The sequence below is a fragment of the Agromyces chromiiresistens genome (assembly GCF_029167465.1).
Lineage (GTDB): Bacteria > Actinomycetota > Actinomycetes > Actinomycetales > Microbacteriaceae > Agromyces > Agromyces chromiiresistens.
Genome location: NZ_JARFNL010000002.1, coordinates 1 through 55,958, shown reverse-complemented (window position 1 = coordinate 55,958; position 55,958 = coordinate 1). Strand labels below are relative to the sequence as shown.

Sequence of the window (55,958 nt, the reverse complement as noted above, 5' to 3'; positions counted from 1 at the left end):
GCACGGGCGGCTCGTTCTCGATGAGCTGGTTCGCCGCCTCGATCCGGAACTTCGGCTTCGAGGTGCGGGCAGGGGCGCCGCGGCGCAGCCACGCGAGCTCCTTGCGCATGAGGTTCTGGCGCTTCGCCTCGCTCGCCGCGGCCATCCGGTCGCGCTCGACCCGCTGCAGGATGTACGCGGCGTACCCGCCCTCGAAGGGCTCGACGATGCCGTCGTGCACCTCCCAGGTCGCGGTGCAGACCTCGTCGAGGAACCAGCGGTCGTGGGTCACGACGACGACCGCTCCGGCGGTCGCCGTCCAGCGCTGCTTCAGGTGGCGTGCGAGCCAGGCGATGCCCTCGACGTCGAGGTGGTTCGTCGGCTCGTCGAGGAACAGCACGTCCCAGTCGCCCACGAGGAGTGCCGCGAGCCCGACCCTGCGCCGCTGCCCGCCCGAGAGGCTTGCGATGGGCGCCTGCCACGGGACATCCGCGAGCAGGCCCGAGATGACGTCGCGCACCTTCGCGTCGCCGGCCCACACGTGCTCGTCGATGCCGCCGACGACTGCCTCGGCCACGGTCTTGCCCGGGTCGACGATGTCGGCCTGGTCGAGCATGCCGATGCGCAGGCCGCGCCGCTGGGTGACGCGGCCGCCGTCGGGTTCGAGGCGCCCGGCGAGCAGCTTCAGGAGCGTCGACTTGCCGTCGCCGTTGCGGCCGACGATGCCGATGCGGTCGCCCTCGTCGATGCCGAGGGTCACCTCGTCGAAGACGGTACGCGTCGGGAACTCGAGATGCAGGCGCTCGGCGCCGAGGAGGTGTGCCATGACCGAACGAGCCTAGCCGCCCGTCGCTCGGGCGGCGACGCACGACGTCTCCGCGGTCGGCGCAGTGGCGACGCGGGCGGCAGGTCGAACCGGCGCCCGGGCGCCGTCTCGAGATGAGCGCACCGGGACCACGGTCCCGATCCGGTTCCCTACCCGGCGACCAGGCGCGCGCCGTGCACGGCGCCGTGCACGTGCACGGCGTTGAGCCGCGCGGCCGACAGCGCGACCTGCAGCTCGATCGCCGAATCGGCGTCCTCGACGAGGAACGCCACCGTCGGGCCGGATCCGGAGACGATCCCGGCCAGCGCTCCGTGCGCCTCGCCGAGCTCGAGGATGCCGCCGAGCCCGGGCGCCAGCCCGAGCGCCGCCGCCTGCAGGTCGTTGTGCAGCGCGTCGGCGAGCATGCGCGCGTCGCCTGCTCGCAGTGCGTGCAGCACCTCCGCGTCGACGGCGGGGGTCACGTCGCCCGGGTCGGTCTCGGGGTGCGCCTCGCGCCGGCGGTCGAGTTCGCGGTAGACCCCCGGCGTCGAGAGGCCGAACTCGGCGACCGCGAGGACCCAGTGGAACGAACCGGTCGCGAGCGCCGGGCTCAGCCGGTCGCCGCGGCCGGTGCCGATGGCCGTGCCGCCGGAGAGGGCGAACGGCACGTCGGCGCCGAGCTTGGCCGCGAGCGCGTGCAGTTCCTCCTTGGTGAGGCCTGTGCCCCAGAGGGCGTCGCACGCGACGAGGGTCGCCGCCGCGTCGGCGCTGCCGCCGCCCATGCCGCCGGCGATCGGCACGTGCTTCTCGATCTCGAGCCGCACGCCGCCCGGCACGCCGACGGTGCGCGCCAGCAGCTTCGCCGCCTTGATCGCGAGGTTCGAGCCGTCGGTCGGGAGGCCGGAGACGTCGATCGAGCCGCCGAACGCGACGCTGAACTCGTCGTCGGGCCAGGCGCGCACGTCCTCGTAGAGCGAGACGGCCTGGTACGCGGTCGCGACATCGTGGTAGCCGTCGGACTGCACCGCGCCGACGCGCATGAACAGATTGATCTTGCCGGGCGCCCGAACGTGCACTGCCTCGTCGGCCCAGGCGATCGTCATGCCCCCACGCTACCCGACGGCGTCCGGGCGCCGACCGCGCGCGCCGCGCTCAGCCGACCTCGGCGAGCCACGCCCGCATGCGCGACTTCACGTCCGCGAGGCGCTCGTCGTCGGGCATGCGGCCCCAGGTGAGGCCGATCGAGCTGCGTCCGCCGGCGCGCTCGCTCGCCGAGGCGAGCACGAACTCGCCGCTCTCGAGCGGGAAACGGGCGGTGGGATGCTTCGCACCGAGGTTGAGCGCGAGCGGGGCCACCCCCAGCTCGCGTTCGACGAGCGTCGCGAGCGCACGCAGACCGTCGGCCTTCTCGAGGTCGACGGTGCGGGTGACGCTCGCCTCATAGGTGCCGTCCTGCCGTTGCCCTGGACGGCGGATGCCGCGGGCCTGCTCGTAGGCCACGGTCACGTTCTGCGCCCACCAGGGGTCGACCCCGTGCAGGGTGGCCAACCGGGTCGCGATCTGCTGGTGCGTCAACTGTTCGGCGCCCGCCTCGTCGAGCACCGCGAACCACTCCTCTCGCGGCCGCCCCGTCGCCGCGCCCACCGCGTCGTCGCCGACGCCATCGGCGTTCGCCCCCACCGTCGTCTTCGCCATGCGACGAGAATAACGGCCGTCTGCGTCACCCGTCCGCGTCGCGCTCACCCCAACCCGGCCGACGGCAGGCGGGTCGGAAGAACCGTGCGATATGCCGCTCGGCGCCCGCTTGCGCCCGGAATCTCCGACATCTCGCCGGGGCGCGCGGCCGCGCGTGCGGACGGCGCCGCCACGTCGAGACCCGACGCAGTCGCCGAGACGTCAGGCGGATGCCGCGGTGCGCGCGACGCGCAGGAAGTCGTCGACGTTCAACTGCTCGCCGCGCGCCTGCGGGTCGACGCCGGCTGCCGTCAGCACCTCGGCCGCGGCGGACGAGCTGCCGCCGAGCACGCCGGAGAGCGACTGACGCAGCATCTTGCGCCGCTGCTGGAAGGCGGCGTCGACGAGTGCGAACGTCGCGACGCGCTCGACCTCGGTGCCCGGTTGCTCGGCGCGCTCGAAGCCCACGAGCACCGAATCGACGTTCGGCACGGGCCAGAACACCATGCGCGACACCTGGCCGGCCGTTCGCCAGCGCCCGTACCAGGCGGCCTTGACGCTCGGCGCGCCGTAGACCTTCGACCCGGGCTCGGCCGCGAGCCGGTGACCGACCTCGGCCTGCACCATGACGATGCCCGACACGAGCGACGGGAAGTGCTCGAGCAGGTGCAGCAGCACCGGCACCGAGACGTTGTAGGGCAGGTTCGCGACGAGTCGCACCGGGTCGGCCGGCAGTTCGACGACCTTGAGCGCGTCTTGGTGCACGACGGTGAGCGAGGTGCCCGGCTGCATGATCGCGACGGTGTGCGGCAACTGCTCGGCGAGGCGCCCGTCGATCTCGACGGCGACGACCTCGGCGCCGGCCTCGAGGAGGCCCAGCGTGAGCGAGCCGAGCCCGGGCCCGATCTCGAGCACGGTCTCGCCGCGCTGCACGCCGGCGGTCTGCACGATGCGGCGCACCGTGTTCGCGTCGTGGACGAAGTTCTGCCCGAGCTTCTTCGTGGGCGTGACGTCGAGGAGCTCGGCGAGGTCGCGGATCTCGGCCGGGCCGAGCAGGCGCGGCGTCGCGGTCTCGGCGCCGTCGGCGGGCTCAGCCTCGTGGCGGTGCATGCCGCTCATCCTCCCACGAGCCGTACACCGCGACCGTGTTCGCCGCGAGCTGCGCGCAGAACTCGTCGAGCGGGGCCCCGAGGGTCTCGGCCATGAACCGCACCGTGTGCGGCACGAGATAGGGGGCGTTCGGCCGGCCGCGCAGCGGCACCGGGGTGAGGTAGGGCGCGTCGGTCTCGACGAGGATGCGGTCGCGGGGCACCGCTCGCAGCGCGTCGCGCAGGTTCTCGGCGTTCTTGAACGTCACGTTGCCCGCGAACGAGCAGTACCAGCCCTCGTCGGCCGCGAGGCCGGCGAGCTCCTCGCCGCCCGAGAAGCAGTGGAAGACGGTGCGCTCGGGAGCGCCGACCCGGCGCAGCGTCGCGACGACCTCGTCATGCGCGTCTCGATCGTGGATCTGCAGCGCGATGCCGTGCCGCTTCGCGATGTCGATGTGCGCCTCGAACGAGCGGAACTGCGCCGGCCGCCCCTCGTCGCCGGTGCGGAAGAAGTCGAGTCCCGTCTCGCCGACGGCCCGCACTCGCGGCTCCGCCGCCAGCTCGTCGATCACGGCGAGGGCGTCGTCGAGCGTTCCGGATGCCTCGAGCTCGGGCGCCTCGTTGGGGTGCAGCGCCACCGCGGCGAGGAGCCGCGCTTCGCGCGCGGCGGCCGCGGCCGACCAGCGGCTCGTCGCCACATCGGTGCCGACCTGCACGGCCCCGGCGACGCCGACCGCTGCGGCCCGCTCGAGGTGCTCGTGCACGTCGAGCAGCGTCTCGGGACGCCCGGGCGGTGCGTCGTCGCTCGGTTCGAGGTGCGTGTGGTTGTCATAGACCGCGACGGGCAGCGGCTCGGGCAGCGGCGGGTAGCCCTGACCGGACGTCTTCGAGGGCGGCACCGACCTACTCCGCGACCTCGACCCGCGGGAACAGCGCCTCGAGCGGGGCGACGCGTTCGCCGAGCTCCGCCTCGTACGCAAGGTCGACGCGCGCGTCCTGCACCGTGCCGGGCGCGCCGAGCGCCGTCCACAGCTTCGCCGTCGCCTTCGGCAGCACCGGCGAGAGCAGCACCGCGAGGGTGCCGAGCCCGCGGTAGGCCGTCGCGAGCACGGTCTCGAGCCGGTCGCGCCGCTCGGGGTCCTTCGCAAGCGCCCAGGGCTCCTCGGCCGTGAGGTAGCCGTTGAGCGCGTCGACGAGCTCCCACGCCGCACCGATCGCCTCATGGATCGCGATGCGGTCGATGGCCTGCCACGAGGCATCCGTCGCCCGTCGTTCGACCGCACCGATCTCGATGTCGGCCGCCTCGAGCGCGCCCTGCCGAGGCACGACGCCGTCGCAGTACCGGTTGATCATCGCGACGACGCGCGAGGCGAGGTTGCCGAAGCCGTTCGCGAGTTCGGCCTGGTAGCGGGCGGCGAGGTCCTCCCAGGAGAACGAGCCGTCCTGGCCGAACGCGATCGCGCGCATGAAGTAGTAGCGGAACGCATCGGAGCCGAAGGTCGACGTGATCTGCTCGGGCGCGATGCCCGTGAGCTTCGACTTCGACATCTTCTCGCCGCCGACGAGCAGCCAGCCGTGGCCGAAGACGCCCTTCGGCACCTCGAGGCCGGCGGCCATCAGCATCGCCGGCCAGATGACGGCGTGGAAGCGCAGGATGTCCTTGCCGACGATGTGCTGCGCGGGCCAGCGCCGCGAGAACTCGTCGTCGTCCTGCCCGTAGCCCACGGCGGTGATGTAGTTGAGCAGGGCGTCGAACCAGACGTAGACGACGTGGGTCTCGTCCCACGGCACCTTGACGCCCCAGTCGAACGTCGACCGCGAGATCGAGAGGTCGGCGAGGCCCGAGCGCACCCAGCCGAGCACCTCGTTGCGCGCCGACTCGGGCTGCACGAAGTCGGGGCGCTCCTCGTAGAGCGCGAGCAGCCGCTCGGCGAACGCCGAGGTGCGGAAGAAGTAGTTCTTCTCGTGCAGCAGCTCGACGGGCTTCGAATGGATGGCGCAGACCTGCTGCCCCTCGTACTCGCCGGTGCCCGCGACGAGGTCGGACTCCTGCTTGTACTCCTCGCAGCCGACGCAGTAGTAGCCCTCGTACTCGCCCGTGTAGATGTGACCGTCGTCGTAGAGCTTCTGCAGGAACTTCTGCACGTTCGCCTCGTGGCGCGCGTCGGTCGTGCGGATGAAGTCGTCGTTCGCGATGTCGACCGTCTCGAGCAGCGGGATCCAGGCGTCGGCGACGAGCTTGTCGGCCCACTCCTGCGGGGTGACGCCGTTCGCGGTCGCGGTGCGCAGGATCTTCTGGCCGTGCTCGTCGGTGCCCGTGAGCATCCACGCGTCGTCGCCCGCCTGCCGGTGCCAGCGCGCGAGCACGTCGGCGGCGACCTCGGTGTACGCGTGCCCGATGTGGGGCACGTCGTTCACGTAGAAAATGGGCGTGGTGATGTAGAACGAGGAGGCTTCGGCCATGCGCTCAATCCTATGGGCGCACGAAGCAGCATTACTGCGGAGGCCTCGGACTCGACCCACAGGGCCGCTCAACCCCATGGGCGCACGAAGCAGCATTACTGCGGAGGCTTCGGACTCGACCCACAGGGCCGCTCAACCCCACGGGCGCACGGGATGCCTCCACGTCTGCGTTACTCGCCTCCGCTGTGAGCGGCGACCGGCGAAGGAGGAGGCATCGCGAAACCCCCGCTCTACTCGGCCGCCGCCGCCTGCTCCCGCTCGTGCTCCTCGCGGTGACGGCGCCGCACGCTGCCGTCGCCGATCGCGGGCGGGATCGCCTCGGTCACCTCCATGTGGGCGTGCGGGGTCGGCACGCCGAGGGTGACGTCCTGCTCCTTGATCGCGGGTTCGCGCACCTTCTGGCCCGGATAATCGACCACCCTGAGGCCGAGCACGATCTTGCCCGGCGCGTCGCGCCGGTCGAGCGCCCGGTACGCGTCGACGATGCCGTCGAGCCCGAACACGTCGGCGATCGGCAATCGCACCCGGCGGGCCGCGACGAGCGCGGCCACCCGCCCCATCGCGACGACGTCGCCCGTGCCCGCCGCGACCGCATCGTCGGCTTCGACCGCCTCGTGGTCGAGCACGGTCAGCGTGCGGGAACTCGCCACCCCGAGCTCGGCGGCGGCGTCGGTCTCGCCGCCGAGGAAGTCGAGGAAGGCGCTCACAGGTCGCGCATGCTCGGTCTCCTCGACGATCGCCCGCACCCGCTCGGCGAGCCCCGGTCCGTATCGCGTGGGGATCACGCCGAACTGCCGCAGGAAGTCGAAGCGCTCCTGGGTCGTCGTGCCGATGACGGTCGCGCCGCGCATCCGTGCGAACTGCACGGCGAGGCAGCCCACCCCGCCGGCGGCGGCGGTGACGACGACCGTGTCGTCGGGGCCGAGGGCGAGGCCCTCGACGGCGTTCCATGCGGTCGTGCCGGCGACGTAGAGCGAACCGGCGACCTCCCACGAGAGCCCGGCCGGCTTCGGCAGCAGCTGGCGCTCGGGTACCGCGACGTGCGTGGCCTGCGCGCCGCGCTCGACGAAGCCCATGACCTCGTCGCCGCGGCCGAACCGCCCGACGTCGGGGCCGGTCGCGATGACCACCCCGGCAAGGTCGCGCCCCTGCATCGCCGGGAGGGCGATCGGGCCCTGGCCGTCGTGCTCGCCGCGCCTCGTCGCGCTCTCTGCGGGGTTGAGCCCCGCCGCGAAGACCTCGACGAGCACCTCGCCGTCGCCGGGCACCGGCATCGGCACCTCGTCGACGTGCAGCACCTCGGGGCCGCCGAACTCGGCGTATCGCACCGCCCGGGCCGTGAAGGCCCGCGACTCGTCTCTGGTTGCCATCTCGCACCTCCTGGATCGTGCGAACGGTTCCATTGTCCCCCAATCGGGGGCCGACCGACAGGGGTTGCGCGCGGGGCGAGCGTTCTGCGGCGGCGGCTGCGGCGCGCGGTTCAGCGCCCGTCGCGGCTCGCGAGCGCGGCCTCGTAGAGCTCGCGCTTGCCGAGGCCGGTCTCAGCGGCGACGAGCGAGGCGGCGTCCTTCAGCCGGGTGCCCGATGCCGCGAGGCCGAGCACCCGTTCGAGCGCGGCATCGGCGTCGACCACGACGTCGCCCGCTCCCCCGACGACGATGACGATCTCGCCGCGCACGCCGTCGGCCGCCCAGGCCACGAGCTCGCCGAGCGGGCCGCGGCGCACCTCCTCATGGAGCTTCGTGAGTTCTCGGCACACGGCCGCCGGCCGGTCGGCTCCGAAGGCCTCCGCGAACGCTTCGAGGCTCGCGGCGACCCGCGACGGGCCCTCGAAGAAGACGAGCGTGCGCCGGTCGCCCGCGAGCTCCGCGAGCCGGCGGCCGCGCTCGCCGGCCTTGCGGGGCAGGAAGCCCTCGAACGCGAACCGATCGGTGGGCAGCCCCGAGACGGCGAGTGCCGTGACCACGGCCGAAGGCCCGGGGATCACCGTGACGACGACACCGGCGGCGGCGGCCGCGGCCACGAGCGGGAAGCCGGGGTCGGAGACGGTCGGCATACCGGCGTCGCTCAGCACGAGGAGATCGTCGTCGCGGGCGAGCTCCACGAGTTCGGCCGCCTTCTGCCGCTCGTTGTGCTCGTGCAGGGCGATGAGGCGCGGCCGGTTGTCGATGCCGAGCGCCGCGAGCAGGCGCTGGGTCACGCGGGTGTCCTCCGAGGCGATCACGGTCGCCGTCCCGAGCGCCTCGCGCAGTCGCGTCGACGCATCGCCGAGATTGCCGATGGGGGTCGCCGCGAGGATGATCATGGGTTCCAGTCTGTCCTAGGGTTGGGCGCATGAGTGTCGACGAGACGGTGGAACCCCAGGGGTCCCGACTCGACGACGCCGACGAGGCCGACGAGGTGGAACCCCAGGGGTCCCGACTCGACGACGCCGACGAGGCCGACGTCGAGCCGCGTGGATCGCGGCTCGACGAGTGGTGGGCCGCCGCGACCGCGACGCCGCGTCGTCGCGCACTCTGGACGTGGGGCGGCCCCCTCCTCGTCACGCTCGTCGCCGCAGTGCTGCGCTTCTGGGGGCTCGGCCACCCGCACCAGATCGTCTTCGACGAGACCTACTACGTGAAGGACGCCTGGACCCTCTGGCACAACGGCTACGAGTCGAGCTGGCCCGACGGCGCCGACGCCGATTTCGCCCGCGGCGACCCGAACGTCTACCTCGACGACCCCGCGTACGTCGTGCATCCGCCGCTCGGCAAGTGGCTCATCGGGCTCGGCATGGCCGCGTTCGGCGCGGGCGACGCGTTCTGGTGGCGCGCGACGACGGCGCTGGCCGGCACGATCGCGGTCTTCCTCCTGACGATGGTGGCGCGGCGGCTCTTCGCCTCGACCTCGCTCGCGGTGGTCGCAGGCCTCCTCTTCGCGATCGACGGCAACGCGATCGTGATGTCGCGCGTCGCGCTGCTCGACAACTGGGTCATGCTCTTCTGCCTGCTCGGGTTCTGGTTCGTCCTGATCGATCGCGAGCATGCGGAGCGGGCGCTCGACCGCCGGCTGGCGGCCGAGTGGGGCGCCGGTCGGGATCCGCATTTCGGCCCCGCGCTGTGGGCGAGGCCATGGGTCGTCGCCGCGGGCGCCGCGTTCGGGGCCGCGACGGCGGTGAAGTGGTCGGGACTCTGGTTCCTCGCGGCCTTCGGCGTCTACCTGGTGGTCGTCGACGCTCTCGCCCGCCGCCGTGCTGGCGTACCGTTCTGGGCGAGCGCGGCGCTGCTCAAGCAGGCGCCCGTCACGTTCGTGCTGCTCGTGCCGGTCGCAATGGTCGTCTACTTCGCGTCGTGGACCGGCTGGCTCACGACCGACGGCGGCTACTACCGGCACTGGGCCGACGAGGAGGGCAACGCGTGGACCGGCGCGCTCGCCTGGGTGCCGAAGGCGCTGCAGAGCCTCTGGCACTACCATTCCTCGGCCTACCAGTACCACGTCGACGTGCACAGCGAGCACCCCTGGCAGTCGAATCCGTTGACGTGGCTCTTCATGATCCGACCGACCAACATGTACTACGACGACGCGAACGGGCAGGTCTCGTCGATCATCGAGGTCGGCAACCCGCTCATCTGGTGGGCGGCGGCGCTCGCCGCGTTCTACCTCGTCTACCGCTTCGCGCGGTACCGCGAGTGGCAGGCGGCCGCGATCCTCGTCGGTCTCGCCGCCGGCTACCTGCCGTGGCTCATGTACCTGAACCGCACGGTGTTCCAGTTCTACTCGATCGCGTTCGAGCCCTTCCTCGTGCTCGCGCTCGTCTACGTCATCGGCATCGTCGCGGGCAGGCCGACCGACCCGCGCTGGCGCCGGCAGGGAGGGCTCTGGACGGTCGGGGTCTACCTCGTCGTCGTGATCGCCGTGTCGGCGTTCTTCCTGCCGATCTGGACGGGGATACCGCTCACGCCCATCGTGCGGCAGCTGCACTTCTGGCTGCCGAGCTGGGGCTGAGCGAACTCAGGCCTGCTGAGCCGCGAGCCGCAGCTCGAGCTGGTCGAGCACGAGGTCGAGGCCGTAGCCGAACTCGTCGCCGAAGTCGTAGTCGTGCCCGAGGACCATCTGCTCGAGCATCTCGGCGAGGTGCGGGTACTCGTCGGCGGGCAGTTCGAGCCCTTCGGCGAAGGCGTCGGCGCCGACGTCGGGAGTGAACGGCAGGTTGAGCTCGGTGAGCACGAAGCCGTAGATGTAGGCGTCGAGCACCGAGTAGGCGTGTGCGGCGAGCGCGAGGTCGAAGCCGTCGCGCCGCAGCACTCCGAGCACGCGGTCGTGGTGCCGCATGACGGCCGGTCCGGGATCCGACCGCGACTCGAGGAGGCCGAGCGCCCAGGAGTGCTTCTTGAGCACGGCGCGCATGGTGTCGGCGCGGGCGGTCATCGCGGCGCGCCACGGCGTGCCGATCTCGAGCAGCGGAATCTCGTCGAACGCCGCGTCGGCGAGGAGATCGAGGAGTTCCTCCTTGCCGGAGACGTGGTGGTAGAGCGACATCGCCTCGGCGCCGAGTGCCTTGCCGACGCTGCGCATGCTGACGGCCGCGAGGCCGCCGCCGTCGGCGACCTGCATCGCGGCGGCGATGATGCGCTCGCGGCTGAGCGGGGTGCGCTGGGCCATGCCGACTCCGTTCTCGGGCGATGCTTGCATCCTTACGACTGTAAGGCTATCGTGATCGACACAGGGACTTACAGGTGTAAGGGAGCAACATGCGTGCAGGAGTGGTCGATCGGTACGGTCCGCCGTCGGTCGTACGGGTCGACACGGTGCCCGATCCCGTCGCGCGCCGCGGCGAGGCGCTCGTGCGCGTCATGGCGGCGACCGTCAACTCGGGCGACGCCCGCATCCGCGGCGCCCGGTTCCCGCGCGGCTTCGCCCTGCCGGGCAGGCTCGCGCTCGGGGTGAACGGCCCGCGCGCCAGGGTGCTCGGCGTGGTCTTCGCCGGGCTCGTCGAGACGATCGGTGGTGATGCCACGGGCGGCGCCCCGCACGCGGGCGGCATCGCCTCAGCGGCATCCGGGTTCGCCGTCGGCGACCGCGTCTGCGGCATGACGGGCGCGCGCATGGGCGCGCACGCCGAGCTCGTCGCGGTCCCCGCCTCGCGGCTCGCGCGCATCCCCGACGGGGTGTCGTTCGACGACGCGGCCGGGGTGCTGTTCGGCGGCGCGACGGCGCTGCACTACCTGCGCGACAAGGCCGCGGTGCGGCCGGGCGAGCACGTGCTCGTCGTCGGAGCCTCGGGCGCGGTCGGCACGAACGCCGTGCAGCTCGCGAAGCACTTCGGGGCGAGGGTCACGGCCGTCACGAGCGCACCGAACGCCGAACTGGTCACCGCGCTCGGCGCCGACCGGGTCGTCGACTACCGCGCGACGCCGCTCGAGTCGCTCGAGTCACGCGGCGAGCGCTTCGACGTCGTGTTCGACACGGTGGGCGTGCTGAGCCCGGCGACCGGGCGACCGCTCCTCGCCGAGGGCGGGCGACTGCTGCTCGCCGTCGCGAGCCTCGGCGAGATGATCACCGCCCACGGTCCGGTGAAGACGGGCACCTCACCCGAGCGACCCGAGGACTTCTCGACCCTGCTCGACCTCGTCGAGGCGGACGCACTGCGGGTCGTCATCGACGAGACGATGCCGCTCGACCGCCTCGCCGAGGCGCACGCCCGCGTCGACTCGGGCCGCAAGGTCGGCAACCTCGTGCTGCATCCGCAGGAGGCCGCGGGCGCGGGCGCGGCGGCCGGGTCGGCCGAGGCGGCGGCTTGACCATGGACCCGACCCGTGTCATCCTCGCCGGCGGCTGGATCTCGCTCATGCTGGTCTACCTGCTCGGCGACGTGCTGCGCATCTTCGCCGGTGATGCCGAGCCGGGCAGGATCGGCGACAGGGCGGCCGCGAGCTGGATGTGGGTGCTGGCCGCACTCATCATGCTCGTGCCGATCGCGATGATCACGATCTCGCTCATGGTGCCGGCGACCCCGCTCAAGTGGATCACCGTCATCGTCTCGGCCGCGCTCGTGCTGTTCAACCTCGCAGCGCTGCCCTACAAGGGCCTCTACGACAACGTGCTCATCGTCGTGGGCTTCGGGTTCAACGCGCTCCTCATCTGGGTCGCGCTCGCCTGGCACCCGGCCCAGGAGGCGTGAGCACCCGGCGCATCGCTAGTGGCCGGCGCCGCCGTCGACGAACTTGAGCCCGATGACGCAGCCGACGAGGCCGGCGATGAGGGCGAGCTTCAGCCACGAGACATCCGAATCGCCCGTGATCATCGCCCAGACGACCGTGAGTGCCGCGCCGATGCCGACCCAGACCGCGTAGGCGGTACCGGTCGAGATGTCTCGCATGGCCCACGCGAGCCCGCCCATGGAGAGGGCGAGGGCGCCGAAGAAGATCACGCTCGGCCAGAGCTTCGTGAAGCCCTCGCTCTTGCCGAGTGCGGTGGCCCAGACGGCTTCGAGCACGCCCGAGACGATGAGGATGACCCATGCCATGACTGTTCACTCCCGACCAGATCGACATCGAGAAGGATGTCGCGTGCCAGTCGTCGTGTCCGGGTACTGGGTGCCCTCGTCCGGTGGCCGCCGGGGTGGGCGACCTGATCACAGGATAGCGAACCGGCCTGATCAACCCCTGTGCACCCTGGCCCGACCGACCCCCTCCGCCGACGGGTGCACGGGGCGGGTGCGAGGCATCCGTTGCCGTAGGTTACGCCGCGGGCGCGAGGCGGACGCCGGGTGCGCGTAGCGTTCTCGGCATGGCAGACCGCGAATACGGCTTCAAGACCCGCGCCATCCACGCGGGCAACATCCCCGACCAGGTGACGGGGGCCCGCGCGCTGCCGATCTACCAGACGAGTGCGTTCGTCTTCGACGACACCGCCGACGCCGCGGCACGGTTCGCCCTCCAGAAGTACGGCAACATCTACTCACGCCTCGCGAACCCGACGGTCGCGAGCTTCGAGGAGCGCATCGCGAGCCTCGAGGGCGGTCTGGGCGCCGTCGCGACCGCCTCCGGACTCGCCGCGCAGTACATCACCTTCGCATCGCTCGCGGGAGCCGGCGACCACATCGTCGCCTCCGCGCAGCTCTACGGCGGCTCGATCACCCAACTCGACGTGACGCTGCGCCGCTTCGGCATCGAGACGACCTTCGTCGCCGGTTCCGACGCCGACGACTACGCCGCGGCCATCCGCGAGAACACGAAGGCCCTCTTCGTCGAGACGATCGCGAACCCCTCGGGCGAGATCGCCGACCTCGAGGCGCTCGCCGACGTCGCCCACGCCCACGGCATCCCGTTCATCGTCGACTCGACGATCGCGACCCCGTACCTCAACCGCCCGATCGAATGGGGCGCCGACATCGTCACCCACTCGGCGACCAAGTTCCTCGGCGGGCACGGCACGACCCTCGGCGGCGTCGTGGTCGAGTCGGGCCGGTTCCACTGGCACTCGGAGAAGTTCCCGCTGTTCGGCCAGCCGGTGCCGAGCTACGGCGGCCTCGAGTGGTCGGGCAACTTCGGCGAGTACGCCTTCTTGACGCGCCTCCGCGCCGAGCAGCTGCGCGACATCGGCCCGACGCTCGCGCCGCACTCGGCGTTCCTGCTCGCGCAGGGCGTCGAGACCCTGCCGTACCGCATCCAGGCGCACGTCGACAATGCCCGCGCCGTCGCCCGGTGGCTCGCCGAGGACCCGCGGGTCGAGCGCGTGTTCTGGGCGGGCCTCGAGGGCCACCCGCACCACGACCGCGCGAAGAAGTACCTGCCGCAGGGCCCCGGCTCGGTGTTCAGCTTCGAGGTGAAGGGCGGCCGGCAGGTGGGCCAGGCGCTCATCGAGAACGTGAACCTCGCGTCGCACCTCGCGAACATCGGCGACGCGAAGACGCTCATCATCCACCCGGCGTCGACCACGCACGCCCAGCTCACCGAGCAGCAGCTCGTCGACGCGGGCGTGCTGCCCGGCGTCGTGCGGCTCTCGATCGGCATCGAGGACGTCGACGACATCATCTACGATCTCGACCAGGCGCTCGCCGCCGCGACAGGAGGCACGCGATGACCGACACCATCACCGGGCAGGCGACGCAGACGGATGCCTCGGCGGCGGCCGAGCTCGAGACCGTGCGCCTCGTCAACGGCCTGAGCTGCGACCTGCCCGCCGACTCGCCGCTCGCGAAGCTGCTGCGCTCGCAGCGCACGTGGACGGGTCCCGACGCGAAGGCTCGCCTGCGCATCCTCGACGCGGCGAAGTCGGTCGCGATCGTCGGCGCCTCGCCGAAGCCGCAGCGCTCGAGCTACTTCGTGGGCACGTACCTGCAGCAGTCGAGCGACTACCGCCTCTACTTCGTGAACCCGATGGAGACCGAGATCCTCGGCCAGCCGGCGTACGCGAGCCTCACGGACCTGCCCGAGGTGCCCGACGTCGTCGTCGTGTTCCGCCGGGGCAGCGACATCCCGAAGGTCGTCGACGAGGTCGTCGCGGCCGGTGCGAAGACCATCTGGGTGCAGCTCGGCATCTGGAACGAGGAGGCCGCGTACTACGGCGAGGAGCAGGGGCTCACCGTCGTCATGGACCGCTGCATCAAGGTGGAGCACGCCCGCTTCCACGGAGGCCTCCACCTGCTCGGATTCGACACGGGTCAGATCACGTCGCGCAAGACCGTGCGCTGACGTGCTCCCGTCGAGCGGATGCCTCGGTGGAGGCATCCGCTCGAACCGCGCCCCGATACGCTGGACCGATGCCCCGCGACCTCGATTTCTCGACCGACCCCGCCCGGCTCGACCGCGAACGCGTGCACCGCTGGCTCTCCGAGCACGCCTACTGGGCGCTCGGCCGACCTCGCGAGACGCAGGATGCGGCGATCGACGGGTCGATGAACTTCGGCGTGTACGACCGCGACTCGGGCGGGCAGCTGGCCTACGCCCGCGTCGTCACCGACGGCGTCACCTTCGCCTGGCTCTGCGATGTCATCGTCGACCCCGAGAGCCGCGGCGAGCGCCTCGGCGTCTCGCTGATGGAGTACGTGCTCGCGACGCTCGACCCGCTGCGCCTGAAGCGCGTGGTGCTCATCACGGGCGACGCCCACGGCCTCTACGAGAAGTTCGGGTTCGCGCCGATCGACCGAGCGGCGGACTGGATGTCGCGGGTCGGGCCCGACCCGATCGTCTGAGCGGGGGCGACCCGGCCACGCTCCCGACCGACCGCGGCAGGGGCGCCGCTTCGCTGCCGTCAGGCGGCGTCGCGCCCGTAGGCGAGCATCCGGAAGCCCGACCCACCACCAGGGCGGCGGCGCACGAAGCGGTCACGCGGCGTCGCGTCCACAGGCGAGCATCCGGAAGCCCGACCCACCACCGGGGCGGGGGCGCACGAAGCGGTCACGCGGCGTCGCGTCCATAGGCGAGCATCTGGAAGCCCGACCCACCACCGGGGCGGCGGCGCACGAAGCGGTCACGCGGCGTCGCGTCCATAGGCGAGCATCTGGAAGCCCGACCCGTCTGGGCGCACGAAGCGGTACTCGCGCTCGTGCAGGCGGGCGAACCCGAGCCGGTCGTAGAGCCGCTGCGCGTCGAGCATGTCGGGGCCGGTGTTGAGCACCACCCGGTCCATCCCGCGGATGCGCGCGAGTCGCAGCACGTGCCGCACGAGCGTCTCGCCGATGCCGCGCCGCCGGGCACCCGGTGCGACGCCGAGGAAGCGGAAGTCGAGCTCGCCGGCCCGCGCGACCGGCGACATCGTCGCGCCTGCTCGCGGCGTCGACGCCGTGCCGAGGAGCTCGCCGGTCGCCGAGTCGACGGCGACCCACACCCGATGGTCGCGCGCACGCTCGGCCACGGCGACGATGTCGGCGCGATACCCCGCGTTCAGCTCGAAGTCGGCGGCGTACGCCGACTCGACGAGCCGGGCGACGTGATCGGCCTCGCCGTCCCGCATCGATCGCACCACGACGTCGTCGCGCTGCTGAAGCGGGTATCGGTACACGACCGAGTCGACGTCGGCCCCGACCGCCGCGTCGCGCTCGGGCGCGCGCTCGAAGCCGAGTCGTTCGTAGAGCGCCTGGGCCCTGGTGTTGCGGCTGCCCGTGTCGAGCACGAGCGCCGACGCACCCCACTCGAGCGCCGCCTCGAGGCTCGCCCGCGTGAGCGCGGCGCCGAGTCCGCCGCCCTGCACGGCTGGGTCGACGGAGATGAGGCGCACCTCGGCCTCGCCGGGCCGGGCGACCCGCGAGTAGCGAGTGCCGGCGCGCAGCACGCTCGCCGTGCCGACGACGCCGCTTTGGGCGTCGAGCGCGACGAGCACGGCGCCGTCGGCGGCACGCCCCGCCGTGTCGGCCTCGAACGCGGCGCGCTCGGCGCCTTTCGGCAGGTGACCGTAGGGCCCTGCGGCGAAGGCGCGCCCGATCAGGGCGGCCTCGGCGGCGGACTCCTCGGCGCGGATCGGACGGATGGTCGGGGATGCGGGCGGGGTTCCGGCGGCGTTCGACATCGTCATCCAGCCTAGGCCCGCCCGCCGGCGCGGCGGCCTGGCGACGGTCGCCGCCGGTAGGCTCGACGCGTGCTGACCGACCGCCGCGACCTCCGCGTCGCGCTGCTCGGCCCGGTCCTCGTCGAGGGTCGGTCGGGCGAGCAGATCGAGCCCGCGGGCGCGCTCGCGAAGGCGCTGTTCGCCGCGCTCGCGGGGGTCGACGGGCGTGCCTCGGGTCGAACGCACGGGCTCGAGGCGATCTCCGACGACCTGTGGGGCGACGACCGGCCCGAGAACGAGCGGGCGGCACTGCAGTCGCTCGTGTCACGGGTGCGCACAACGAGCGCGACCGGGCTCATCGCGTCGCGCCCCGGCGGGTACGCGCTCGACGTGACCCCGGCGCAGACCGATCTCGGACTCGCCGGCGAACTCGGCGGGCGCGCCGCGGAGCTCGCCCGTGGCGGCGACCACCGCGCCGCGATCGGCGTGCTCGACGAGGCCCTCGCCCTCTGGCGCGGCGAGCCGGGGCTCGACCTCGGCCAGGCGCCGATCGGCGCCGAGCTCGCCGACCGTGCGTCGTCGCGTCGCATCGGATTGCTCGAGTTCCGTGCGCGCTGCCTGCTCGACGCCGGTGACGCCGAAGCGGCGATCACCGCCCTCGCTCCGCTCGCGGCGGCCAGCCCGCTCGACGAGCGACTGCACACCTCGCTCATCGCCGCGCTCGCGAGCGCCGGCCGGCGCACCGAGGCGCTCGCGACCTTCGCCCGCGTGCGAGCGACGCTGCGCGACGAGCTCGGGGTCTCGCCCGGCCCCGAACTCGTCGAGCTCAACGCGCGACTGCTCGCCGATCCCGACACGGGCATCGCGCCCGTGGTCGGCGTCGACCCGGTCGCGGACGTCCGGCCCGGGGCATCCGTCACGATCGAGCTGACGCGACCGACGGCCGATGAGGTCCCGTCGCCCGCGGAGACGGCCGATTCCCCCCGACGCCCCGAAGAACCCACCCGGATCGGCCTGCGCGCCGCCCCGAACCGGCTCATCGGCCGCGACGACGACCTGCCGGCGATCCTCGCACTGCTCGACCGGCACCGGCTGGTCACCATCCTCGGCGCAGGCGGGCTCGGAAAGACCCGGCTCGCCCAGGCGGTCGCGGCGCGAGCCGACGCGCCGGCGGTGGTGGTCGCCGAGCTCGCGGGCGTCCGCGACGACGACGACGTCGAGCTCGCGCTCGGCTCGGCGCTCGGCCTCAGGGAGGCCCGTGCGTCGAGGCTCTCCGACGCCGCGAGCCGGCCCGACCTTCGTCAGCGCATCGAGGCGCGCCTCGCCGACACGCCGACCCTGCTCGTGCTCGACAACTGCGAGCAGGTCGTCGACGGCGTCGCCGCCTGCACGGACGAGCTGCTGTCAGCGGTGCCGACCCTGCGCGTGCTCGCGACGAGCCGGAGCCCGATCGCGATCGGCGCCGAGCAGGTGTATCCGCTCGAACCGCTGCCGGCGCGCGTCGGCGACGAAGCCGGGCCCGGCTCGCAGCTCTTCATCGAACGGGCGCTCGCCGTGCGCCCCGATGCCGCCCTCCCCCTCGACGTGGTCGAGCGGCTGTGCGCGCGCCTCGACGGCCTGCCGCTCGCGATCGAGCTCGCCGCGGCGCGCACCCGCGGCATGACCGTCGCCGAGATCGAGGCCCGCCTCGACAATCGTTTCGCACTGCTCGCCGGGCGCGACCGCAGCGCGCCGCCCCGTCAGCGCACCCTCGAGGCCGTCATCGAGTGGAGCTGGGCGCTGCTCACCCCCGACGAGCAACGCGGGCTCGTCCGGCTCTCGACCTTCGCCGACGGCTTCGGGATCGAGGCGGCACAGGAGGTGCTCGGCCCGGGCGCGATCGACGTGCTCGTGGGTCTCGTCGACCAGTCGCTGCTCACCGTGCGCGACGACCGGCTGACGGGTGCCACCCGGTACCGCATGCTCGAGACGGTGCGCGAGTTCGGCCAGCTCCGACTCGCGCAGGCCGGCGAGCTCGCCGACGTGCACGATGCGATGGCCCGGTGGGCCGAGCGGCTCGCCGACGTGCACTTCGTCGGCGGCGGCTCGACGCAGCTCCACGACCTGCGGGTGCTGCGCCTCGAGGAGGAGAACCTCGTCGAGATCCTGCGCCGAGCCAACGCCGAGCGTCGCGTGCCGACCGCGCTGCGGCTCTACGCCGCGCTCGGCTACCTCTGGAACGTGCGCAGCGCGCACGAGGAGGTGCTCGTGTTCGGTGAGGCGATGCTCGAGGCGACCCGCCACGGCGCGCACGAACGCGACCTCGCGGTGCCGGCGATGATCTCGGCGGTGTTCGCAGCCGGCACGTCGCTCGCCTACGGTGCACCGGCCGCGACGCGCGCGCTCGCACGGCTCCGCTCGCATCTCGCCGATCGCTGGCCGCTGCCCGAATGGCTGGCCGCGGTCGCGCGGGTCATCGGCGCGCGCGACCTCGACGCCGCGCTCGCCGACCTCGTGGTCATGTCCGAATCCGCCGACGAGGCGACGGCGCTCATCGGCGCGCTGCTGCGCTGCCAGTTCGATGAGAACGCCGGCGAACCCGCACTCGCCATCGAGCACGCCCAGCGCGCGCACCGGCTCGCGCGGCGCCTCGGCGACGGATGGGCCGAGTCGATGAGCTCGATGATGATGGCGCAGCTCGCCAGCCAGTCGGGCGACCCCGAGCGCGCGTTGCACTGGTCGGCGGTCGCGGTCGACGGCCTCGCCGCCCTCGACGCGGAGCCAGACCTGCTCCAGCTCGAGTGGATGCGCGCGGGCAACCTGCTCTCGGCGGGCCGGTTCGACGAGGTGCGCCCGCTGCTCGACGAACTCGCGGCGAGCGAGCGTCGCACGGCCGACGGCCTCTCGCTCGCAACGGTCGCCGAGCTCGGCCGCGCCGAGCTCGCACGGGCGGATCGCCGCATGGCCGACGCCCGTCGCCACGGTCGGGCGGCCGCCGACTCGTTCGGCGTCCACGAGCGGTCGACCCCGTGGTACCTGATGGTGCTCGCCGATCTCCTCTCCGCGGCGGTGTTCGACGAGCGCGACGCCGACGACGCCGACCGGTGGGCCGCCCGCATCCGGTACCGAACGATCGCGCTCCACCGCGCGTGGCCGGCGTTCACCGACAAGCCCGTGCTCGGCACGGCGGTGCTCGGCTGGTCGGCGTGGGCGATGCGCCGACCGCACCTGCGGGGTCGCGCGCTCGAGCTGCTCGCCCTCGCCGAGCGGATGCACCCCCGGCAGGACCTTCCCGCGCTCAGACTCGAGCCGCACCTCGCGGCCGCCGAGCGCATCGCCGGCGCCGCCGCCCTCGAGCGGGCGCGCGCCGACGTCGCCGACCTCACCCAGCCCGAGCGCGCGGAACGGGCGCTGCGATTGCTCGCAGCGCCCGTCGCGCCCGGTTCGGTCGGCTCGGCCTGACGGTCACCCCCGGCGGGGCGCCGACCCGACGGCCGTCGCCCGCACCGAGGCATCCGCACCGGTCTACGCCTTGCGCATGTACGCGCGCACCGTGAGCGGGGCGAAGATCGCGACCACGACCGCGGCGCCGACGAGCGTCGCCAGCAGGTCGCCCGTGACCTCGGTGCCCATCGTGATGCCGCGCGCGGCGGTCACGAGGTGCGAGACCGGGTTGATGTTCACGAACCACTGCAGCCAGTCGGGCATCGTGTCGGCCTGCACGAACGCGTTCGAGAGGAACGTCAGCGGGAACAGGATGAGGAACGAGATGCCCTGCACCGAACCGGCCGATCGCGCGATCACGCCGAAGAAGGCGAAGATCCAGCTGAGCGACCATGCTGCGACGATCACGACGAGGCTCGCCGTCACGACGCTGCCGATGCCGGCCTCGGGCCGGTAGCCCATGACGTACCCCGCGACGAAGGTGAGCACGGTCGCGATGCCGTAGCGCACCGTGTCGGCGAGCAGCGCGCCGGCGAGCGGTGCGACGCGCGCGATCGGCAGCGAGCGGAACCGGTCGAACACGCCCTTGTCCATGTCCTCCCGCAGCTGCACGCCCGTGACGACCGACGTCGTGATGACGGTCTGCACGAGGATGCCGGGCAGCAGGAACGGCAGGTACGTCATCGCATCGCCGGCGATCGCGCCGCCGAAGATGTAGGTGAACATGACGGTGAACAGGATCGGCTGCACGGTGACGTCGATGAGCTGCTCGGGCGTGCGCTTGATCTTCAGGAGACCCCGCCAGGCCATGCTGAACGAGTTGCGCACCGTCTGGCCGAAGCCGACGTGGTTCTTGAACGTGCGGGCGGCGCCCGGCACGATGGTCGCGGTGGTCATGCGCGGCTTCCTTCGAGTTCGAGATCGGATGCCTCGTCGCCGGCCCCTTCGGGCTCGGCGCTGTGGCCGGTGAGCGTGAGGAACACCTCGTCGAGCGTGGGCTTCTGCACGCTGAGCTCGGCGAGGTGGATGCCCGCGTCGCGGAACGTGACGAGGAGCTCGGCGACGCGATCCGCGTCCTGCATGGGGGCGGTGAGGCGGGCGGCCTCGGGGCTCGCGGTGGCGTGCACGCCGAGCACGCGCTCGATCGCCGCCTGGGCGTCGCCGAGGTCGCGCGGGTCGATGAGCCGCAGTTGCAGGCTCGACTCGCCGACCGATGCCTTGAGCTCGTCGCCCGTGCCCTCGGCGACCACGCGGCCGCGGTCGATCACCGCGATGCGATCGGCGAGCTGGTCCGCCTCGTCGAGGTACTGGGTCGTGAGCAGGACCGTCGAACCGGTCGCGACGAGTCGTCGGATCGTCTCCCACATCTGCGCGCGGGTGCGCGGGTCGAGGCCGGTCGTCGGCTCGTCGAGGAAGATGAGCGGCGGCTGTGCGATGAGGCTCGCCGCGAGGTCGAGCCGACGGCGCATGCCGCCCGAGAACTGCTTGAGCGGCCGCTTGGCGGCCTCGGTGAGCCCGAACTCCTCGAGGAGCTCACCGGCCTTGCGCTTCGCGTCGCGCCGGCCGAGGCCGAGCAGGCGCGAGAAGAGCACGAGGTTCTCGGTCGCCGAGAGCGTCTCGTCGACCGAGGCGTACTGCCCGGTGACGCCGATGAGCTGGCGCACGACCTGCGCCTCCCGCTGCACGTCGTGGCCGAAGACGCGGGCCGTGCCGGCGTCGGGGCGCAGCAGCGTCGCGAGCATCGAGATCGTGGTGGTCTTGCCGGCCCCGTTCGGGCCGAGCACGCCGTAGACGGTGCCGGTGGCGACCCGCAGGTCGACCCCGTCGACCGCGCGGTGCTCGCCGAAGGTCTTCACGAGGCCGTCGGCCTCGATCGCCCAGTCTCCCCGGGCTCGGGTGTTGGTGATGTCCATGCACGCCATGCTTCCGCCGCGCGCTCGCAGCGCGCTGTCGCGGTGCTGTCGGCGCACTGTCGCGGTGCCGTCGGTGCGCCGTCGCCGCGTGGTCGCGGATACTGCCGCGGATGTGCGCGAGATCGGCGGTCGACGCACGATTCTTCGAACCGCAGCGGCATCCGTGCGCGCCGTGCGACGTACCCTTGAGGGGTGACAGCGTTCGTCTCCGCCCTCGATCTGTTCTCGATCGGGATCGGCCCCTCGAGTTCGCACACCGTCGGCCCCATGCGGGCGGCTCGCATGTTCGTCGAGTCGCTCGATGCCCGCGGTGTGCTCGGCGACGTCACGCGCGTGTCGTGCTCGCTCTACGGCTCGCTCGGCGCGACCGGCCTCGGGCACGGCACGCCCGACGCCGTCGTCGCCGGCCTCGCCGGCCTCGAGCCGCACGACTGCGACCCCGCCGACGTGCGCGACGCGTGGACCCGCCTCGCCGACGCGGGCGACACCGGCGCCGAGATCCGCCTCCTCGGCGCGCACCCCGTGCGGCTGCGCCAGAGCGACATCTCCCTCGAGCCGCGCACGCGCCTGCCCGGCCACCCCAATGCCATGACGCTCCAGGCGTTCGGCGAAGGGCCGCTGCCCATCGCCGAGGAGACCTACTACTCCGTCGGCGGCGGCTTCATCCGCCGCGACGGCGACCCCGCCGCCGAGGCCGAGGCCCTGCGCCATCCGCTCCCCTACTCCAACGCCGCCGAACTGCTCGCCCTCTGCGACGAGCACGGCGTCTCGTTCTGCGACGTCGCCAGGCACAACGAGATCGCCGTGCACGGCGAGGCCGGCATCGACGCAGGGCTCGACGCCATCTGGGACGCGATGGCCGAGTGCGTCGAGCACGGCCTCGAGACCGAGGGCACGCTGCCCGGCGGCCTCCGCGTCAAGCGGCGCGCACCCGACGTGCGCCGGCGCCTGGAGGCCTACGACCGCGACGAGATCGAGTCGACGGCGCACCGCGACACGTCGACCGAGTGGCTGCACGCCTTCGCACTCGCCGTCAACGAGGAGAACGCCTCCGGAGGCCGGGTGGTGACCGCGCCGACGAACGGCGCGGCCGGCATCCTGCCCGCCGTCGGCCACTACTACCTGCGCTTCGTGCCGGGCGCCGACCGGGCGGGCATCCGCCGGTTCCTGCTGACCGCGTCGGCGATCGCGAGCCTCGTCAAGAAGAACGCGTCGATCTCGGGCGCCGAGGGCGGCTGCCAGGCCGAGGTCGGCTCAGCGTGCGCGATGGCGGCGGGTGCGCTCTGCGCCGTGCTCGGCGGCACCCCCCAGCAGATCGAGAACGCGGCCGAGATCGCGATGGAGCACCACCTGGGCCTCACGTGCGACCCGGTCGCCGGACTCGTCCAGGTGCCCTGCATCGAGCGCAACGCGATCGCCGCATCGACCGCGGTCTCGGCGGCCCGGCTCGCGCTGCACGGCGACGGCACGCACCTCGTCTCGCTCGACACGGTCATCGAGACGATGCGCCAGACGGGCCTCGACATGATGACGAAGTACAAGGAGACGAGCGAGGGCGGCCTCGCCGTCAACGTCATCGAGTGCTGACCTGCGTGTCCCCCACTCGGGGACCCTCCCGGACCCGACGCGTTTCTGCCATGGTGGCCCCATGGAAAGCGACCCGACGATCGATCCGAACTTCTTCCTCGGCGCCGGCCTCATCGGCCTCATCATCGGCGTGGTGATCTACCTCGCCGTGCTCGCCCTGATGCTGTGGATCGGCTACCTCATCATCAAGGCCGCGGTGCGCAACGGCCTCCGCGAGCACACGCTCTGGCTCGAGAGCCGGCGCGGACCGCTCCGCTGAGCCGCCGCCGGCTCGTGCACCGCGCGGCCGCAGCCGTTCGCGCGGCACGCGCGTCGCCGTGCTACGCCTCGTGACGGCCTGTTGCGGTCCGGCCGCGCCGGCCGGCAGCGGCGCCTAGCGTGGCCGGCATGACTCTCGACGCGACCTCGGATCCGCTCACCGTGCCCGGCCCGCTCGTCTCGACCGGCTGGGTGGCCGAACACCACGACGACGAACGACTCGTCGTCGTCGACGCGACGGTGCTCGGCGTCGACGCGGCGACGGGATTCCACTGGCTGAGCGGGCTCGACGATCACCTCATCGCCGGGCACCTGCCCGGCGCCGTCTTCGCCGACCTGCTCGAGGAGTTCTCTGACCCGGGCAGCCCGTTCGCGTTCACCCGCCCCGACCTCGACCGCCTCACCGAGGCCGCACGCGGCCTCGGCATCGACGACGGCACCGCGGTCGCCGTGTACGACGCGTCGATCGGCCATTGGGCCGCCCGCCTCTGGTGGCTGCTCCGCTCGGCCGGCTTCGCGAACGTCGCCGTGATCGACGGCGGCTTCGAGCGGTGGCGGGCCGAGGGCCGCGAGGTCGAGACGGGGTACCGCGAGCCGCGCGCCGCCGGCCCGCTGCGCCTCACGGCGCAGCCCGGCTACTGGGCCGACCGCGAGGAGGTGCGCCGCATCGTCGCGGGCGACGAGCGCTCCGCCCTCGTCTGCGCCCTGCCACGGGGCGACTTCCGCGGCGAGACCGGCAAGCGTGCGCGGCGGGGCCACATCCCGGGCAGCGTCAACGTGCCCGTGGGCTCGCTCGTCGACCGCGAGACGCGCGTCGCGCTCCACGGGGACGCCCTCGCCGAACGTCTCGCCCCGGCGGTCGACGCGGCCGACGCCGCGACGGGCCGGTTCGTCGTCTACTGCGGTGCGGGCATCGCCGCAGCGGGCACCGCGCTCGCGCTCCGGCGATCCGGCCATCCCGACGTCGCCGTCTACGACGGGTCGCTCGACGAGTGGCTCGCCGACCCCGAGGCGCCGCTCGTCGCCCTCACCTGACCCGATGTCCCGGTCGCGACCGGCGAGGGGCGACGAGCGCCGCACCGCCGTGCGCCTCAGCAGGCGCAGGTGATGCCGGCCGCCTCGGCGGCCGTCACCGGTGAACCGGCGAGCCCCGCCGAAGCGACGTTCGTGAGCGGGTCGGGCACCCGCTGCGCGAGCCCCTCGTCGGTCTCGTAGGCGAAGCCCTCGCGCACCCAGTACTCGAACCCGCCGATCATCTCCTTCACCGGATGGCCGAGCCGGGCGAACTCGAGCGCCGCTCGCGTCGCCCCGTTGCACGCCGGCCCCCAGCAGTAGACGACGACCGGAACGCCGGAGGGCACGAGCGCCGCCGCCTCCCCCGCGATGCGGCGACCCGGCAGGTGCACCGCGCCGGGCACCCGCCCCTGCGCCCACGCGGCCTCGTTGCGGGTGTCGACGAGCACGAAGCCCGGCGCGCCAGCGGCGAGCTCGGCGGCGACGTCCGAGACATCCGTCTCGAACGCGAGTCGGCCCTCGAAGTGACGGATCGCGGACTCGGAGTCGGCGGCGGTCCGGAAGATCGAGGAGGTCGTGATCGTGTCGGTCATGCGCCCAGACTGGCAGGCCCAGCGCCGTCGGCGGGACGGAAATCGCGCCAACGCGGCGCGACTTCCCGCCAACCGCTCGCGGGTGCTCAGGCTCCGGCGAAGAAGGCGGTCGCAGCGGCGCCGAGCGCCGCGAGGTCGTCGACGTGCGCGAGCTCCCGGGCCGAGTGCATCGACAGCAGCGGCACGCCCACGTCGACCGTGCGGATGCCGAGACGGGTCGCCGAGAGCGGACCGATCGTCGATCCGCACGGGATCGCGTTGTTCGACACGAACCGCTGCACGGGCACGCCCGCGGCACGGCACACGCCGGCCCAGAGCGCACCGCCGAGCGCATCGCTCGCGTAGCGCTGGTTCGCGTTGAGCTTCAGCAGCGGACCGCCACCGAGAACCGGGCGGTTCGCCGGGTCGTGACGGTCGGCGTAGTTGGGGTGCACGGCGTGTCCCGCGTCCGACGAGACGATCCAGCTCGCCGCGTGGGCGCGTCGGCGTTCGTCGTCGGAGGCGCCGAGGACCGAGGCGATGCGGGAGAGCACGTCCTCCAGGAACGGCCCGCTCGCGCCCGAGCGCGACTCCGAGCCGAGCTCCTCGTGGTCGAAGGCGGCGAGCACGCTCACGTGCTCCGCGTCGGACGGCGCCCGCAGGAGCGCGACGAGCCCGGCGTGCACCGAGGTCAGGTTGTCCATGCGGCCCGAGGCGAACAGCTCGCCCGAGCGGCCGAAGCGGGTCGGCGCGGCCGTGTCGGCGACGAGCACGTCGTGCCCGACGATCGCCGCGCCGGGCACGCCCGCCAACGCGGCGAGCTCGTCGAGCAGGTCGGCGTCGTCACCGGTGCCGACCCCCCAGACCGGCTGCGTATGGCGCTGCTTGTCGAGCAGGAGGCCCTTGGAGTTCACCTCGCGGTCGAGGTGGATCGCGAGCTGCGGGATGCGCAGCATCGGCCCCGTTCGCACGAGGTGCACGGCGCCGTCGTCGGTCGCGATGCGGCCCGCGAGCTCGAGCTCGCGGTCGAGCCAGGAGTTCAGGAGCGGCCCGCCGTAGACCTCGACCGAGGCCTGCAGCACGCCTTCGCTGACCGTCTGCCCGTTGGGCTTCAGCTTGAACGACGGCGAATCGGTGTGCGCCCCGAGGATGCGGTACGGCGTGGTCGGCACGGCGCCGTCGGGTTGCATCCACGCGATGACCGCACCGTCGCGCACGACGACGCGACGCCCGGGACCGGTGGGCCATTCGGCGGTCTCGTCGAGCCGCTCGAACCCGGCCGCCTCGAGACGGCGGGCGACCTCGGCGGCGGCGTGGTACGACGAGGGCGAGGCCTGCACGAAGTCGGCGAAGTCGGCGATGTGGGCGTCGAGGTCGGGCACGGATGCGGCGGCGGCGTCAGCTGGCATGGTTCCATCCAACACCGCGAACGGGCGGCGGGCGAACCGGGCGGCCACCGGGGGCTCAGGCGAACCGCACGACCGCCTGCAGGCGCGAGCGCACCTCCATGACCTCGGTGCCGCCGAGGTGCGCCGATCCGGGCAGGCCCTCGCGCACGGCGCTCGCGAGACGCGAACGCCGGACGAGCGCGACGACGGCGCCGCGCACCGACCCGCCGAGTTCGAGCGGCTCGCCGGCGTGGTCGTCGGGCACGACGATCATGAGCGCCGTCGGCTTCGCCTTCGCTGCCCGTCCGATCGCCTTGGCCCGCGCCGCGAGCGCCTTGAACGGCCGCTCGCCCGCGAGCGCCTCGCCGACGAGTTCACCGCGCTTGAGCGCGACGGGCCCGCCCCAGTCCTCCGACTGGATCGCGAAGAGCCCCGTGGGACCGAGCACGAGGTGGTCGAGTTTCGGCGGCAGGCCGTGCCCCGCGGCATCCGTCGCGACGTCGTGCCAGATCGTGTACGCGATGCCGAGCGTCGCGAGCGCCCGGGCGCTCGCCTCCTCGGCGAGCGCGTCGGCGAGGAGGTGCCGGATGCCGCGGGGCGCACCGCGCACGAGCGCCGGGTCGTACGGATCGGGAAGCGAGGCGCCCCGCCCGACCCACTCGCGGATCGACTCGAGGTACCGCTCGCGCGAGAGCCCGCCTGGGTGGCCGTACGACCGCGCGAGCGGCCGCGAGTCGCGCCGCGGCCGGGGCGCGGCGGGCGCCCATGCCTCACGACTCGGCGCGGTGCCGACCGTGCCGCGACCGCGGTCGAACGCGGCCCGCGCCGCCGGCGTGCCGACGAGCGCCCACGCCGACTGCACCGCGTGGAACTTCGCGGGGTCGCCGCCCGTGTCGGGGTGCGCCTCGCGCAGGGCCCGGCGGTAGGCGGCGCGCAGGGTCGCCTCGTCGGCGTCGGCTGCGACGCCGAGCAGTTCATAGGGCGACGCTGACAGGGGGCTCTCGGGCATTGGCTCGCTTTCGTTGCGAGCACGAGAATACCGCGCACGAATCGGCCGGCCCTCTGAATTCGTCGGTGTCGGCGCCGTGCGCAGGTCGGCCCCGAGGAGGATGCCGCTGCTCCGATCCGCGCCGACCGGTGCGTCAGTCCGCCGGCAGCAGCAGGAAGCCGTCGTCGACGAGTTCCCGCACCTCCGGCAGCAGCTCTGCGGCGAGCGCCGCCCCGTCGACCTCGAGCAGCTGCGCGAGTGCGGCGACGATCGCGCCGACCGCGAGTTCGCCGTCGCAGGCGCCGACGAGTGCGGCCAGTGCCGTGCCGGGCGAGATCGTGCGCGCGAACCCGCCGCCCTGCCGCAGCAGCATCGCCGTCGGGTCCGCGTCGCCGGGCCAGTAGTGGCGCTCCTCGGTGACGTCGCCCGCGACGGTCAGGCGCAGCGCGGCGAGGGCCCCGTCGTCGAGGGACGCCAGCCGGTCGTGCGCCGCGAGGCACTGCGCGAGGTGCCCGCCGAGGCCCGCGGGGTTCGACCCGATCGCGCCGTGCCGGCGCTCGACCCGGGCGAGCCCGTCGGTCGCGGATGCCGCGGCCGAGGCATCCCCGCCGACCGGCCGTCGCAGCACGACGTACCCGAAGCCGACCTCGGTGACCCCGCGCGCCGCGAAGTCGTCGAGCCACGCGTCGTAGAGGCGGTCGAAGGCCGCGGTACCCGACCTCGTGCCGCCGTCGCGGATCCACGTCTCGGCATACTCCGTGACGGGCTGCACCTCGCGCTCGACGATCCAATGGTCGAGTCCGTGCGCCCATGCCGCGGCGCGCTCGAGCCCGTCGTCGTCGCCGCGATACTCCCAGTTGGCGAGCAGCTGCGCGGTGCCGCCGGGCTCGAGGTGCTCGGCGCAACCGCGCACTACCGCTTCGACGAGCGCGTCGCCCACCATGCCGCCGTCGCGGTAGTCGTACTCGGGAACCCCCTCGGTGCGCGGCGTGATGACGAACGGCGGGTTCGAGACGATGCGGTCGAACCGCTCGCCGGCGACCGGTTCGAACAGGCTCCCGAGGCGCAGTTCGACGCCCTCGATGCCGTTGAGCTCGAGGTTCATGCGGGCGAACTCGAGCGCCCGCTCCGAGATGTCGGTCGCGACGACCTCGTCGGCGAATCGCGACGCGTGCATGGCCTGGATGCCGCAGCCGGTGCCGAGGTCGAGCACGCGTCGGGCGGGCGTCGGCAGCATGAGCCCCGAGAGCGTCGTCGAGGCGCCGCCGACCCCGAGCACGTGGTGCTCGCCGAGCGCGTGTCCGAGCGCGAGCTCGCCGAGATCCGAGAGGATCCACCAGTGCGCTTCGCCGTGCGCGTCGCCGAACGCGTAGGGGCGCAGGTCGAGGGCGGCGACGACGAGATCGCCGTCGCGCCGGATCAGCCCGAGCTCGACCGCGTCGTCGAGACCGAGTCGCGGCAGGGCCTCGGCCGCCTCGTCGGCCGGCACCGGCAGCCCGAGCACGAAGAGCTCGGCGAGGGTCGCGAGCACCGCACCGCCGGCGTGCGCGCGACGGCGGCCGTCGAGCACTCGCCGGGCGGGCACGCGTTCGCCCCGGTGCAGCGCCGCAGCCGCAGCCCCGCCCCAGAGGCCGTCGAGCGCGTCGACCGTGAAGTCGACGGCGCGCAGGTCCTCGGCGAGGCGGCTGAGGGGTTTCGGGGTGCGTGCGGTGTCCACCGGACCATTCAAGCAGCGGAGACCGCACGGGTGCGGTGACGGGGCTCATCGCGGTCGCGTGCCGCGCCGCTCATCCGGTGGGCGAGCCGGGGTCGAGCACGAGGTCGAGCACGAGCGGGAACGGACCGTACCCGTCGCCGATCGTGAGGTGGCCGCCGCCCGGCACCGTCACGCGCTCGAGCCCGAAGACCTCGGCGAAGGCGACCGTTCCAGCCGGGTTGACCGGGTCGTCATCGCCCTGCACCACCATCGGTGCCGCGATGCTCGCCGCCGCGAGCGCCGCCGCGACCGCGTCATCCTCACCGGTGTCGGCGGTGAGGAACCCGGAGATCTCGGGCGTCCGCTCGAGGAATCCGTCGGAGGGCGGTGAGACCAGGATGACGCGAGCCGCCGCCGGGTCGTCGAGCCCCGACTCGCGCCGGGCGACCGCGTACGCGAGCCACAGCGCGCAGCCGAGGCTGTGCGCGACGACGGTGAGCTGCGACGGCGTCGTGCCGACGAGCTCGGCCTCGAGTGCGGCCAGCCAGCCGGCACGGACCGGGGTGTCGGCATCGGGCAGCTGCGGGTACCGCACGTCGTGGCCGCGGGCGTCGAGCTCTTCGGCGAGCCAGCGCTGCCAATGCCCCTCGGGTCGATGGTTCTGCCAGCCGTGCAGGATGAGCACCTCGCCCACGTCGTCTCCCGTCGTTCGTCCGGCCGTGATCGCCGGCCGCGGCCATCAGTCAAGCGCCTCGCGCGGCGGCGTGCACGGGCGAATGTCACAGAGCCGTCATCTGCGGGTCATCTGGCATTGCGCCCCGTAACCCGCCCGTCACACGGTGCGCGTAGCGTGGGCTTACGATCGTGGAAGGCGAGGGGAGGGCGCGTATGGCGGAGTCATCGGTGCTCGAGCGCCTGCGTCGAGACGCACGCGACGAGCTCGCCGCGCTCATCGAACTGCGCTGTCGGCTCGGCGAAGACCCGTGGATGTTCCTGCCCGACCTGCCCTCCGTCGACGAGCAGGTCGTCGCGACGCTGCGCGAGGAGCGCCTGCAGTCGGAGACCTGGGGTCCGGCACGGTCGCGCGCGTACCACCCGGCTGCACGCCCGGGCGAGGCGGCGAGGTTCGAGTTCGAGCTGCTGCGGGGCATCGCCCTCGAGCACCCCGAACTCAGTGGGGCGGTATGGGCGCTGCTCGACCGCGTGCCCGCGCCCTGGTGACGCGCCGCCGGCGGCACCCGCGTTCAGGCGGCCGGTGACCCCGACGCCGCCTCGCGCCGTCGCTGCACCCGCAGCCAGGTGAAGAACCCCAGCAGGGTGAACGCGCCGTAGAACAGGTACAGCAGCGCCGAGGCGTAGTAGCCGGCCGAGACGAGCAACGGCACGCCGACGATGTCGACGGCCACCCAGATGAGCCAGAACTCCGTCCAGCCCTTCGCCATGCCCCACGTCGCGAGCAGCGACCCCATGAAGATCCACGCGTCGGCCCACACCGGCTCGAACGAACCCAGGGCGCTGAAGATGGGCGTGAGCACGAGCGTGCCCCCGATCATCGCCACGACGAGCAGCACGCGCTCGCGCCCGGTCGCCCAGCGCGGGTCGACGGCGTTCGCCGACGTGTGCCGGTGCCTCGACCACTGGATCCACCCGTAGATCGAGACGCCGATGAACATGAGCTGCCGTCCGGCCTGCCCGAGCAGGTTGACCGGGTTCGGCGTGTGGAAGACGGCGCCCATGAAGACCGTGAAGAGCAGCGCGTTGCCGATGATGCCGATGGGCCACGCCCAGACCTTGCGCCGCATGCCGCCGAGCGCCGACGCGAGCCCGAACAGGTTGCCCACGATCTCGCGCCAGAGGATCACCTGTCCGCCGATCACGAGCTGGGCGTCGAAGAGCCACTCGATCGGGCCGGGCGCCGCCGCGGCTTCGAGCATCATGCGACGGTCCTGGCGCGTCCGCGGAGGGCGCGCACGAGCGCGACGATCGCACGCCAGCCGATGAGGAGGAGCGCGAGCGTCAGCGCCGCGACGATCATGAACGCGACCTGCGCGGTGTCGCCGGCGAAGACCCGGAGGGCGAGCCCGCCGACGACGGCCACGGCCCACACGATCACGCCCGTCGGCCACGGCGCGGTCGGCGCGCGCCAGGCGCGTGCGAGGCCCCATCCCGCGAGCACGGCGACGAGGAACGGCCACGCGGTCGCAGCGATGCCGGCGACGTCGAGCGCCTCGGCGTGGCTGCGACGGCCGATGAGCACGAAGACGACGACGAGCGCCAGGTCGACGACGAGGCTCACGAGGATCGTTCGCGCGCTCGCCCGGTTCGGGCTCGCCGATCCGGCGACGGTTCCGCTCATGCCTCCATCGTACGGAGCGCGGCGAGCGCCCGGAGCGCGGCGGCGTCGACGACCGGCAGCGCGCAGACGAACTCGCGGCACCGGTAGGCCGCGACGGCGCGGTCGCGCAGGTCGCGCCCGGCGAACAGGTCGAAGCCGGCATCCGCGAACCGTCGGGCCGCCTCCTCCGTGACGACGGCCGTGATGGATGCCTCGTGCCGACGGCTCTCGGCGACGAGCTCGGCCTCCTGCGCGGCCGCGGCGGCCGCGCCACCGGTCGCCGCGCCGGGCACGACGGTCACGAGCTGCACGACGGGCGCGGCGAGGTCGGCCATGAGCCCGAGCGAAGCGCCGAACGCGATCGGACGCTGCACGGCGACGGCGGCGACGCGCTCCATCGCCGCGACGGCCGCGACCCGATATCGATCGCCGGCACCGAGCAGCCACAGCCGCCACGCCGCCTGCGCGCATGCGGTCGCGCCCGACGGGGTCGCGCCCTCGGCGGGGTCACCGGGCAGGGCGAGGCCGCGCGCGGCGAGCACGGGATCGGGCCCGCCGGGCACGGCGAAGGGCACGGTCTCGTCGGGCCGGGCCGCGTCGATCGCGGCGTCGACGAGTTCGCGCGCGACCTCGGCGTACCGAGGATCGCCGCTCGCGAGCGCGAGGTCGATGAGTCCCCCGGCGAGCATTCCGGGGTCTTCGAGGGCCGCGGTGGCGGCCGACGCCCGGCCGTCGCGCGAGGCCCGGACGATCGCGCCGTCGGCGAGGTGGTGGCCGATCACGAAGTCGGCGGCCCGGCGCGCAGCGGCCAGGGCTCGATCGCCGTCCTGCCCGCCGATGGCGCCCGACGCACGTGCGAGCGCGCCGATCGCCAGGCCGTTCCAGCCCGTGAGCACCTTCTCGTCGAGCGCGGGCGGCTCGAGCGACCTCCGTCGCTCGGCGTCGGCCTGCGCGTAACCGCCTTCGGTGCGCACGCCGTCGACGATGCTCTCCGAGTCCTGCGCGGCGGCGAACCCGCCCGACGCGAGCTGCATCGTGCCGATGAGGAACGCCGACGTGTCGCGGGCGACCTCGCGGAGCACTGCGTCGTCGCGGGCCAGGTCGGCCGCGACGGCGAGCAGCAGGGCGTTGTCGGTGAGCATCCGTTCGTAGTGCGGCTCGCTCCAGTCGGCGCGAGTGGCGTACCTGAAGAACCCGCCGTCGACCGGGTCGCGGAGCGGCGACGCCGCCATCGCCCGCAGCGTGCGGCGGGCGATGGCTCGGCCGTCGGCGCCGCTCCGCGCGAGGAAGTCGAGCACCGGCGCCACCGGGAACTTCGGGGCCCCGCCGAAGCCTCCGTGCACCCGGTCCTCCTGCGCCGCGAGCGCCTCGACGGCGTCAGCCAGCCGAGCGGTCGTCGGCAGTGCGCCCGCCGTCTCGGCCGACGCCGCGTCGGCGAGCGCACCCGCGACCGCGTCGGCGGTGTCGGTCAGCTGCGTCCGCCGTTCGCGCCAGGCCTCGTCGACCGCGGCGAGCACCTGCCGGAACGACGGCATGCCGCGCTGCGGAGCGGGCGGGAAGTACGTGCCCGCGTAGAACGCCCGCCCGTCGGGGGTTGCGAAGACCGTGAGGGGCCAGCCGAGCTCGCGCGTGAACGCCGAGGCGGCGGCCAGGTAGCTCGAGTCGACGTCGGGGTGCTCCTCGCGGTCGACCTTGATCGCGACGAACCGCTCGTTGAGCACGCGCGCCGTCTCGACGTCGTCGAAGCTCTCGCGGGCCATCACGTGGCACCAGTGGCAGGTCGCGTAGCCGATCGAGATCATGACGGGGATGTCTCGCGCGCGCGCCTCGTCGAAGGCGTCGTCGCCCCAGGGGAACCAGTCGACGGGGTTCCCCGCGTGGGCCCGCAGGTACGGGCTGACGGCGTCGGCGAGGCGTCGGCCCATCGGTCAGTCCACCTCGTCGGGGTGGGCGCTCACCCGGCCCTCGCGCTCGAGCGCCGTGATCGCCTGCATCTCGGCATCGTCGAGCTCGAAGTCGAACACGTCGAAGTTCTCGGCCATGCGCTCGCGACGGGTCGACTTCGGGAAGACGATGTGCCCGCGCTGCAGGTGCCAGCGCACGACGACCTGGGCGGGGGTCTTCTCGTGCGCCGCCGCCGGTCCGGCGATCTCGGGCAGTTCGAAGAGCGGGTACTTGCCCTGCCCGAGCGGCCCCCAGGCCTCGATCGCGATGCCGTGCTCCTCGGCGAACGCCGCGGTCGCCGGCTGCTGGTGGGCCGGGTGCAGCTCGATCTGGTCGACGGCGGGCACGACGTCGGTCTCGTCGAGCAGTCGTTCGAGGTGCGGCACGAGGAAGTTCGAGACGCCGATCGAACGCACGCGACCGCTGTCGCGGAGCTTCTCGAACTCGCGCCACGTGTCGACGTACCGGTCGCGGGCCGGGCTCGGCCAGTGGATCAGGTAGAGGTCGACGTAGTCGAGCCCCAGCCGTTCGAGGCTCGCATCGAAGGCGTCGTGCACGGACTGCGTGCCCTGGTCGTCGTTCCAGAGCTTCGTCGTCACGTACAGCTGTTCTCGGGCGATGCCCGATGCCGCGATCGCCCGGCCCACGCCCGCCTCGTTGCCGTAGATGCGCGCCGTGTCGAGGTGCCGGTAGCCGACCTCGAGCGCGTCGGTCACGATCCGCTCGGTCTCGTTCGGGTCGACCTTGAAGACCCCGAAGCCGAGCTGCGGGATGGAGTGGCCGTCGTTGAGCTGGATGCGGGGAACCGTCATGCCCGCCATCCCATCATGACCGGGCTCGCGCCGACAGGGCGGTTCGCTGCCCGCGAAGCCGGGCACGGCCGCCTCCGGTCACGCCGCGGGCGACTCCGCCGCGACCGTGCGGCGCACCGGCAGGCGCTCCCCCGCGCGCACCGCGACCGACCACCGGTTGCCGGGCGAGGGCAGCGGGCACACGTACTGGTCGCTGAAGGCGCAGGGCGGCAGGTACGCCCGGTTGAAGTCGAGCTCGAGCGTGCCGTCGGCCGCGGGCTCGTCCACGGCGAGGAAGCGGAACCGGTACGCCTCGTGGCCGCTCGTCGCGTCGGCGAACACCGCGCCGAGGCCGCCGGCGTCCCGCGTCAGGGTGAGTTCGATCGGGGTGCCGTCGACGTCGAACCGGGCGACGCCTGCGACGTGCTCGGTCGACGCGTGCCCGTCGACGCTCGTCACGTCGAGCGTCGCGTCCGCCGCAGGCTCGAAGCTCGCACGCACGACCCAGCGCGGCGACGGTGCGAACGCGTCGATGCCGGCTAGCGACGTGCGCGTCGGGGCGTCGGGGTCGAGCACGCGCAGCGCCAGCGCCCCGTCGCGCTCGAACGCGCGCAGCACCGTCGCACCCACCGCCAGTTCGTCGCCGGCTGCGAGGCGCACCGCGTCCGAGGCATCCGCGAGCCCCGTGCCGACCACCGCGCCGTCATGGGCCGCCCAGCGACCGGGCGCGCCCTCCACCGCCGCCGGCTCGTCGGTGAGCCAGTGCGTGTGCCGCAGGGCGGCGAGCCCGTGCGGGGCCGTCGCGCGCGCTTCGCGCGCGTGGTGCCAGTCGTGCCAGTCCGACTCGAAGCGTTCGCTCGTCATGCCTCCACGCTACCGATCGCGGCGACCCGGTTCAGCGCTCGGCGTCCTCGTGCGACCCACCACGTCATACGATGGAGGGCTATGTCGTCGCCTGCGCCGATCCCCGTGATCACCTATCCCGCCGAGTTGCCGGTCTCCGCGCAGCGCGACGAGATCGCGCGCGCCCTCGAGTCGCACCAGGTCGTGATCGTCGCCGGCGCGACGGGCTCGGGCAAGACGACGCAGCTGCCGAAGATCTGCCTCGAGCTCGGCCGGACCTCGATCGCGCACACCCAGCCCCGCCGCATCGCCGCGCGCACGATCGCCGAGCGCATCTCCGAGGAGCTCGGCGTCGAGCTCGGCGGCCTCGTCGGCTACCAGGTGCGCTTCACCGACCGCGTGAGCGAGTCGACCCGCGTCAAGGTGATGACCGACGGCATCCTGCTGAACGAGATCCACCGCGACCGCGACCTGCGCCGGTACGACACGATCATCATCGACGAGGCGCACGAGCGCAGCCTCAACATCGACTTCCTGCTCGGCTACCTGAAGCGGCTGCTGCCGCGCCGCCCCGACCTCAAGGTCATCGTCACGAGCGCGACGATCGACCCCGAGAGCTTCGCGCGACACTTCGAGGATGGCTCGGGCGAGCCCGCGCCCGTGATCGAGGTGTCGGGCCGGACGTATCCCGTCGAGGTCCGGTACCGGCCGCTCGTCGCCGAGGCCGGCATCGGCGACGACGACGAGGACGAGGGCGCCGCGGCCGAGGACAAGGACGTGCAGCGCGGCATCATCGACGCGCTCGACGAGCTCGACCGCGAGTCGAGCGGCGACGTGCTCGTCTTCCTCTCGGGCGAGGGCGAGATCCGCGACGCCGAGCAGGCGGTACGGGCCCGCTATGCGGGCGGTCGCGGCGGCGAGACCGAGGTGCTGCCGCTCTACGGGCGCCTGTCCTCCGCCGATCAGCACCGCGTGTTCGAACCGTCGAAGGTCGCGGGCCTGCGGCGCCGCGTCGTGCTCGCGACGAACGTCGCCGAGACGAGCCTCACGGTGCCGGGCATCCGCTACGTCGTCGACGCGGGCACCGCGCGCATCAGCAGGTACTCGGTGCGCTCGAAGGTGCAGCGGCTGCCGATCGAGCCGATCTCGCAGGCCTCGGCGAACCAGCGCTCCGGCCGGTCGGGCCGCACGAGCGACGGCATCGCGATCCGGCTCTACTCGGAGGAGGACTTCGAGCGCCGGCCCGAGTTCACCGACCCCGAGATCCTGCGCACGAACCTCGCCGCGGTGATCCTGCAGATGGCGTCCCTCGGGCTCGGCCCGATCGAGGAGTTCCCGTTCCTCACGCCGCCCGACGCCCGCGGAATCCGCGACGGTCTCGAGCTGCTGCGCGAACTCGGTGCGCTCGACGACGGCGCCGCGGGCGACGGGCCGCAGCTCACGCGCATCGGACGCCAGCTCTCGCGCCTGCCGATCGAGCCGCGCTTCGCGCGCATGGTGCTCGAGTCGAAGGCGCAGGGCGTCTCGCGCGAGGTGCTCGCGATCGTCGCGGGCCTCACCGTCCAGGACCCGCGCGAGCGCCCCCTCGAGCGCCGTGAGGAGGCGAACGGGTCCCACGCCCGATTCGTCGACCCGACGAGCGACTTCCTGACGCTCCTGAACCTCTGGAACCACCTCGAGCGGCAGCAGCGCGAGCTCTCGGGCAGCGCGTTCCGCCGCATGTGCAGGTCGGAGTTCCTGAACTACCTGCGCGTGCGGGAGTGGCAGGACCTGTACCGCCAGCTCGTGCGCCTCGCGAAGCCGCTCGGCCTGCACGTCGCCGAGCGGGCCGGCGAACCGAACGGCGACGGCATCCACCGGGCGCTCCTCGCGGGTCTCCTCTCGCAGATCGGGCTGCGTGACGACGCCCTGCGCCAATCAGCACCGACGTCGACGGGGCGCGGCGGCGCGCGCGACGCCGATCGCAGGGGACGGCGCCGCGACGCCGAGTTCCTCGGCGCCCGCAACACCCGCTTCGTGGTCTTCCCCGGCTCCGCACTCGCGAAGAAGCCGCCGCCGGCGCTCATGAGCGCCGAACTGGTCGAGACGAGCCGGCTCTTCGCCCGCACGAATGCCGCGATCGACCCGGCATGGGCCGAGCAGCTCGCCGGCCCGCTCGCCAAGCGCAGCTACTCCGAGCCGCGCTGGGAGCGCCGCCAGGGCTCGGCCGTCGCCGACGAGAAGGTGCTGCTGTTCGGCGTGCCGATCGTCGCGAAGCGGCGGATCCAGCTCGCCCGGGTCGACGCCGAGCTCGCCCGCGAGCTGTTCATCCGGCACGCCCTCGTCGACGAGGACTGGGACACCTCGAAGCTCGATCGCCGGCTCTTCGCGTTCGTCAGGCAGAACCGGGCGCTGCGCGGCGAGCTCGGCGAGGTCGAGGAGCGCACCCGCCGCCGTGACCTGCTCGCGGGCGACGAGGCGGTGGTCGCGTTCTACGAGGCGCGCGTGCCGCACGACGTCGCCGACGTTCGCTCGTTCGAGCGGTGGTGGCGCGGTGCGCAGCGCACGGCGCCCGACCTCCTCACGATGCGCCGAGAGGACCTGCTCGGCGAGGACACCGACCGCGCGCACGACGACGGCTTCCCCGACCGCTGGCGGCAGGGCGACCAGACCCTCTCGCTCGCGTACCGCTTCGAACCCGGGGCCGACGACGACGGCGTCACGGTCGTCGTGCCGCTCGTGCTGCTGCCGCGGCTCGAGGCGACCGGCTTCGACTGGCAGGTCCCCGGACTCCGCGACGAGCTCATCACGGCGCTGCTGCGCTCCCTGCCGAAGGTGCTCCGTCGCCAGGTCGTCCCGGCGGCCGAGTGGGCGGCGAAGATCGCCGCCGAGCTTCCGGACGGCCCCGAGGGCGGCGAGCCTCGCGAACCGCTCGTCGCCGAGGTCGGCCGGGCGATCCGGCGGCTCACGTTCACGCCCGTCGACCCGAGCGACTTCGACCTCGACCGCGTGCCGCCGCACCTTCGGGTCACGTTCCGCGCCGTCGACGAGCGCGGCCGCGCGCTCGGCGCGTCGAAGGACCTGTCCGAGCTGCAGGCCCGGCTCGCCGACCGCACGCGCGACGCCGTCGCGCGCGCCGTGAGCGGGTCGGGCGGTCCCGGCGATCGCACGGCCGTCGCGGGCGACCGCCGCAATGGACGCGGCGCACGGAACGACGACCGGCGCGGCCCGCGGCCCGCCACCGCCCCTCCCCCCGAGCTCGCCGAGCGCGGCGGCATCACCGCCTGGGAGTGGGACGCGCTGCCCGAGCATCTCGACACGAGACAGGCCGGCAACGTCGTGCGGGCCTATCCGACACTCGTCGACGAGCGCGAGGCGGTGGCCCTCCGGCTCGTCGCGACGCCCGAGGAGCGCGATCGGGCGCTCCGGCGAGGCATCCGGCGGCTCGTCGTGCTCTCGACCCCGACGCCGGTCGCCTATGTGCAGGAGCACCTCTCGAACGAGGAGAAGCTCGCGCTCGCCGCGAGCGCGTACCCGTCGACCCGCGCGCTGCTCGACGACTGCCTCGCCGCCTGCGTCGACGCCGAACTGCGTGCCCGCCACCCCGACGGGATCCTGCGGACGCGAGCCGAGTTCGATGCCGTGCGCGACGCGGTCGCGGCCACGATCGTCGACCGGCTGTTCGAGACGGTGTCGCTCGTCGCCCGGATCCTCAGGGCGGCCCGCGAGGCCGACCGGGCGATCTCGGGCGCGTCGAGCATCCAGCTCATGGCGGCGCTCGCCGACCTCCGCGAGCAGCTCGCCGCCCTCGTGCCGAACGGGTTCGTCTCGGCCACCGGGCTCGAGCGGCTGCGCCACCTGCCGCGGTACCTCGAGGCGATCACGGCGCGCGTGCGCAAGCTCGTGGACAACCCCGGACGCGACCGGCAGCTCATGAACGAGTTCGACGTCGCCCGTTCGGCCTATGAGAAGGCCGGCGGCACGCTGCCGATCGACGCCGAGGCCGACCCGGTGCTCGTGCGCGTGCGGTGGATGCTCGAGGAGCTGCGCGTGGGCCTCTTCGCCCAGGAGCTGCGCACGGCCGAGACCGTCTCGGTCCAGCGCGTGCAGAAGGCGCTCGCCGGCTGAGCCGACGAGCGCCTTCGGGGCGGATGCGCCTCAGAGCACCTTGGAGAGGAACGCCTTGGTGCGCTGGTGCTGCGGGTTCGAGAGCACTTCTCGCGGGTCGCCCGACTCGACGACGACGCCCCCGTCCATGAAGACGAGCGTGTCGGCGACCTCGCGGGCGAAGCCCATCTCGTGCGTCACGACGATCATCGTCATGCCGCTCTTCGCGAGCTCCTTCATGACCTCGAGCACCTCGCCGACGAGCTCGGGGTCGAGCGCCGAGGTCGGCTCGTCGAACAGCATGAGCTTCGGCTCCATCGCGAGCGCCCTGGCGATCGCGACACGCTGCTGCTGCCCGCCCGACAACTGCGAGGGGTAGTAGTCGGAGCGCTCGGCGAGGCCGACGCGGGCGAGCAGCTCGAGCGCGCGCGCCTTCGCCTGCGACTTCGGCAGCCCCTTCTTCAGCAGCGTCGGTGCGAGCATCACGATCTCGACGGCCGTCATGTGCGGGAAGAGGTTGAAGCGCTGGAACACCATGCCGATGTCGCGGCGCTGCTTCGCGGCCTCCTTCGGGTGCAGCTCGTAGATCTTGTCGCCGTGCTGGCGGTAGCCCACGAGCTGGCCGTCGACCGAGAGCCGTCCGGTGCTCACGGTCTCGAGGTGGTTGATGCAGCGGAGGAAGGTCGACTTGCCCGAGCCCGACGGCCCCACGAGGCAGAGCACCTCGCCGCGCTTCACCTCGAGCGAGATCGACCGGAGCACGGTGTTCGAGCCGTAGGACTTCGACACCGCCTCGGCCTTCACCATGGGGGTCTCCGCGGCGTTCATGCGCCTCCTCCGGCGTGGTGGTTCGACGGCGGGACCTCCGTGTCGACCGCGGCGACCGCGCTCGTCTCGACGGTCGGCTGCTGCACGGCCGGTCGCTGGTCGATGCCCTTCGCGTAGTGCTTCTCGAGGTAGTACTGGCCGACCATCAGGATCGACGTGATCGCGAGGTACCAGATCGACGCGACGATCAGCATCGGCACCGGCTGGTACGTCTTCGCCGCGATGTCGCTCGTGCGCGTGAACAGTTCGAGCGTGAACGGCACGGCGATGACGAGCGAGGTCGTCTTCAGCATCGAGATGACCTCGTTGCCGGTCGGCGGGATGATCACGCGCATGGCCTGCGGCAGGATGACCCGGCTCATCGTGTGCCACCAGCCGAGGCCGAGGGCGGTCGCCGCCTCCTCCTGGCCGCGGTCGACCGCGAGCAGGCCCGCGCGCACGATCTCCGCCATGTAGGCGGCCTCGTTGAGCGCGAGGCCGATGACCGCGAGGGCGAAGTAGCTCAGCAGGTCGCTCGTCGTGATCGACAGCCACGGCTCGGAGCCGGGGAGGCCGATGTCGATCGACTTGTAGATGACGCCGATGAGGCCCCAGAACACGAGCTGCACGTACACCGGGGTTCCGCGGAACAGCCACAGGTACACCCACGCCACCGACTTCACGACGGGGTTCGGCGAGAGGCGCATCACGGCGAGCACGATGCCCAGGATGATCGCGATGACCATCGAGTACACGGTCAGCTGCAGGGTGTAGCCGGCGGCTTCGACGACGCGCGTGTCGAAGAGGTACTTGCCGACCTCGGTCCAGTTGTAGACCGGCCGGTTGACGGCCGCGTCGACCACGAAGAGGACGACGAGCACGATGAGCACGACGGCGAGGACCATGCGCCACGGGTGGCGCAGCTTGATGGCCTTGATCGCCTCGGGGGGCGTGTCGGTTCCGGAGCCGGCCGGCGGGGTCTCGGACCCCGCCGGCCGGGAAGGCATGTCGGACATGACTGCGGTGCTTCTCAGGTCAGTTCGTCGCGCCGTTGATGGTCGCCTCGTCGACGGCACCCGACTCGATGCCGGCCGACTTCAGGATCTCGAGGTACGTGCCGTCGTCGATGAGCGACTGCACCGCGGCCTGCACGGCCTTCGTCATGTCGCTGTCCTTCTGGGTGGCGAAGCCGTAGGGAGCCGCGTCGAACATCTCGCCGACCGTCTCGAGCTGGCCGTCGAGGTTGGCGACCGCGTCACCCGTCACGGGCAGGTCGGCGGAGAAGGCGTCGGCCTTGCCGTTGACGACGGCGTTCGTGACCTCGGGCTGCCCCTCGAACGGCAGGATCTCGATGGGCTCCTCGCCCGCGTCGACGCACTCCTGGCTGCGTGCGGGCAGCTCGTCGGTGTGCTGGATGGTGCCCGACTGCACGGCGACGGTCTTGCCGCACGCGGTGTCGGGGGTGATGTCGCTGCCGGCGGGCGCGGCCCACAGGCTGCCCGCGTTCAGGAAGTCGACGAAGTCGACCGAGGCCTGGCGCTCGACCGTGTCGGTGAACGACGACGAGCCCATGTCGAGGGCGCCCTCCTGGATGCGGGGGATGATGCTGTCGAAGCTCAGGATCTCCCACTCGGGCTCGAGCCCGAGCTTGGCCGAGACCGCCTCGGCGAGCGTGACGCCCCAGCCAGTCGGCTCGCCGGCGTCGTTCTTGTACTCGTTGGGCGGGTACTCGGCGTCGGTGCCGATGCGCAGCACGCCCGAGTCCTTGACCTCGGCGGGCAGCAGGGCCACCGCGGCGTCGTCGGCCTCGACCGAGGTCTTGGGGGCGGTGCTCTCGGAACCGCCGCCCTCGCTCTCGGAGTTGTTGACGCAGCCGGTGAAGAGCAGGGCCGCGGCGGAGGCGATGGCGGCCGGCAGGAGCAGGCGTCGGATGTTCATGTTGATACCTCTGTCGTCACATGATGATGGGGACAAACGACTGAGCGCAAAGTGAGGCTCCGTCGCCGTAGACCGAGCCTAAACCACCGCAGGCTCGACGCAAGCATCTCGGCAGATCACGATTCGGTGGCGATTCGAATCGCCCGCTTCACACCCTCGAGACGCAAGATTCCGTACTTTCGAGACGCAATGCCGCACTGCGCAGCCGTTCGGCGGGCGCGTCGCACCGATCGATAGGCTTGGCGCACCGTGGGAACCTACTCCGAACTGCTCAAGACGCAGGGCGTCGCACGCATCATCGCCGCCCAGCTGACCGCGCGCTTCCCCTCGGGAATGCTCTCGCTCGCGTTCCTGCTGCACGTCGAGCAGCAGACGGGCTCGTACGGCGCAGCCGGGCTCGTGCTCGCCGCCACGTCGATCGGGCAGGCCGTCGCCGGCCCGCTCACGAGCCGCCTCATGGGTCGGTTCGGCATGCGCCCGGTGCTCGTCGTCACGCTCGTGATCTGCGTGAGCGCCGTGGTCGCGATCGGAGTGCTGCCCCTCACCGTGCCGCTGTACATGGCGGTCGGCCTCGTCGCCGGTCTCGCGACCCCGCCCGTGCAGCCCGCCGTGCGCACGATCTACCCGAAGATGGTGAACTCGCGACAGCTCACCCCGCTGTTCTCCCTCGACGCCTCGGCGCAGGAGATCATCTGGGTCGTCGGGCCGGTCGTCACGACCTTCGTCGCGACGCAGATCGGCACGGTGTGGGCCATCCTGCTCGCCGCCCTGCTCATGGTCGTGGGCGGCGCCTGGTTCATCTCCTCCCCCGAACTCGGCCGGGTGCGCATCCCCCGCTCGAAACGCCGGTTCGGCACCGTGCTCGCCCGCCCCGCCGTCCTGCTCGCGACCGTCGTCGGATTCCTCCTGATCGGCGCGTGCGCGGCCATCGAGGCCGGCGTCGTGGCCGTCTTCGGCCACGACGGCAGCGAGGCCGGCATCGTGCTCGCGATCTTCTCCATCGGATCGCTCGCCGGCGGCCTCTTCCTCGGCCACGTCCCCATCGGACCGTGGTCGACCGCCCGCCGCATGTTCATCGTGTTCGTCGGCACCGCGCTCGCAGCGTTCGTGATGGACTTCTGGTGGCTCTCGATCACCCTCTTCGTCGCCGGCATCGGCATCGCGCCCGCGCTCGCGGTGCTGTTCGCGATCGTCTCGGCGAGCGTGAAGTTCTCCGACACCGCCGAGGCGTACGGCTGGGTCGGCACGGGCCAGCTCATCGGCGCCGCACTCGGCTCGGCCCTCGCCGGCTTCCTCATCGACGGCTACGGCGCACAGGGCGCGTTCTGGGCGGCGAGCGCGCTCGCCTTCCTCGGGTTCCTCGTGCCCGCGTTCGCACGCCGATGGCACCCCGATCTCCGAGGCCGCGACGCGAGCCCCATTCCCGACACCGAACCGGTGCCGCTCCAACCCAGTTGACGAAGGGCGCCAGGATGCCTCGACAGCTCCCGCTCGCACCGCTCGTGCCACTGGCCGACGGCCACGCGATCCCGCAGCTCGGCTACGGGCTCTACAAGGTGCCCGCGCACGACGCGGCGCAGCTCGCCGGCGTCGCGATCGCGACCGGCTACCGCCACCTCGACACGGCCGCCTTCTACGAGAACGAGCAGGGTGTCGGCGCGGCCGTGCGCGCGGCCGAGGTGCCGCGCGACGAGCTCTTCGTGACGAGCAAGGTGTGGAAGGACGACAACGGCTACGACGAGGCGCTCCGCGCCTTCGACGCGTCGATGGGCCGGCTCGGGCTCGACCGGCTCGACCTCTTCCTCATCCACTGGCCGGTGCCGTCGACCGACCGCTACGTCGACACCTGGCGGGCCCTCGTGCGGCTCCGCGACGAAGGACGGGTGCGCTCGATCGGGGTCTCGAACTTCCACGCCCACCACCTCGACCGCATCATCGGCGAGACGGGCGTCGCCCCGGTCGTCAACCAGGTCGAGCTGCATCCGCGGCTGCCGCAGGCCGCCCTCCGCGAGTTCCATGCGGCACGCGGCATCCGCACCGAGGCGTGGTCCCCGCTCGCCCGGGGTCGCCTCCTCGACGACCCGGTGCTCGCCCGGCTGTCGACGGCGCACGGGCGCAGCCCGGCGCAGATCGTGCTGCGCTGGCACGTCCAGCTCGGCAACGTCGTGATCCCGAAGGCGTCGTCGCCGGAGCGCATCCGCGAGAACCTCGACGTCTTCGACTTCGAGCTCGGCGTCGACGACCTCGCCGCGATCGCCTCCCTCGAGACCGGCGAGCGCACCGGACGAGATCCCGACGACGACTGACGCGCGCCGCTCGCGCTCGTCCGGCCGCGACCGGATCGTGACCCGACTCCCAGCGCCCGTCCAGACACTGGCTCCCGGCGCGGCAATACCCTGACCGCATGAGACGACTCGCACCCGCGGCGGCGTCCGCCGCGATCATCGCCCTCCTGCTCGCCGGCTGCTCGATGGGCGGCAGCTCGAGCACGCCCGGCGTCGCCGAGCCCGACATGCCGGCTCCCGCCCAGGGCGGCGACGCCGGCGCCGACGGGGGGTCGGCCGACGAGGCCCGGGCCGAGCCCGACGCCGTCGACCGCAGCGTGATCACGACGGGGTGGATCGCGGTGACCGTCGACGATCCGATCGACGCCGCCGAGGAGGCCGCCGCGATCGTCGACCGCGCCGGCGGGCGCACCGAGAGCCGGACGGAGCAGCCCGGCACCGATACGTCACCGCCGAGCGCGCACCTCGTGCTGCGCGTGCCCGCGGCAGAGCTCGACGGCGTCGTCGACGAGATCCGCGATCTCGGCCGGGTGGACTCCGTCTCGATGCAGGCCTCCGACGTCACGCAGCAGCGCACCGACCTCGACGCGCGCATCGAGGCGCTCTCGGCCTCGGTCGACCGGCTCGAGCAGCTGCTCGCCGAAGCCGCGACCATCGCCGATCTCATCGCCATCGAATCCGAGCTCACGACCCGCCAGGCCGAACTCGACAGCCTCACCCAGCAGCGCGACCAGCTCGTCGACCAGGTCGACTACTCGACCCTCACGCTCGATCTCGCCACGGTCGAGGCGGCGCCGGCCCCGGCACCCGACGACTTCTGGAGCGGGGTCGTCGCCGGGTGGACGGCCCTGGTCGGCTTCCTGTCTTCGCTCGCCGTCGCCCTCGGCGTGCTCCTGCCGTGGTTCGCCGTACTGCTCGTCATCGCCGCCGTCGTGACGCTCGTCGTGGTGCTCGCCGCCCGCGGACGGCGACGGGCGCCGGGGGTCCCGGTCGAGCCGGCGCCGCACCCCGGCTCCGACGCCGATCGCTCCCCCACCGGGCCGGAGCCGCGGGCGTAGTCTGGCGACGTGAGCGCGACGACCGAGACCACGACGCAGACCCCGACGCCCGAATCCCTCCTCGACGACGACCTCCTCGAGCGATTCCGCGCCCGAGCGGCCGAGTACGACCGCGACAACGCCTTCTTCGACGACGACCTCGAAGAACTCCGCGCGGCCGGCTACCTCACCGCACTCGTGCCCGTCGAGCACGGCGGCCTCGGCTGGGGCCTCGTCGACGCGGTGCACGCGCAGATGCGGCTCGCCGGCGCCGCACCCGCGACGGCGCTCGCCGTCAACATGCACCTCGTGTGGACGGGCGTCGCGAAGGTGCTGCGCGACCGCGGTGACGACTCGCTCGACTTCGTCCTCCGCGAGGCGGGTGCGGGCGAGGTGTTCGGGTTCGGCATCTCCGAAGCCGGCAACGACCTCATGCTGTTCGGCTCGCGCACCACGGCCGAACCGCAGGCCGACGGCGGCTACCGGTACGCGGGCCGCAAGATCTTCACGTCGCTGTCGCCCGCATGGACGCGGCTCGGCACGATGGGCCTCGACTCGGTGTCGTCCGATGCGCCGAAGCTCGTCTACGGCTTCATCGACCGCGAAGACCCCGACGTGCGCATCCTCGACGACTGGAACACGATGGGCATGCGCGCGAGCCAGAGCCGCACGACCGTGCTCGACGGGGCGTACGCCGCGCCCGACCGCATCGTGCGCCGGCTCGACCCCGGGCCCAACTCCGACCCGCTGGTCTTCGGCATCTTCGCGAACTTCGAACTGCTCCTGGCCGCCGTGTACACGGGCATCGGCCGGCGCGCGCTCGACCTCGCGGTGGCCGCGGCCGGCCGCCGCACCTCGATGAAGCACGACGGGCGTCCCCTCGCGCACGACCCCGACATCCGGTGGCGCGTCGCCGACGCGGCGATCGCCTACGACGCGATCCCGCCCCAGCTCGACGCCGTCGCCCGCGACCTCGACGAGCTCGTCGACCACGGCGCGGCCTGGTTCGCGAAGCTCGTCGGCATCAAGGTGCGGGCGACCGAGACCGCCAAGCACGTCGTCGACCAGGCGGTCCGCGTCTCGGGCGGCTCGACCTATTTCGCGGGCTCCGAGCTCGGGCGGCTCTACCGCGACGTGCTCGCCGGCATCTTCCACCCGTCCGACGACGAGTCGGCGCACGCGACCGTCGCCAACGCATGGCTCGGCCCGGTCCCCGACTGACGAGTCGCCCCGTTCCCGACCGGCGCGCGGGGCACGACCGCGGCGCGGCCCGATGGATAGACTGGCCGAGGCGACGAACGTCGCCCCCGCACCCTGGAGGACCTTGTGAACGTCGTCGCCACCGTCATCGCCCTGGGACTGTTCGTCTTCGGCATGTGGGTCATGAGCATCGCCCCCGAACTGGCGAGCCTCCAGGCCGCCGTGTTCTTCGGCGGCATCCTCGCCGTCGCGCTCTCGCTGGCGATCCCGTTCCACCTGCTCGGCCGCGCCGACGACTGACGCCGGTCGCATGACGCTGCCCGCGCACGACACGATCGTCACGTACCCCGCCGGTGAGCTCGTACGGCACGCCACCGTGCTGCACACGGCCCCCGCCCGCGACGGGCTCGTGGCCGTCGTCACCGACGCGACGTCGTTCCACCCGGTCGACGCCGCCTGGCCCGACCAGCCCGCCGACACCGGCACGCTGCGCGCGGGCGATCGCGAACTGCCGATCCGAGACGCCGTCGTCGCCGCGACCGACGGGTCCGAGCTGCATGTCGGCGACGACGTCCCCGTGCGCAAGGGCACCGAGGGCTGGGCGTTCGTCGTCGCACACCTGATGGATGGCGGCGGCCCGGTCGCCGAAGGCGACCAGGTCGTCATCACCGCGGATGCCTCGGCGCGCCGCGCCCTCTCGCTCGGGCACAGCGCCTGCCACGCGGCATCCCTCGCCCTGAACCGTGCGGTCGAGTCGCGCTGGTCGAAGCCGGCCCGCACCGATGCGCTCGGGCGTCCCGACTTCGACGGCATCGCGATCACGTCGAGCCGCATCGAGCCGTTCGGCTCGGTCGACCGCTACCGGCTGAACAAGTCGCTGCGCCGCGCCGGCTTCGACGCGACGGGCCTCGCGGAGGCACTCGACGAACTCGGCCGTGAGGTCTCCGCCGCCGTCGGCGAGTGGGTCGCGGCGGGCTCGACGGTCCGCGTCGAGCGCGACGGCGACCGGCTCACCGACCGGCGCAGCTGGGTCGCCGAGCTGCCCGAGGGCGTCGCCCGCATCGCCTGCGGCGGCACGCACGTCGACTCGCTCGCCGAGCTGGGCGCCGTGCGAGTCGCCTTCGAGCTCGTCGACGACGCCGGCACCCCGGTGCTCGAGATGCGCACCCGGGTGGGCGCCGACGGCTGAACCCCCGCGCGCCCGGCCGTGCACCTCCGCAACGGGGTTACGATTACGGGCGTGGGTATTCGCATCGAGAAGGTCGACCTGCCCGGGATCGGCGTGCGTCACGACCTCGTGACCGAAGCCGGGCGCCGAATCAGCGTGGTCTCGCACCGCGACGGCGAGCGCGATCTCGGCGTGTTCGACATCGACGACCCCGACGCGTGCCGCGACAGCGTCGCACTCAACGACGACGAGGCCTCCGCCCTCGCCGATGTGCTGAGCGCCTCGGTCATGCTGAGCCGCCTGACGAGCCTCTCCGACGAGACCGCCGGCCTGTACACGGAGCAGATCGCACTGCCCACCGACTCGCCGTTCCTCAATCGCACCTTGGGCGACACCAAGGCCCGGACCCGCACGCACGCCTCGATCGTGGCGATCGTGCGCGACCGCCAGGTCATCGCCTCCCCCACGCCGTCCGAGCCCCTGCGCGCGGGCGACGTGATCGTCGCCGTCGGCACCCGCGAGGGTCTCGACGGGGTCTCGAGACTGCTCGCCAACGGACCCGACTGACGCCGGGCCCCGCATGCACGAGACCACGCTCCTCCTCATCGAAGTCGGCGCGCTGCTCCTCGGAATGAGCCTCCTGGGGCGGCTCGCACTGCTCATCGGCCTCTCGCCGATCCCCTTCTATCTCCTGCTCGGCCTCGCGTTCGGCTCGGGCGGCATCTTCCCGTTCGACGCGAGCATCGAGTTCCTGCAGACCGGGTCCGAGATCGGCGTGATCCTGCTGCTCGCCCTGCTCGGGCTCGAGTACACCGCGTCCGAGCTCTTCGACAGCCTGAAGTCGGCGCGCATGCCGGGAGTGGTCGACGGGCTGCTGAACGCGTTGCCGGGCGCGGCCCTCGCACTCATCCTCGGCTGGGGTCCGGTCGCAGCGGTCGCATTGGCGGGCGTCACGTGGGTGTCGTCGTCGGGGGTGATCGCGAAGCTGCTGCGCGACCTCGGCCGTCTCTCCAACCGCGAGACGCCGGCGATCCTCGGCGTGCTCGTCATCGAAGACCTGGCGATGGCGTTCTACCTGCCGATCCTCTCGGCGATCGTCATCGGTGTCAGCCTCGTGCAGGGCGCCGTGGCCGTGGCCGTCGCGGTCGCGGTCGTCGTCGTGATCCTCTACATCGCGCTGCGTCACGGCCACCTCGTCTCGCGTCTCTTCCCCGCCGACCATGCCGAGCCCCTGCTGCTCGGCGTGCTCGGCCTCACGATGCTCGTCGCCGGGCTCGCCCAGGAGGTCTCGGTCTCGGCCGCGGTCGGCGCCTTCCTCGTCGGCATCGCGTTGTCGGGTCGCGTGGCGGTGAACGCGAGCCAGGTGCTGACGCCGCTCCGAGACCTGTTCGCCGCGACGTTCTTCGTGTTCTTCGGGCTCACGACCGATTCGTCGCAGCTCATGTCGATGATCCTGCCGGCGCTCCTGCTCGCGGCGGTCACGATCGCGACGAAGCTCGCGACGGGCGCCTACGCCGCGGCGCGCGCAGGGGTCGGCACGCTCGGCCGGTGGCGCGCGGGCTTCTCGCTCGCGCCGCGCGGCGAGTTCTCGATCGTGATCGCCGGTCTCGCCGTGACCGCCGGAGTGGAGCCCGCGCTCGCCTCGCTCGCCACCGACTACGTCCTCATCACGATCATCGCGGGCACGTTCCTCGCCCGCGTGCCCGACGCCGCGTGGTTCCGCGCCGCGGTGCGGCGCCGTCAGCAGCGCACGCGGCAGGCCGTCTGAGGCGGATGCCGCGGCTCGGCCCGCTCGAACATCGCGCTCCGGACACCCGTCGAGCGGGCGATGCCGGATGGGTGCTCGCCGGTCGACGCGACGAGATCGCCCCTTCGGGGTCTACGCGCGCCCCGCGGCCGCGTCGTCGGCGCGGTCGGCCAGGGCCAGGGCCGCGGCCTCGTCGAGCTCGGCGTCGGCGGCATCGGCGGCGGCGAGCAGTTCGCGAACGCGCGGCACGACCTCGGTCGCGTACCGCTCGATGCTGCCCATCATCGCCTCGTGCGGCAGGGTGCCGTTCGAGTACTTGAGGTCGAAGCGCACTGCGCCGATCGAGCGCATCGCCGCAGCGATCTTCTGCGCGACCGTCTCGGGCGAGCCGGCGTAGAGCGCGCCGTGCGACGAGGCCTCGGCCTCGAAGTGCTCGCGCGTCGCGGGCCCCCAGCCGCGCTCGCGGCCGATGCGGTCGATGATCACCTGGTAGTGGGGCCACAGGGTGTCGAGCGCCTCCTGGTCGGAGTCGGCGATGAAGCCCGGCGAGTGGATGGCGACAGGCTGCGCGGGCTTGCCGAACTGGGCGAGCGCCTTGCGGTAGAGCTCGGCGAGCGGTGCGAAGCGCGCGGGGCTTCCGCCGATGATCGCGAGCACCAGCGGCAGCCCGTAGTGCGCCGCGCGCACGACCGACTCGGGGCTGCCGCCGACGCCGACCCACGTCTTCAGGTGCCCGTGCTCGACGGGCGGGTACACGAGCTGGTCGGTGAGGGCGGGGCGCAGCCGGCCCTCCCAGGTGACGGGCTCCTGCTCGAGGAGCGCCGCGAAGAGCTCGAGCTTCTCCTCGAAGAGCTCCTGGTACTGGCCGAGGTCGAAGCCGAAGAGCGGGAACGACTCGATGAACGAGCCACGTCCGAGGATGACCTCGGCGCGACCTCCCGAGACGCCGTCGAGCGTCGCGAAGCGCTGGAAAACGCGCACCGGGTCGTCGGAGCTCAGCACCGTCACCGCTGAGCCGAGGTGGATGCGATCGGTGCGCCCGGCGATCGCGCCGAGCACGACCTCGGGAGCCGAGACGGCGAACTCGTGGCGATGGTGCTCGCCGATGCCGAAGAAGTCGAGGCCGAGGCGGTCGGCGAGCACGGCCTCGTCGACCACGTTGCGCAGCACCTGCGCATGCGGCAGCGTGGTGCCGTCGGCGGCCGCCGTGACGTCGCCGAAGGTGTCGAGTCCGAATTCGTAGCGCTCGGTCATGCCGGCCCCTCTCATCGTCGCCGGGTGCGGAAGCCCGGTGCGGAAGTCGATGCATGCGTACGCATGCACAGGTCGGAACCCGCCCCATGCCGAGACTATTCCCGGGAATGTCACGACGGCACCCCGCGTTGAGATGCATGTCGACGCATGGATCGAGCAGCGCGCCGAGCGGAATGGGAGCATGGAGACTGTGACGGATCGCCCGGTGATCGGAATCTACGGCGCGGGAAAGGTGGGCACGGCCCTCGCCCGCCTGCTCGTGGCCGCCGGGTACCGGGTGCTCATCGCCGGTTCGCCGAGGCAGACCGCCCTCGAGCTCCTCGTGGGCGTCGTCGCCCCCGGCGCCGTCGTCGTCCCCTCCGCCGAGCTCCCCGAGAGCGCCGACGTCATCATCGTCGCCGTGCCGTTCGGAAAGGCCGGCACCGTGCCCTGGGCCGCGTTCGACGGCCGCATCGTGGTCGACGCCATGAACTACTGGCCGCCCGTCGACGGAAACCTCGCCGAGGTCGACGCCGACCCGCGCACCACGAGCGAGCAGAACGCGGCGCGCAACCCGCGCGCCCGCGTGGTCAAGTCCCTCAACCACCTCGGCTACCACGAGATGGAGGACGACAGCCTGCCCGCCGGCGATCCCCTGCGACGTGCGCTCGCAGTAGTCGGCGACGACCCCGGCGCGCGCGCCGAGGTGGCCGCCCTCATCGACGCGATCGGGTTCGATCCGGTCGACGGCGGAGCACTCGAGCACGGCGTCGCGCTCGAGCCGGGGCATCCGGCCTTCGGTCGCGAGCTGAGTGCAGGCGAGCTCGCCGCGCTGCTCACCCCGGCCGCCCATCTCGCCGCCTGACACGGCACCGCCGGGTCGCTAGCCTGAAGCCTGACGACGCGGGAGGGCGAGCGAGAATGACGGATGCCGCGGGGCTGACCTCCGCGCTCGAGGCGATGGCGAGCGAGACCGAGCGGATGAAGTACCGCCGGTACTTCCACGACGACGCGGCGGCGCCGTTCATCGGCGTGCGCATGGGCGCCGTCTTCGAGCTCGCGAAGACCGCGCTCGACCTGCCCGTCGCCGAACTCGAGCAGCTGCTCGCCCGGCCGGTGCACGAGGTGCGCGCGCTCGCCTGCAGCATCATGGGCAAGTCGGCCGCCGCTCGCACCACGGGCGAGGCCCGCCGCACCGAGCTCTACGAGCTCTATCTCGCCCGCCACGACCGCATCGATCAGTGGGACCTCGTCGATCTCGCCGCCCGCGACGTCGTCGGCGGCCACCTCGTCGATCGTGACCGGTCCCCGCTCGCAGCCCTCGCCGCCTCGTCGTTCTGGCCCGAGCGGCGGACCGCGCTCGTCGCGACCTTCGCCTTCATGAAGCGCGGCGAGACCGACGACGCATTCGCGATCGCCGGGCGGCTCGCCCGCGACGAGGCGCCGTTCGTGCAGAAGGCCGTCGGCTGGGTGCTGCGCTCGGCGGGCGATCTCGACGCCGGGCGCCACCTCGCGTTCGTCGAGGAGCACGCGGCGACGATGCCGCGCGTGGCGCTGCGCGCCGCGATCGAGCACCTGCCGAAGGACGAGCGCGCGCGGGTGCTCGCGATCCGCTGATCGCCGTCCGTGGCAGCGGGCGGCCGAACCGCGACGATGACGGGCTGCGCGGTTCAGGCGTCGTCGGCCTCCGTCGGCGGCTCGCCGAGCGGGCGCCGCTCGCGCGGTTCAGGCCTCGTCGGCCTCCGTCGGCGGCTCGCCGAGCGGCCGTCGCTCGCGCCGCCGGGCCCCGAGGTCGGCGACGCCGATCGCGAAGGCGATCGCGACGAACACCGCGACCGCGAGCATGCCGACGCCGTACGCGTCGTGGTACACCGCGAGATCGGGCTGGCCCTCGGATTCGCGGTAGATCGTCGAGTAGAACAACGACAGCGTCACGGCGGTGCCGATGGCCGTGCCGATGCGCTGGCCGAGCTGACCCACCGAGCCGGCGAGGCCGCCCTGCTTCACGGGGATGTCCATGAGGGTCAGCGTCTGGTTCGGCGAGACGACGAGGCCGCCGCCCGCGCCGCCGATCACCATCGCGCCGGCCATCGCCCACGGCGTCATCGCAGGCGGGGTCGCCAGCGCCGCGAGCACGAGCAGCCCGATGCCGACGAGCAGCAGCACGAGCCCCCATACGACGAGCGGCCGGCCGAGGCGGTTCACGAGGTTGCCGCCGATCCACGAGCTGAGCGCGCTCAGCAGCGCGAAGCCGATGCCCACCATGCCGGCGAACACCGCCTCGAGGCCGAGCCCGTGCTGCAGGTACAGCGTCGTCAGCAGGAACATCGAGGGCATCGCCGCGAAGTAGACGCTCGCGAGCGAGATGCCGTTGCGGAACGAGCTCACGCCGAACAGGCCCAGCGGCACGAGCGGGTGGCGACCGGATGCCGCGTAGCGGCGCTCCCACGCGACGAACGCCGTGAGCGCGAGCACGAAGACCACGAGCACCCACCAGCGCGCCGGGTCGTCGTCGGGCGAGCCCGTCGTGAGCAGGAACGGCCACATGAGCGCGACCACGGTCACACCGAACAGCAGGAGCCCGACGGGGTCGAGCGACAGCGGCTTGTCGGAGGGACGGCGGGTGACCGGCAGCAGCCAGATCGCGAGGGCGATCGCGATGAGCGCGAGCGGCACGTTGATCCAGAAGATGCCGCGCCAGCCGTCGGTCGGCCCGCCGATCGCGATCATGAGGCCGCCGAGAGTCGGACCGAACGCCGTCGCGAGCCCGATGGTGGCGCCGAACAGGCCGAAGGCCTTTCCGCGCTCCTTGCCGTGGAAGAGCTCCTGGATGATGCCGAGGACCTGCGGCATCTGGATGCCCGCGGCGACGCCCTGCAGGAGGCGCGCGACGAGCAGCACGGTCGCGTTCGGCGCGAGCGCGGCGACGAGGCTCGTGAGCGTGAACAGGCTGAGGCCGACGACGAAGAGCGTCTTGCGCGAGCGCTGGTCGCCGATGCGGCCGGCGGGCACGAGCGTGAGGCCGAACGTCAGCACGTAGCCGGCGACGATGAGCTGCAGCTCGGTCGAGGTCGCGTCGAAGGCGTCCTCGATCGCGGGAAGGCCGACGTTGACCTTCGACAGGTCGAGGATCGTGAGCGCCGCGACGGCGACGCACACCCAGTAGGCACGCCAGCGGTGCTCCTCGGACAACGGGATCGAACGGGTCACCGGCGGCTGCGACATCCGTTCCACCCTATGCCCGCCACGGAGCGATGCGGTGGAATGCCGAAGGCCCCCGCCGAAGCGGGGGCCTTCTCTCGGTGGACCCAGGGGGATTCGAACCCCCGACCTTCTCATTGCGAACGAGACGCGCTACCAACTGCGCCATGGGCCCGAGCCGTGAAAGAGCCTATCACCACTCGAGGGGTGGTCTTGACCACCCGGCTCGATCAGCCGGCCGCCCGACGACGGCGCAGCACGGCGTCGAGGTCGTCGATGCCGGGCCGGGCGTCGTCGACGATGCCCATCCGGGCGTACGGGTTCGGGGCCGCCTGCGCGGTGCGGTCGGCGGCACGCTCGGCCTCGCGCTCCCCTGCGGCGGCGCGTTCGGCTGCGGATGCCGCGGGGCTGATCTTCGGCACCGGCGGGGCGAGCCGTTCGGCCCGCCTGGCGAGGAGCGCCTCGCTCTCGACGCGCTTGAGCTCGGCGGCCGCCTCGATCGACGCCATGGCGGTCGCCGCGATCGTCCCCCGCGACAGGTGCAGGGGCTTGGGCAGCGGCCGGGGCGTCCAGCCCTCCGTCTCGGCCGTCGGCTCGGCGAACTCGATCGGCTCGAAGTCCAGCGCCGCCGGCGTCGCGGGCGCGGCGACCGCGACCTGCGGCAGGCGCCGCTTCGCGAGCCGCACGAGCCCGAAGGCCGCGCCGACGAACGCGACGCCACCGGCGGCGGCGATGACGAGCGATGCTCCGAACGCCGCGGCGACGAGGCCGACGATGACGGTGATGAGCCCGGCGAGCGCGATGAGGGTGCATGCGGCGCGACGGCGGCGCACGGCTCTGCGTGCTCGCCGCGCGGCGTCGTGCGACGGATCGATCTGCGAAGCTGCGACGGCCGGTACCGGCTGGGTGACGGGAGCGCTCGCTGCCGCGCGTGCGCGCGCGGCCTCCGCCGCTTCCTCCGCGGCGCGGCGCTCGGCGATGGCCGTCTGCTCGGCCGCTTCCGCGGCGAGGCGTGCCGTCTCCTCGTGCTCGTGCAGGATGCGCTGCTGCGTCGCGACCTCGCGGGCGGTGGCCTCGACGACGATGGGCTCGGGCGTCTCGGCGGTCTCGGCGAGGATGCGGAGGGTCTGCTGGAGTCGTACGGCGTTGCGCTCGGTCGCGAGGTACTGCCGACGGCGCAGCCAGCTCGGCAGCAGGTACGCGATCCACAGCGCGGCCGCCACCGCGATCAGGATCCCCCCGCCGATCACATCCATGCGATAACGCTAGGTCACGCGCGGCCCCGCGCCCGAATCGGCGCGGGCGTGTTCAGCGATCTGTCAGCCGCAGCGGCTCGGCGGCCGCGGCGAGGTCCTCCGCGGTGATGCGTGCGGCGCCGTCGGGCACGCGCCCGTCGCGCCACCGGCGCAGCACGCCGCGCGGCACCTCCTCGCTCACGAGCGCGAACGCGAAGTGGTCGCACCAGGCGCCGTCGATGTGGATGAACCGGCGCCGGAGGCCCTCGTAGCGGAACCCGAGCTTCTCGACGACGCGCAGCGACGGCCCGTTCTCGGGTCGGATGCAGATCTCCATGCGGTGCAGGCGCAGCACGCCGAAGCAGTAGTCGGTCGCGAGCGCCACCGCGGTCGGGGTGATGCCCCGGCCGGCCACGTGCTCGGAGACCCAGTACCCGATCGTCGCCGACGACAGCGAGCCGTAGCTGATCGACGAGACGTTGAGCTGGCCGACGAGCTCGCCGTCGACCTCGATGACGAACGGCAGTCCGTGGCCGCCCCGTGCGTGCGCGAGCAGGTTGCGGATCGACGCCCTGGCATCGATGAACGACCCGCCGCCCGGGTAGGTCGCCTCCCACTTCTTCAGCCAGCCGCGGTTCGCGAGCAGCACCCGTTCGAGCGCCTTCGCGTCGCGCACGCGGATGGGCCGGAGCACGACCTCGCCGTCGCGGAGGGTGGGCAGGGACGATGCCGCCATCGTCAGTGGGTGGGTGGGGTGAGGGTGTCGGTGTAGTCGATGAGCCAGGAGCGC

Annotated in this window: 52 protein-coding genes and 1 tRNA gene (1 of these 53 running past the window's edge); 22 read left to right on the top strand and 31 right to left on the bottom strand. The window is 72.8% G+C overall.

The window, feature by feature from the left end; genetic code table 11:
- From PX701_RS04510 to rsmI, 8 genes are all read right to left on the bottom strand, one after another.
- Positions 1–805, bottom strand: the beginning of a protein-coding gene (locus PX701_RS04510) for an ABC-F family ATP-binding cassette domain-containing protein (RefSeq protein ID WP_275505618.1). It extends 1,058 nt beyond the left edge of the window; 805 of the gene's 1,863 nt are visible here — the first part of the coding sequence; its start codon is at positions 803–805; the stop codon falls past the left edge of the window.
- A gap of 149 nt (positions 806–954) precedes the next feature.
- Positions 955–1,887, bottom strand: coding sequence for a 4-(cytidine 5'-diphospho)-2-C-methyl-D-erythritol kinase (locus tag PX701_RS04505; protein ID WP_231430336.1), 933 nt, complete (start codon positions 1,885–1,887; stop codon positions 955–957).
- Between the two features lie 49 nt (positions 1,888–1,936).
- Positions 1,937–2,479, bottom strand: a complete 543-nt coding sequence (locus PX701_RS04500) for a hypothetical protein (RefSeq protein WP_275505617.1) — start codon at positions 2,477–2,479, stop codon at positions 1,937–1,939.
- Between the two features lie 201 nt (positions 2,480–2,680).
- Positions 2,681–3,568 (bottom strand): 16S rRNA (adenine(1518)-N(6)/adenine(1519)-N(6))-dimethyltransferase RsmA, encoded by an 888-nt coding sequence (gene rsmA / locus PX701_RS04495; RefSeq protein WP_275505616.1) that lies wholly within the window; start codon positions 3,566–3,568, stop codon positions 2,681–2,683.
- A complete protein-coding gene (locus tag PX701_RS04490) occupies positions 3,549–4,445 on the bottom strand; it encodes a TatD family hydrolase (RefSeq protein WP_231430333.1) in 897 nt (298 codons plus the stop codon). The genes rsmA and PX701_RS04490 overlap by 20 nt, the downstream gene beginning before the upstream one ends.
- Before the next feature lie 4 nt (positions 4,446–4,449).
- A complete protein-coding gene (gene metG / locus PX701_RS04485) occupies positions 4,450–6,009 on the bottom strand; it encodes a methionine--tRNA ligase (protein WP_275505615.1) in 1,560 nt (519 codons plus the stop codon).
- Between the two features lie 230 nt (positions 6,010–6,239).
- Positions 6,240–7,379 (bottom strand): NADP-dependent oxidoreductase, encoded by a 1,140-nt coding sequence (locus PX701_RS04480; protein WP_231430331.1) that lies wholly within the window; start codon positions 7,377–7,379, stop codon positions 6,240–6,242.
- Between the two features lie 110 nt (positions 7,380–7,489).
- Complete coding sequence (rsmI, locus tag PX701_RS04475) at positions 7,490–8,314, bottom strand: 16S rRNA (cytidine(1402)-2'-O)-methyltransferase (RefSeq protein ID WP_275505614.1); 825 nt, start codon at positions 8,312–8,314, stop codon at positions 7,490–7,492.
- A 29-nt stretch (positions 8,315–8,343) separates the two neighbouring features.
- On the opposite strand from rsmI, the gene PX701_RS04470 reads away from it, so the two are divergent.
- Positions 8,344–9,996, top strand: coding sequence for a dolichyl-phosphate-mannose--protein mannosyltransferase (locus PX701_RS04470; protein ID WP_275505613.1), 1,653 nt, complete (start codon positions 8,344–8,346; stop codon positions 9,994–9,996).
- 6 nt (positions 9,997–10,002) lie between these two features.
- On the opposite strand, the gene PX701_RS04465 is transcribed toward PX701_RS04470, so the two are convergent.
- Entirely contained in the window at positions 10,003–10,683 is a 681-nt protein-coding gene (locus tag PX701_RS04465) for a TetR/AcrR family transcriptional regulator (RefSeq protein WP_275505612.1), read from the bottom strand.
- Between the two features lie 59 nt (positions 10,684–10,742).
- Between PX701_RS04465 and PX701_RS04460 the strand changes: the two genes are divergently transcribed.
- Positions 10,743–11,792: an NAD(P)-dependent alcohol dehydrogenase gene (locus tag PX701_RS04460; protein ID WP_275505611.1), complete on the top strand. Its 1,050-nt coding sequence runs from the start codon at positions 10,743–10,745 to the stop codon at positions 11,790–11,792.
- 2 nt (positions 11,793–11,794) lie between these two features.
- A complete protein-coding gene (locus tag PX701_RS04455; protein WP_275505610.1) occupies positions 11,795–12,172 on the top strand; it encodes a hypothetical protein in 378 nt (125 codons plus the stop codon).
- A gap of 15 nt (positions 12,173–12,187) precedes the next feature.
- On the opposite strand, the gene PX701_RS04450 is transcribed toward PX701_RS04455, so the two are convergent.
- Positions 12,188–12,517 (bottom strand): DMT family transporter, encoded by a 330-nt coding sequence (locus PX701_RS04450; protein WP_231430325.1) that lies wholly within the window; start codon positions 12,515–12,517, stop codon positions 12,188–12,190.
- 263 nt (positions 12,518–12,780) lie between these two features.
- Here PX701_RS04450 and PX701_RS04445 point away from each other — a divergent pair, with 263 nt between their 5' ends.
- The 3 genes from PX701_RS04445 (at position 12,781) to PX701_RS04435 (ending at position 15,187) form a co-directional block, all read left to right on the top strand.
- Complete coding sequence (locus PX701_RS04445; protein ID WP_231430324.1) at positions 12,781–14,076, top strand: O-acetylhomoserine aminocarboxypropyltransferase/cysteine synthase family protein; 1,296 nt, start codon at positions 12,781–12,783, stop codon at positions 14,074–14,076.
- Positions 14,073–14,687, top strand: a complete 615-nt coding sequence (locus PX701_RS04440) for a CoA-binding protein (RefSeq protein ID WP_231430323.1) — start codon at positions 14,073–14,075, stop codon at positions 14,685–14,687. Before PX701_RS04445 ends, PX701_RS04440 begins: the two co-directional genes overlap by 4 nt.
- Positions 14,688–14,755: 68 nt before the next feature.
- Positions 14,756–15,187: a GNAT family N-acetyltransferase gene (locus PX701_RS04435; RefSeq protein ID WP_231430322.1), complete on the top strand. Its 432-nt coding sequence runs from the start codon at positions 14,756–14,758 to the stop codon at positions 15,185–15,187.
- Between the two features lie 278 nt (positions 15,188–15,465).
- Here PX701_RS04435 and PX701_RS04430 read toward each other — a convergent pair whose 3' ends face one another.
- Positions 15,466–16,500, bottom strand: a complete 1,035-nt coding sequence (locus tag PX701_RS04430) for a GNAT family N-acetyltransferase (protein ID WP_231430321.1) — start codon at positions 16,498–16,500, stop codon at positions 15,466–15,468.
- A gap of 69 nt (positions 16,501–16,569) precedes the next feature.
- On the opposite strand from PX701_RS04430, the gene PX701_RS04425 reads away from it, so the two are divergent.
- A complete protein-coding gene (locus PX701_RS04425) occupies positions 16,570–19,920 on the top strand; it encodes an AfsR/SARP family transcriptional regulator (protein ID WP_275505609.1) in 3,351 nt (1,116 codons plus the stop codon).
- 63 nt (positions 19,921–19,983) lie between these two features.
- On the opposite strand, the gene PX701_RS04420 is transcribed toward PX701_RS04425, so the two are convergent.
- Together PX701_RS04420 and PX701_RS04415 are read right to left on the bottom strand one after the other, a co-directional pair.
- The gene (locus tag PX701_RS04420) at positions 19,984–20,799 is read right to left on the bottom strand and encodes an ABC transporter permease (RefSeq protein ID WP_275505608.1); all 816 of its coding nucleotides are present in this window, start codon (positions 20,797–20,799) and stop codon (positions 19,984–19,986) included.
- On the bottom strand, positions 20,796–21,815 hold the full coding sequence (locus PX701_RS04415) for an ATP-binding cassette domain-containing protein (protein WP_231430318.1): 1,020 nt from the start codon (positions 21,813–21,815) through the stop codon (positions 20,796–20,798). The genes PX701_RS04420 and PX701_RS04415 overlap by 4 nt, the downstream gene beginning before the upstream one ends.
- A gap of 192 nt (positions 21,816–22,007) precedes the next feature.
- On the opposite strand from PX701_RS04415, the gene PX701_RS04410 reads away from it, so the two are divergent.
- The 3 genes from PX701_RS04410 (at position 22,008) to PX701_RS04400 (ending at position 24,695) form a co-directional block, all read left to right on the top strand.
- Positions 22,008–23,402: an L-serine ammonia-lyase gene (locus PX701_RS04410; protein ID WP_231430317.1), complete on the top strand. Its 1,395-nt coding sequence runs from the start codon at positions 22,008–22,010 to the stop codon at positions 23,400–23,402.
- A 61-nt stretch (positions 23,403–23,463) separates the two neighbouring features.
- Positions 23,464–23,661: a hypothetical protein gene (locus tag PX701_RS04405; RefSeq protein ID WP_231430316.1), complete on the top strand. Its 198-nt coding sequence runs from the start codon at positions 23,464–23,466 to the stop codon at positions 23,659–23,661.
- A gap of 128 nt (positions 23,662–23,789) precedes the next feature.
- Positions 23,790–24,695 (top strand): sulfurtransferase, encoded by a 906-nt coding sequence (locus PX701_RS04400; protein WP_231430315.1) that lies wholly within the window; start codon positions 23,790–23,792, stop codon positions 24,693–24,695.
- 56 nt (positions 24,696–24,751) lie between these two features.
- Here the strand turns inward: PX701_RS04400 and PX701_RS04395 are convergent, their stop codons facing one another.
- From PX701_RS04395 to PX701_RS04375, 5 genes are all read right to left on the bottom strand, one after another.
- On the bottom strand, positions 24,752–25,267 hold the full coding sequence (locus tag PX701_RS04395; protein WP_231430314.1) for a rhodanese-like domain-containing protein: 516 nt from the start codon (positions 25,265–25,267) through the stop codon (positions 24,752–24,754).
- Positions 25,268–25,353: 86 nt separating this feature from the next.
- Complete coding sequence (locus PX701_RS04390; protein ID WP_275505607.1) at positions 25,354–26,655, bottom strand: M18 family aminopeptidase; 1,302 nt, start codon at positions 26,653–26,655, stop codon at positions 25,354–25,356.
- Positions 26,656–26,710: 55 nt separating this feature from the next.
- The gene (locus PX701_RS04385) at positions 26,711–27,643 is read right to left on the bottom strand and encodes a DnaJ domain-containing protein (RefSeq protein ID WP_231430312.1); all 933 of its coding nucleotides are present in this window, start codon (positions 27,641–27,643) and stop codon (positions 26,711–26,713) included.
- Positions 27,644–27,776: 133 nt separating this feature from the next.
- On the bottom strand, positions 27,777–29,339 hold the full coding sequence (locus PX701_RS04380) for a DUF7059 domain-containing protein (protein WP_275505606.1): 1,563 nt from the start codon (positions 29,337–29,339) through the stop codon (positions 27,777–27,779).
- Between the two features lie 70 nt (positions 29,340–29,409).
- Positions 29,410–30,012, bottom strand: a complete 603-nt coding sequence (locus PX701_RS04375; RefSeq protein ID WP_231430310.1) for an RBBP9/YdeN family alpha/beta hydrolase — start codon at positions 30,010–30,012, stop codon at positions 29,410–29,412.
- Positions 30,013–30,206: 194 nt separating this feature from the next.
- On the opposite strand from PX701_RS04375, the gene PX701_RS04370 reads away from it, so the two are divergent.
- Complete coding sequence (locus tag PX701_RS04370; protein WP_231430309.1) at positions 30,207–30,539, top strand: hypothetical protein; 333 nt, start codon at positions 30,207–30,209, stop codon at positions 30,537–30,539.
- 23 nt (positions 30,540–30,562) lie between these two features.
- Here the strand turns inward: PX701_RS04370 and pnuC are convergent, their stop codons facing one another.
- The 5 genes from pnuC to PX701_RS04345 form a co-directional block, all read right to left on the bottom strand.
- Positions 30,563–31,255, bottom strand: coding sequence for a nicotinamide riboside transporter PnuC (pnuC, locus tag PX701_RS04365; protein WP_275505605.1), 693 nt, complete (start codon positions 31,253–31,255; stop codon positions 30,563–30,565).
- Positions 31,252–31,674: a DUF3054 domain-containing protein gene (locus PX701_RS04360; RefSeq protein WP_275505604.1), complete on the bottom strand. Its 423-nt coding sequence runs from the start codon at positions 31,672–31,674 to the stop codon at positions 31,252–31,254. The genes pnuC and PX701_RS04360 overlap by 4 nt, the downstream gene beginning before the upstream one ends.
- The gene (locus tag PX701_RS04355) at positions 31,671–33,578 is read right to left on the bottom strand and encodes a thioredoxin domain-containing protein (protein ID WP_275505603.1); all 1,908 of its coding nucleotides are present in this window, start codon (positions 33,576–33,578) and stop codon (positions 31,671–31,673) included. Before PX701_RS04355 ends, PX701_RS04360 begins: the two co-directional genes overlap by 4 nt.
- Positions 33,579–33,581: 3 nt before the next feature.
- A complete protein-coding gene (locus PX701_RS04350; protein ID WP_275505602.1) occupies positions 33,582–34,409 on the bottom strand; it encodes an aldo/keto reductase in 828 nt (275 codons plus the stop codon).
- A gap of 78 nt (positions 34,410–34,487) precedes the next feature.
- Positions 34,488–35,252, bottom strand: a complete 765-nt coding sequence (locus PX701_RS04345; protein WP_231430304.1) for a DUF1684 domain-containing protein — start codon at positions 35,250–35,252, stop codon at positions 34,488–34,490.
- 81 nt (positions 35,253–35,333) lie between these two features.
- Between PX701_RS04345 and hrpA the strand changes: the two genes are divergently transcribed.
- A complete protein-coding gene (gene hrpA / locus PX701_RS04340; RefSeq protein WP_275505601.1) occupies positions 35,334–39,338 on the top strand; it encodes an ATP-dependent RNA helicase HrpA in 4,005 nt (1,334 codons plus the stop codon).
- Between the two features lie 30 nt (positions 39,339–39,368).
- Here the strand turns inward: hrpA and PX701_RS04335 are convergent, their stop codons facing one another.
- Genes PX701_RS04335 through PX701_RS04325 form a run of 3 tightly spaced genes read right to left on the bottom strand, consistent with a single transcriptional unit; the run spans position 39,369 to position 42,062 of the window.
- Positions 39,369–40,145: an amino acid ABC transporter ATP-binding protein gene (locus tag PX701_RS04335; RefSeq protein WP_275505600.1), complete on the bottom strand. Its 777-nt coding sequence runs from the start codon at positions 40,143–40,145 to the stop codon at positions 39,369–39,371.
- Positions 40,142–41,140, bottom strand: coding sequence for an amino acid ABC transporter permease (locus PX701_RS04330; RefSeq protein ID WP_374201102.1), 999 nt, complete (start codon positions 41,138–41,140; stop codon positions 40,142–40,144). The genes PX701_RS04335 and PX701_RS04330 overlap by 4 nt, the downstream gene beginning before the upstream one ends.
- Before the next feature lie 19 nt (positions 41,141–41,159).
- Positions 41,160–42,062, bottom strand: coding sequence for an ABC transporter substrate-binding protein (locus PX701_RS04325; protein ID WP_231430302.1), 903 nt, complete (start codon positions 42,060–42,062; stop codon positions 41,160–41,162).
- A 249-nt stretch (positions 42,063–42,311) separates the two neighbouring features.
- Between PX701_RS04325 and PX701_RS04320 the strand changes: the two genes are divergently transcribed.
- The 8 genes from PX701_RS04320 (at position 42,312) to PX701_RS04285 (ending at position 49,520) form a co-directional block, all read left to right on the top strand.
- The gene (locus tag PX701_RS04320; RefSeq protein ID WP_231430301.1) at positions 42,312–43,520 is read left to right on the top strand and encodes an MFS transporter; all 1,209 of its coding nucleotides are present in this window, start codon (positions 42,312–42,314) and stop codon (positions 43,518–43,520) included.
- A gap of 14 nt (positions 43,521–43,534) precedes the next feature.
- On the top strand, positions 43,535–44,368 hold the full coding sequence (locus tag PX701_RS04315) for an aldo/keto reductase (protein WP_275505599.1): 834 nt from the start codon (positions 43,535–43,537) through the stop codon (positions 44,366–44,368).
- Between the two features lie 98 nt (positions 44,369–44,466).
- Positions 44,467–45,405 (top strand): DUF4349 domain-containing protein, encoded by a 939-nt coding sequence (locus tag PX701_RS04310; protein ID WP_275505598.1) that lies wholly within the window; start codon positions 44,467–44,469, stop codon positions 45,403–45,405.
- 9 nt (positions 45,406–45,414) lie between these two features.
- Positions 45,415–46,605: an acyl-CoA dehydrogenase family protein gene (locus PX701_RS04305; protein ID WP_275505597.1), complete on the top strand. Its 1,191-nt coding sequence runs from the start codon at positions 45,415–45,417 to the stop codon at positions 46,603–46,605.
- 105 nt (positions 46,606–46,710) lie between these two features.
- Positions 46,711–46,884 carry a hypothetical protein gene (locus PX701_RS04300; protein ID WP_231430297.1) on the top strand — a complete coding sequence of 58 codons (174 nt, stop codon included), beginning with the start codon at positions 46,711–46,713 and terminating at the stop codon, positions 46,882–46,884.
- 10 nt (positions 46,885–46,894) lie between these two features.
- Positions 46,895–47,773 carry an alanyl-tRNA editing protein gene (locus PX701_RS04295; protein WP_275505596.1) on the top strand — a complete coding sequence of 293 codons (879 nt, stop codon included), beginning with the start codon at positions 46,895–46,897 and terminating at the stop codon, positions 47,771–47,773.
- A 51-nt stretch (positions 47,774–47,824) separates the two neighbouring features.
- Positions 47,825–48,319, top strand: coding sequence for a cation:proton antiporter regulatory subunit (locus tag PX701_RS04290; RefSeq protein WP_231430295.1), 495 nt, complete (start codon positions 47,825–47,827; stop codon positions 48,317–48,319).
- A gap of 13 nt (positions 48,320–48,332) precedes the next feature.
- Positions 48,333–49,520, top strand: a complete 1,188-nt coding sequence (locus tag PX701_RS04285) for a cation:proton antiporter (protein ID WP_275505595.1) — start codon at positions 48,333–48,335, stop codon at positions 49,518–49,520.
- Positions 49,521–49,631: 111 nt separating this feature from the next.
- Here the strand turns inward: PX701_RS04285 and PX701_RS04280 are convergent, their stop codons facing one another.
- Positions 49,632–50,753, bottom strand: coding sequence for an LLM class flavin-dependent oxidoreductase (locus PX701_RS04280; RefSeq protein ID WP_231430293.1), 1,122 nt, complete (start codon positions 50,751–50,753; stop codon positions 49,632–49,634).
- Between PX701_RS04280 and PX701_RS04275 the strand changes: the two genes are divergently transcribed.
- Together PX701_RS04275 and PX701_RS04270 are read left to right on the top strand one after the other, a co-directional pair.
- Positions 50,752–51,597 carry an NADPH-dependent F420 reductase gene (locus tag PX701_RS04275; RefSeq protein ID WP_308191635.1) on the top strand — a complete coding sequence of 282 codons (846 nt, stop codon included), beginning with the start codon at positions 50,752–50,754 and terminating at the stop codon, positions 51,595–51,597. The genes PX701_RS04280 and PX701_RS04275 overlap by 2 nt on opposite strands.
- 56 nt (positions 51,598–51,653) lie before the next feature.
- Entirely contained in the window at positions 51,654–52,349 is a 696-nt protein-coding gene (locus tag PX701_RS04270; protein WP_275505594.1) for a DNA alkylation repair protein, read from the top strand.
- A gap of 108 nt (positions 52,350–52,457) precedes the next feature.
- On the opposite strand, the gene PX701_RS04265 is transcribed toward PX701_RS04270, so the two are convergent.
- The 4 genes from PX701_RS04265 to PX701_RS04250 form a co-directional block, all read right to left on the bottom strand.
- Positions 52,458–53,957: an MFS transporter gene (locus tag PX701_RS04265; protein WP_275505593.1), complete on the bottom strand. Its 1,500-nt coding sequence runs from the start codon at positions 53,955–53,957 to the stop codon at positions 52,458–52,460.
- A 78-nt stretch (positions 53,958–54,035) separates the two neighbouring features.
- A tRNA-Ala gene (locus PX701_RS04260) sits at positions 54,036–54,108 on the bottom strand.
- Between the two features lie 55 nt (positions 54,109–54,163).
- The gene (locus PX701_RS04255) at positions 54,164–55,189 is read right to left on the bottom strand and encodes a hypothetical protein (RefSeq protein WP_275505592.1); all 1,026 of its coding nucleotides are present in this window, start codon (positions 55,187–55,189) and stop codon (positions 54,164–54,166) included.
- Between the two features lie 52 nt (positions 55,190–55,241).
- Positions 55,242–55,904, bottom strand: a complete 663-nt coding sequence (locus PX701_RS04250; RefSeq protein ID WP_231430288.1) for a GNAT family N-acetyltransferase — start codon at positions 55,902–55,904, stop codon at positions 55,242–55,244.
- Between the last annotated feature and the right edge of the window lie 54 nt (positions 55,905–55,958).

What these genes read in the sequence shown, in the direction of transcription:
- PX701_RS04440 (WP_231430323.1), top strand. Translation starts at nt 14,073, where the DNA reads ATGACCGACACCATCACCGGGCAGGCGACGCAGACGGATGCCTCGGCG.
- rsmA (WP_275505616.1), bottom strand. Translation starts at nt 3,568, where the DNA reads ATGCACCGCCACGAGGCTGAGCCCGCCGACGGCGCCGAGACCGCGACG.
- PX701_RS04395 (WP_231430314.1), bottom strand. Translation starts at nt 25,267, where the DNA reads ATGACCGACACGATCACGACCTCCTCGATCTTCCGGACCGCCGCCGAC.
- PX701_RS04385 (WP_231430312.1), bottom strand. Translation starts at nt 27,643, where the DNA reads ATGCCCGAGAGCCCCCTGTCAGCGTCGCCCTATGAACTGCTCGGCGTC.
- PX701_RS04285 (WP_275505595.1), top strand. Translation starts at nt 48,333, where the DNA reads ATGCACGAGACCACGCTCCTCCTCATCGAAGTCGGCGCGCTGCTCCTC.
- PX701_RS04415 (WP_231430318.1), bottom strand. Translation starts at nt 21,815, where the DNA reads ATGGACATCACCAACACCCGAGCCCGGGGAGACTGGGCGATCGAGGCC.
- PX701_RS04455 (WP_275505610.1), top strand. Translation starts at nt 11,795, where the DNA reads ATGGACCCGACCCGTGTCATCCTCGCCGGCGGCTGGATCTCGCTCATG.
- PX701_RS04315 (WP_275505599.1), top strand. Translation starts at nt 43,535, where the DNA reads ATGCCTCGACAGCTCCCGCTCGCACCGCTCGTGCCACTGGCCGACGGC.
- PX701_RS04390 (WP_275505607.1), bottom strand. Translation starts at nt 26,655, where the DNA reads ATGCCAGCTGACGCCGCCGCCGCATCCGTGCCCGACCTCGACGCCCAC.
- PX701_RS04255 (WP_275505592.1), bottom strand. Translation starts at nt 55,189, where the DNA reads ATGGATGTGATCGGCGGGGGGATCCTGATCGCGGTGGCGGCCGCGCTG.
- PX701_RS04275 (WP_308191635.1), top strand. Translation starts at nt 50,752, where the DNA reads ATGCCGGCCCCTCTCATCGTCGCCGGGTGCGGAAGCCCGGTGCGGAAG.
- PX701_RS04310 (WP_275505598.1), top strand. Translation starts at nt 44,467, where the DNA reads ATGAGACGACTCGCACCCGCGGCGGCGTCCGCCGCGATCATCGCCCTC.
- metG (WP_275505615.1), bottom strand. Translation starts at nt 6,009, where the DNA reads ATGGCCGAAGCCTCCTCGTTCTACATCACCACGCCCATTTTCTACGTG.
- PX701_RS04370 (WP_231430309.1), top strand. Translation starts at nt 30,207, where the DNA reads ATGGCGGAGTCATCGGTGCTCGAGCGCCTGCGTCGAGACGCACGCGAC.
- PX701_RS04465 (WP_275505612.1), bottom strand. Translation starts at nt 10,683, where the DNA reads ATGCAAGCATCGCCCGAGAACGGAGTCGGCATGGCCCAGCGCACCCCG.
- PX701_RS04400 (WP_231430315.1), top strand. Translation starts at nt 23,790, where the DNA reads ATGACTCTCGACGCGACCTCGGATCCGCTCACCGTGCCCGGCCCGCTC.
- PX701_RS04350 (WP_275505602.1), bottom strand. Translation starts at nt 34,409, where the DNA reads ATGACGGTTCCCCGCATCCAGCTCAACGACGGCCACTCCATCCCGCAG.
- PX701_RS04445 (WP_231430324.1), top strand. Translation starts at nt 12,781, where the DNA reads ATGGCAGACCGCGAATACGGCTTCAAGACCCGCGCCATCCACGCGGGC.
- PX701_RS04360 (WP_275505604.1), bottom strand. Translation starts at nt 31,674, where the DNA reads ATGAGCGGAACCGTCGCCGGATCGGCGAGCCCGAACCGGGCGAGCGCG.
- PX701_RS04265 (WP_275505593.1), bottom strand. Translation starts at nt 53,957, where the DNA reads ATGTCGCAGCCGCCGGTGACCCGTTCGATCCCGTTGTCCGAGGAGCAC.
- PX701_RS04480 (WP_231430331.1), bottom strand. Translation starts at nt 7,379, where the DNA reads ATGGCAACCAGAGACGAGTCGCGGGCCTTCACGGCCCGGGCGGTGCGA.
- rsmI (WP_275505614.1), bottom strand. Translation starts at nt 8,314, where the DNA reads ATGATCATCCTCGCGGCGACCCCCATCGGCAATCTCGGCGATGCGTCG.
- PX701_RS04430 (WP_231430321.1), bottom strand. Translation starts at nt 16,500, where the DNA reads ATGTCGAACGCCGCCGGAACCCCGCCCGCATCCCCGACCATCCGTCCG.
- PX701_RS04470 (WP_275505613.1), top strand. Translation starts at nt 8,344, where the DNA reads ATGAGTGTCGACGAGACGGTGGAACCCCAGGGGTCCCGACTCGACGAC.
- PX701_RS04335 (WP_275505600.1), bottom strand. Translation starts at nt 40,145, where the DNA reads ATGAACGCCGCGGAGACCCCCATGGTGAAGGCCGAGGCGGTGTCGAAG.
- PX701_RS04330 (WP_374201102.1), bottom strand. Translation starts at nt 41,140, where the DNA reads ATGTCCGACATGCCTTCCCGGCCGGCGGGGTCCGAGACCCCGCCGGCC.
- PX701_RS04355 (WP_275505603.1), bottom strand. Translation starts at nt 33,578, where the DNA reads ATGGGCCGACGCCTCGCCGACGCCGTCAGCCCGTACCTGCGGGCCCAC.
- PX701_RS04325 (WP_231430302.1), bottom strand. Translation starts at nt 42,062, where the DNA reads ATGAACATCCGACGCCTGCTCCTGCCGGCCGCCATCGCCTCCGCCGCG.
- hrpA (WP_275505601.1), top strand. Translation starts at nt 35,334, where the DNA reads ATGTCGTCGCCTGCGCCGATCCCCGTGATCACCTATCCCGCCGAGTTG.
- PX701_RS04500 (WP_275505617.1), bottom strand. Translation starts at nt 2,479, where the DNA reads ATGGCGAAGACGACGGTGGGGGCGAACGCCGATGGCGTCGGCGACGAC.
- PX701_RS04345 (WP_231430304.1), bottom strand. Translation starts at nt 35,252, where the DNA reads ATGACGAGCGAACGCTTCGAGTCGGACTGGCACGACTGGCACCACGCG.
- PX701_RS04450 (WP_231430325.1), bottom strand. Translation starts at nt 12,517, where the DNA reads ATGGCATGGGTCATCCTCATCGTCTCGGGCGTGCTCGAAGCCGTCTGG.
- PX701_RS04405 (WP_231430316.1), top strand. Translation starts at nt 23,464, where the DNA reads ATGGAAAGCGACCCGACGATCGATCCGAACTTCTTCCTCGGCGCCGGC.
- PX701_RS04280 (WP_231430293.1), bottom strand. Translation starts at nt 50,753, where the DNA reads ATGACCGAGCGCTACGAATTCGGACTCGACACCTTCGGCGACGTCACG.
- PX701_RS04420 (WP_275505608.1), bottom strand. Translation starts at nt 20,799, where the DNA reads ATGACCACCGCGACCATCGTGCCGGGCGCCGCCCGCACGTTCAAGAAC.
- PX701_RS04250 (WP_231430288.1), bottom strand. Translation starts at nt 55,904, where the DNA reads ATGGCGGCATCGTCCCTGCCCACCCTCCGCGACGGCGAGGTCGTGCTC.
- PX701_RS04435 (WP_231430322.1), top strand. Translation starts at nt 14,756, where the DNA reads ATGCCCCGCGACCTCGATTTCTCGACCGACCCCGCCCGGCTCGACCGC.
- PX701_RS04270 (WP_275505594.1), top strand. Translation starts at nt 51,654, where the DNA reads ATGACGGATGCCGCGGGGCTGACCTCCGCGCTCGAGGCGATGGCGAGC.
- PX701_RS04460 (WP_275505611.1), top strand. Translation starts at nt 10,743, where the DNA reads ATGCGTGCAGGAGTGGTCGATCGGTACGGTCCGCCGTCGGTCGTACGG.
- PX701_RS04505 (WP_231430336.1), bottom strand. Translation starts at nt 1,887, where the DNA reads ATGACGATCGCCTGGGCCGACGAGGCAGTGCACGTTCGGGCGCCCGGC.
- pnuC (WP_275505605.1), bottom strand. Translation starts at nt 31,255, where the DNA reads ATGATGCTCGAAGCCGCGGCGGCGCCCGGCCCGATCGAGTGGCTCTTC.
- PX701_RS04295 (WP_275505596.1), top strand. Translation starts at nt 46,895, where the DNA reads ATGACGCTGCCCGCGCACGACACGATCGTCACGTACCCCGCCGGTGAG.